Origin of the sequence: Xanthomonas sp. LMG 8993, from assembly GCF_009835065.2 — a bacterium.
Taxonomy (GTDB): domain Bacteria; phylum Pseudomonadota; class Gammaproteobacteria; order Xanthomonadales; family Xanthomonadaceae; genus Xanthomonas; species Xanthomonas arboricola.
This window is the reverse complement of record NZ_QVIF02000005.1, coordinates 1-57,671: the sequence shown is the minus strand read 5'-3', so window position 1 is coordinate 57,671 and position 57,671 is coordinate 1. Positions and strand designations below refer to the sequence as shown.

Sequence of the window (57,671 nt, the reverse complement as noted above, 5' to 3'; positions counted from 1 at the left end):
CGCACCGCGCAGTTCCTGGAGCCTGCAGCGCAGCGCCGCCTGTTGCGCCTGTTGCGCTGGCGCGACCTGCAGGCGCGCCAGAGCGATCGCCCGCGCAGCTGGATCCTGGACAACGAACTGGCCAGCCAGCTGGCGCGCTTTCCGCCCGCCGATCTGGACGCCTTGCTGCGCCAGTTCGACAAGTTTCCCAAGGCGCCGCGCAAGCTCGCCGCCGCAGTGTGGGAAGCGCTCAGCACGCCGTTGCCCGACGAGGACCATGCACCGCTGGCGCAAGCCGCCACCGACGGCAACAAGGCCGTGCTCAAGCGCCTGCAGGATGCGGTGGCCCAGCGCAGCCGCGAGCTGGGATTGCCCGACGGCATCCTGGCCTCGCGCCGGCATCTGGAAACCCTGATCGAACAGCGCAGCTGGCCCGCACCGCTGGGGCAATGGCGCCGCGAAGCGCTGGAAGCGCAGCTGACGCCGCTGCTGGAAGACGCTGCAGCGCAGTGAGGTGATGTAGTGGTCGCTAGGCCGCGCATCCCACGCGGCCGTGGTGATGCGGGCAAGGCGCAGACGGCCGTACGCCAGCTGCGTCTGCACATCGCCGACCGCGGATCAGATCAGAAATTCAAGCAGCATCCTCTTTGCATTGCCGCATCTGCCCTTGCACAGCGCGCTATCGAAACCGGCGCAGTCCATCGGACATGGTTGGCCATCATGCAGTCAATCTCTGGCCGGCGCCGCACGGAGATGTCATCCCGCCTGGCCTGCTGCTGTATCGTTACGGCCGGGGTCGCCGCCTGCGCAAGCATGCTCGGCGACCTCGCCAGGACACTGCGAACCCGCGACCAGACCCTGTGAATAGCCTGCTCGCGTCATGTGCAGGTGCAGGCACACGCAACGGCCGCCCCCGGGCCACATGCCATAATGACGCGTGCCCATCGGGCAACGTCTCCACCCCCTTATTCCGAGGCCATACCTCTGTGAGCAATACCACTTCCAAACTGGATTCCATCGCACAAGCCAAAGCCAAGCTGCTGGACGAGCTGCAGAAGCTGGAAGAACAGGAAAAGACCGAGCGCGCGAGCGAGGCATCCTCTGCGCATGCCACCATTGTCTCGCTGCTTGAGCAGTTTGCCGGCCATTTCAACACCAAGCAGCGCAACGATATTGCCGCTTACCTGGGTACCACCGCTGCACGCAAGGAAGTGGTCAAGAGCGGCCGTAGCGAAGTCAAGCCGAAGTACGAACTGCCGCACACCGGCGAGACCTGGTCCGGCCGCGGCCGCACGCCCAAGGCCTTCGCCGCCTGGGAAGGCTCGGTGTCGTACAAGGAATGGAAGGCCAAGAACCCGGACCTCAAGTTCCCGCTGGTCCGCGAGTGATTGCCGCAGGATCGCGCCTGCGGGCGGCGATCCAGGTCGCCGGACTGCTTGGCGAATCGCGCGACATGTGGTTAGAATCCAGGCACGTGGGGCGGTAGCTCAGCTGGGAGAGCGTCGCGTTCGCATCGCGAAGGTCGAGGGTTCGATCCCCTTCCGCTCCACCATTGCTTCAATCGTAAAGGCCTCGGAAACGTCATGTTTCCGGGGCTTTTCCGTTCTGGGTCCCTGCACCGGCAGCGCGTCGGCCTGGTGCATACCAGGCCCCGGTACGGCCATGTCGCTAGGATCACATCGCGCGCGCTAACGTCCGTTTCATCACCATCCCGGACGTAAGCCATGAGCAACAAGCAGAGCCAGCCCGACAAGGCCGCCGACAATCAGCACGGTGTTTCGGAGAGCCAGCAGGATCGCAAACAGGATGAGGCCGCCAAGCAGCGCCCCGGGCAGAAGGACATGCAGATCCATGACGAACAAACCCGCCGCCCCAAGGGCAACGACGGCCAGGGCGAATGAGGCGCCCGGCGAGGCGGCCCTGCAGCGCGTCAGCGTGGAGTCGCTGCCACTGACCTGCCCTGCCCGATGTGGCAAGATCGGTGACGGGCGTCATCCGCTGGGGTGGATGAGGTCTGCGCCAACCAACGCGTGCGACGGTCCAAGACACGGTATCGCCATGCGCACATCCATCGCCTGACGGCGCCTTGTTCCGGTGGTCTATCCATGCAGATTCCTGATGCGTCCGCGTTGCACCTCTTCCACGCAACGCTGCTGCCGCGCAACGCCGCCGTTGCAGCGCAGCTGCCGGCGAACGAAGACGAACGTCTGGCCGCATTGCAGGACTACCAGCTGCTGGACACTGCACCGGAGCCGGTCTACGACGCCTTCGCCTCGAGCGCGGCCGAGGTCTGCGGGACGCCGATGGCCCTGATTTCGCTGATCGACACGCAGCGCCAGTGGTTCAAATCGAAACTGGGCATGGCGCCACGCGAAACCCCGCGCGAACTGTCGTTCTGTGCGCACGCGATCCTCGAACCCGATCAGGTGATGGAGGTTGGCGACACCCACCAGGATGCGCGCTTCGTGGGCAATGCGCTGGTCACCGGCGAGCCGCAGATCCGCTTCTATGCCGGCGCCCCGCTGCTGACCTCCGATGGGATCGCGCTGGGCACGCTATGCGTGCTGGATCGCACACCCCGGCGCCTGTCGGCAGCCGAGCGCGACGCACTGCAGGCGCTGGCACGGCAGGTCGTCGACACCATCGAGCTGCGCCGTGCGGCCAAGCTGGTCGAGCTGGACGCGCTGCGCGACGAACTCACCGGCATGTGGAACCGCGCCGGTCTGGAACATGCGCTGCAGACACACGCACAGAGCTCGCCCACTGCCGCCACGCCATCGCTCGCCCTGGCGCTGATCGAGCTGGATGGCTTCAAACGGCTGAGATTGCAGGCGGGCGCCGCGGCAGCGGATACAACGCTGATCCAGGCTGCCAGGGTGATCGAAGCGCAGTTACCGGATGCCGCCACGGTGGCACGATTGAGCCGGGATCAACTCTGTATTGCCTTGCCGGAAACAGCGGCAACCACGGCAATGGAGCTGATCGAGGCTGTGCGCAAGGCGATCGAAGCGGCCAGCTGGCCAGCCGGCGCACTGACGATCAGCGCAGGGCTGGTCGAGGTGGCAGCCGGTGCCTCGCTCGACAGCAATGCCTTGCTGGCGCGCGCGCGGCACGCCCTGCAGGGCGCGATCGGCAATGGACGCAACCGCGTGCAGCGCTTCAATGGCTGGCATCTGCAGGACTGAGCGGCAGACCGCGCGTGGGCTCGGCGAGGTAGGCCAGCAGGGCGCTGATCGACACGACTGCGCAACCTTGAATCGCTAGATCGATGCCTGTGTACGGCTGCAGGCTTTCCACTTACGACCGCAGTGCACACACACCCGCCAGCGCGCCTGTCTTGCGTGGCTAACGCGTGTAGCGATCAGCTGCCAGGCGGCAGCCGTATCGCCAGCTGCGCTTGGCCAGGCTCAGGCTGCCAGGGCATCGGTGGTGCCGGCGATTTCGTCCACCTGCAGCACCTGCTCCATCTCCAGCAGCACCACGAAGCGCTCGCCCACCTTGCCCATGCCGCGCAGCAGGTCGCGGCGGATATGCGTGCCGAACGATGGCGCCGCTTCGATGTCCTGATCGGCCAGTTCGATCACCGCGTTGACCGCATCGACCAGCACCCCGATCACCTGCGTTCCCTGCGCCTGCTCGGTGGCCAGGATCACGATGCAGCTGCGCTTGCCGATCGCGCTGTCGGCACGCCCCAGCCGCGACTGCAGATCCACCACCGGCACCACCGCACCGCGCAGGTTGATCACCCCGCGCACGCAGGCCGGCATCGACGGCACCGGCGTGGGTGCGCGGTACTGAATGATTTCGCGAATGCCAAGAATGCTGATGGCGAAGGTTTCGCCATCCAGCTGGAAGGTCAGGTACTGGGCCGCCGCATCGGCGTCGCCAGGCATCACATCGGGGGTCTGTGCAGTCATCGATCGGTCTCTCAGAAGCGGGCGAACTGGCCTTCGTCCGGGCCCTCGGACATCGCATAGGCCGGTGCTGCGTCACTGCGCCAGCCGCGCGCACCGGGCGCACGTGCCGGGCGTGCGGCCGCCACCTTGCCGCGCTTGGGCGGCGTGCTCGCCGGCCCCTGCCCGCCCAGGCGGAAGAACGCCATGCTCTGCTGCAACTGCTCGGCCTGCGCGCTCATTTCCTCGGCAGTGGCGGCCAGTTCTTCGGATGCGCTGGCGTTCTGCTGGGTGGTCTGGCTCAGCTGCACCACCGCCGAATTGATCTGGCTGACACCGGAGGATTGCTCTTCGGAAGCCGCCGAAATCTCCTGCACCAGGTCCGAGGTGCGCTTGATGCTGGGCACGATGGTGTCGAGCAGACGGCCGGCGCGATCGGCCAGTTCGACGCTGGAACTGGCCACCTCGCCGATCTCCTGCGCGGCCACCTGGCTGCGTTCGGCCAGCTTGCGCACCTCGGCGGCCACCACGGCAAAGCCCTTGCCGTGTTCGCCGGCGCGCGCCGCTTCGATCGCTGCATTGAGCGCGAGCAGATTGGTCTGATACGCGATGTCGTCGATGATGCCGATCTTCTGCGCGATCTGCTTCATCGCCTGGGTGGTGGCGACCACCGCTTCGCCGCCTTCGATGGTCTCCTTCGCGGCCTGCGTGGCCATGCCATCGGTGATGCGGGCGTTTTCGGTGTTCTGGCTGATCGATGCGGTCATCTGCTCCAGCGAGGCGCTGGTTTCCTCCACACCGGCGGCCTGTTCGCTGGCGGCCTGCGACAACGACTGCGCGGTGGCGCTGACTTCCTCCGACGCGCTGGCCAGGGTTTCGGCACTGGTGTTGACCTCGCCGACCACCTGCGACAGCTTCTGCACCATCGTGCGCATCGCTTCGAGCAGCTGCGCGGTTTCGTCGCGGCCATGCACGTCGATGCGCATGGTCAGATCGCCTTCGGACAGCCCGTTGGCCACCGTTACCGCGCGGCGGATCGGGCCGGTGACGCTGCGGCTGATCACCACGCCGAGAACCGCGCCGAGCAGCACACCGCCGCAGATGATGGCCATCAGCAGCTTGGAGCTGCGCGCGTGGATGCTGCCGGCCTCGGCATTGGCCGAGGCAGCGCTGCGCTCGCGCAGGCCGCTCAGATCGGTCATCAAGGTATCGACTTCATCCGAGCTGGCACGCACCGCACGCGAGAGTTCGGCCAGTTCCGGGTTGGCGTCACGCAAGGCTTCGCGGTTGGCGGCGTCGATGAAGCGGCCGCGCTCTTCCAGGTATTTCTGCCAGGCGCGGTCGAACTGCGCCAGCTTGTTCCTGCCTTCCTCGGTCTGGAAGCTGGAACGCGCGCGCGTCATGTAATCGACCACCTTGGCGGTGTACTTGTCGATGTTCTGCACATGCGACTGGCGCTCTTCGGCGCTGCTGGCCAGCAACAGATTGGCACGTGCGCGGCCGGCGTAGATCAGATTGATATTGGCCTCCTTGACGTTCGACAAGCCGAGCAGCTCGCGCTCGTAAAGCGAGGTCGACAGGTCGCTGATCCGACCGGAGTTGGAATAACCCACCCACCCGATGCCTGCGCCGATCGCCGAGACGATCAGGAACGCCACGATCAGCCTGGTTCCGATTCTGAAGTTGCCTAACATTGGGGAGTTCTCTTGAAGGTGGTGCATGCGCGACCTGCGTTGCAGGGTCGCCCGGTGGCCTGGTGCGGGTGCCGCTCACTGTGTGCGGCTTGTCTAACCAATCGCTAATGGCTATCGGCGACGGCAAAACGCGCTTGAGACGCAAACGGCACTTAACCGCGTATTCACACCATCGGATATGCGCTTTTGTGACCGGTCACGCGCTCGTACGGATCGCGTTCGGAAAATTCCTACCCCTGGTTCCTGCCGTGTCCGGAACAGTCCGCTGGGACATCACGACTGCGCGGTTAGGCTTGGCGCATGTCATTACAAGCACTTCCACGCAGCTTCTATGCGCACGATGCCCGCCAGGTCGCGCCGCGCTTGCTCAACAAGGTATTGGTCAGCGCGGACGGACGCCGCGGACGTATCACCGAGGTCGAGGCGTATTGCGGCAGCGAAGATCCGGCCGCGCATTCGTTTCGCGGCATGACCCCGCGCACGCAGGTGATGTTCGGCGCACCGGGGCATCTGTATGTGTATTTCATCTACGGCATGCACTGGGCGATCAACGCGGTGTGCGGTGGTGCGCCCGGGCACGCGGTGCTGATCCGCGCACTCGAACCGCTGGCCGGGATCGCCACCATGCAGGCCGCGCGCAACGCCGCTCCACTCAAGAGCTTGACCACCGGTCCCGGTCGCTTGGCCCAGGCGTTCGCGGTGAGCGCGACGGACAACGGGCTGGATCTGACCGACGCAGGCGCACGTCTGTGGATCGAGGACGACGGCATGCCACCGCCCTCCGCAGCGCTGGCGACGCCGCGCATCGGCATCCGCAAGGCGGTGGATGCGCCGTGGCGCTGGGTGGTCCCAGACAACCCCTATCTGTCGCGTCCGCTACCGCGCGCGACCGGCGCACGCGCGGTGCTGCCGGGCGACTGAGCCAGCCATTGCTCCATCGGCGTCTGCTCGGCGGCGCCCGGCCCACGCTGCAGCAGGCGCAAGGCCTGCTCGGCCTGTTCGTCGCTCAGGTCCTGCAGCGGCTGGAAGCGATCTGCCACCCACACCGCCATCGGCAGGCCATCGAGATACGCCACACGGTTGCCCGGTACGCGCGCCACGCGCTCGCCCGGCAGGACGCTGCCCAACAGATTGCTCGGGTCGCTCGCACTGACGCACACCCACTGCTGCGGCAAGGCTTGCGCACGCACGCGGCGCAGCGCCGCGATCGCATCCGGCAACGCGAACTGCTCGCCGGACAGCCCGGCGATGAAACGCCCGCCACGGATCTCGCCACGCGCTTCCAGCCGTTGATACATGCGCAGCAACTCGCGCCAAGGCGGCAGCCACGCCGCCTCGCGCTCCAGCAGCCGCCAGCAGACCACGCCGTAGCGCCGCAACAAGGTATGCGCCACATGTTCGAGCATGTCCTGGTGGCGCTCGCCGGCTTCGGCCAGCGGCAGCTCCGGCAGCGCGCGCACCGGCGCCCAGCGGCCGGCATCGCGAATGCCCAGCGCGCTGGCGCGGCGTCGGTGGCGCGACAGCGCCGAGGGCCGCTTGGAGGCCGGCACCAGCAGCGCGCGCAGCCCGGCATAGCTGTCGCAATGCGCACGCCCGCGCATCACCAGTTCGCTCAGGGCATCTTCCAGCTCGGTGCTCATCAGGCGGGCCGCATCGGCAATCTCGTCGAAGAACAAGGCGCCCTGCTGCCGCAGCACCTCCGCCACCCGTTGCGCGCGCGAGCCCAACGGCGCGTCGTCGGCATCGCGTGCCAGGCCACTCCAGCGCTGCGCCTCGCGACGCGGCAGCAACACGATCGGCGTGCTGCGCAACGCGGCACCGCTGCGGCCACCACCGGGCCGCAGCCGCGCCCACACGGTGCGCCCGGCGGTGCACAGCTCGTCCAGCCAGGCCGGTTGATAGTCGCGCACGCGTGCCGGCAGCAGCTCGCTCTCCCACAGCACCGCAGGCGCCTCAAAACCTTCCAGCTGCCCGACCACGCCAGCCAATGCGTCCGGCCCCGCCACCCGGCTGGCACTGTCGAGGTGCTGCCACTCGAACAGGAACCGCGCGTAATCGCGTTGTGCCACCGGCTCGATCTCGCGGCGCAAACGTCCCAGGGTATAGCGATGGATGCGCGCCAGCAGATGGCGTTCGCACCACTCTTCCGCCTGCGCCTGCGCGTTGAAATCGCCGGCCATGACATAGCCCTCGCGCTGCAGGGCGGCCAGGGCAAGCACGATCTCGGACTCGGGCAAACGCAAGGCGCCGGCCAGGGCCGACACCTGCGCCGGGCCGACCGCAGACAGACGACCGCGCAGCAGCTCGCGCACGGCCCAGTCGCGCTGCCAGTCGGCAACGCGGCAATCTGCCGGCGCCTGTAGCGGCGGCTGTGCGGATGCATGCGCATATAGTGGCGCAAACCAGTCGATGCGCTCGGCACTGATCCACAGCGCGGGCACACCGTCGAACGCAAGACAGCTGGCACGCCCATCGCCTGCGAGTGCAGCCAGCCAGCCCTGCCAGTGCGCATCGCCCGCCTCATCGACCGGAAGCACGCCAAGCCCGACCAACGCTTCGTGCATTTCTTCACCATCGCGCGGCTGCGGCCACGCCTGTTCGCGCACCGAGGCGATCGCCTCGGGATCGAGCTGCCCCAGGTCGTCGCTGCTCTGCGGGGTATAGCGACGGCTTTGCACGGCCTGGGTGCGGCGTTCTTCCAGCGGTGCGTCGTCCAGGAATGCGTACGGACGCGCATTCAAGGCTTCGGCCGCCAGCGGCGACGGCGCCGCCAGATCGCGCGCCACCAACGTGATCGACCCCGACTCCAGCCCGCGCAGCACCTGCAACCAGCCCTCGCTGTCCATGGACTGATGCAGGCAGTCTTCCAGTGTCTGCGCCACCAACGGATGATCCGGCACCTCGCGCTCGCCGACCAGATTCTCCGCGCAGGCGACCTGATCGGGGAACACCGTCGCCAGCAGATCTTCCGACTTCATCCGTTGCAGTTGCGGCGCGACCTTGTTGCCACCGGCAAAGCGCGGCAGCGCCATCGCATTGGTCGCATTCCAGCGCCAGCGCACGCCGAACAGCGGCGCATCCAGCAAGGCCTGGATCAACACATGCTCTGCCGATGACGAATGCAGGTAGCGCGCCACCTCCTCCAGGGCAAAACTATGACTGGTGGACAGCGACAACACGATCGCATCCTCGGTCGCGGCGGCCTGCAGTTCGAAGTTAAAGGTGCGGCAGAAGCGCTTGCGCAACGCCAGCCCCCAGGCACGATTGATGCGGCTGCCGTACGGCGAGTGGATCACCAGCTGGGTGCCGCCGCTGGCATCGAAGAAGCGCTCCATCACCAGGCACTGCTGGGTGGGCATCGCGCCCAGCGCGGTGCAGGCATGGGCGAGATACTCGACCAGCTGGCGTGCCGCTTCCACCGAGAGATCCAGCACGGTGTGCAGCCAGTCGCAGGCCGCCTGATGTGGCGGGCTATCCAGCCGCAGCGCAATCTCGCCACGCAAACGCGACACCGCCGCCGACAATTCGTCGCTACGGCCGGGCGCCTCGCCCAGCCAGAACGGGATATTCGGTGGCGCGCCCTTGGCGTCCTCCACCCGGACGCGCCCGGCATCCACGCGTAGGATGCGGTAGCTGGCATTGCCGAGCTGGAACACGTCGCCGGTAAGACTTTCGACCGCAAAATCCTCGTTCACCGTGCCGATCTTTTCGGCCTGCGGTTCCAGCACCACGCTGTAGTCGCCGGTTTCTGGGATGGTGCCGCCGGAGGTCAGCGCAGTCATGCGTGCGCCGCGGCGCGCATGCAGGCGTCGATGCACCGCATCGCGATGCAGGTAGCCTGCACGCGGCCCGAGCCGTGTGCTGAAGCCGTCGCACAGCATGCGCACCACGTCATCGAAGCGCGCGCGGCTCAACTGCGCGAACGGCCAGGCGCGGCGCACCAAGGCGAACAGCGCATCTTCGTCCCAGTCCTCGCACGCGGCCTCGGCCACGATCTGTTGTGCAAGCACATCGATCGGCGCCAGCGGAATGCGCAAGGCGTCCAGCTCACCGCGGCGCACGCTGTCCAGCAATGCAGCACATTCGACCAGTTCGTCGCGGGTCTGCGGAAACAGGCGCGCCTTCGGCGTGCCGCCAACCGCATGCCCGGAGCGTCCGGCACGCTGCAGGAAGGTGGCGATCGAGCGCGGCGAACCGAGCTGGCAGACCAGGTCCACATCGCCGATATCCAGGCCGAGTTCCAGCGATGCAGTGGCCACCAGCACGGTGAGGCCGCCGGCCTTGAGTCGCTGCTCCGCCAACAGACGCGTTTCGCGCGACAGGCTGCCGTGGTGCGCGGCGACGCGCTGCTTGCCGAGCAGATCGCCAAGATGGCGCGCAGCGCGCTCGGCCATGCGCCGCGTGTTGACGAACACCAGCGTGGTGCGATGCTGCTGCGCGAGCGTGGCGACATCGGCATACACCTGCAGCCACTGATCGTTGGACATCACCACGCTCAGCGGCGTCGGCGGCAAGGCCAGGGCCAGATCGCGCCGGCGGGTGTAGCCGATATCGACGATCTCGCACTGCGGCGGCCGGCCGGCATCGCCCGCCCCGACCAGGAACTGCGCCACGGTCTCGATCGGCTTCTGCGTGGCCGACAGCCCGACGCGCGTGATCGGGCGCTCGGCCAGCCGCTGCAATCGCTCCAGGGTCAGCGCCAGATGACTGCCGCGCTTGTCCGCCGCCACCGCATGGATCTCATCGACGATGACGGTGCGCACATGCCGCAACGCAGTGCGCCCGGAGGCCGAGCCCAACAGCACATACAGCGACTCCGGCGTGGTCACCAGGATATGCGGCGGCGTGCGGCGCGCCTGCACCCGCTCGCGTTGCGGGGTGTCGCCGGTACGCACCGCCGTGCGCACCGCGACATCCGGCAGACCGCTCGCGACCAGCGCCGTGCGGATGCCCTGTAACGGCGCATCCAGATTGAGGTGGATGTCGTTGGACAAGGCCTTCAGCGGTGAGACGTAAACCACGCGGGTTTCGTCCGGCAGCGCGCCGCCATTGGCCAGGCCGTCGCGGATCAAGGCATCGATGGCCGCGAAGAACGCGGTCAGCGTCTTGCCCGAGCCGGTCGGCGCGGCCACCAGCGTGTGGCGTCCGGCCTGGATCGCCGGCCACGCGGCAATCTGCGCCGGCGTGGGCGCAGCGAAGGTCTGCGCAAACCACGCAGCCACGACAGGATGGAACTGCTGCAGGACAGGATGCATAGGCGATGCCGCAGGCCGCGATGCCAGGCCAGAAGCGGCGTGTGGATTCAACGGGGCGAAGCCCAATGAATGGGGTTGCGCTGCGCCCGACACAAGCCGAGCGCGGGAATGGCGGTGAATGGTTAAAGCGGCTGTCGACCTGACTGCGCAGCGGCCAAGCCCGGTGCGTCCGCTGCACCGGATCGACCTGCTGCAACCTTCCCGTCAACTCCAGTTCGACCTGGCGCGATGCCGAGCACTTGCGCGACGTGACGACAGCCGTTGCTGGTGCAGCGAAGGGATGCCTGCACGAGCGGCGGATGCCGGCCGGTGCATCAGGTCGCCAGCCACTAGCCGTCAACGCAACGCTGCGGCCCGGCGCGACGATTGTCGATCGGGCGCAGGCCATGGCACATTGACGCCATGCCCAGCCTTATCCTCTTCATGATTGCCGGCGCCGCGCTGTACGCGTTCTGGAACTCCTCGCGCGCAGCGGCCGAACGTGCCGATATCCTCGGCCGCAATGCCTGCCGCGCCGCCGATGTGCAATGGCTGGATCAGAGCGTGCATTCCACCAACATCCGCATCTGCCGCAAGCCCAATGGCTGGCTGGGCTTCGAGCGGACGTTCCGGTTCGAGTATTCCTACGACGGCATCGACCGTCATAGCGGCCGCCTGGTGCTGCGCGGCGACCAATTGATCGCCTTCACCGGACCGCAGGTGGCCACGGTGACGCCGCTGAGCCCGGACCATCAGCGCCTGAACTGACCGCGATTGGATCGATGTATGCGTCTGCAGGCACCTGGCCTGCATGCAGTGCCGCGCGATTGAAGATCAGCGTTGCTGCCGCCGATCCGCAACGCCGATGCACACATGCAACGGCGTGCTTTGGTGGAAAAATGCGCGTGCGATGCAAACCGCACACGCAAATGGCGCAACAACGCACGAACGCGCGATGCGCGTCCGTGCGTGCAGTTACTTGACCACGCGCAGATGCGGACGCTTGCCCGCGCTCGGCGGCTCGTCCGGCGTGGGCGCGCTTGGCGGCGGTGCACCCGGATCCGGCGGCTCGGTACTGGTGCCGGGGATGTCGTCCGGCAAGGCCATGCCCTGCCCGGTCTCGCGTGCATACACCGCAAGGACCGCGGCCATCGGCACCATCACCGGATAACTGACGCCGCCAAAGCGTGCGGTGAACTGCACGCTTTCGTTGTCGACCTGCAGCCCGACCACGGCGCGCTCGGCGATGTTCAGCACCACGCGGCCGTCCTTGACGGCACTGGCAGGCACCTGCACACCGGGCAGCCCGGCGTCCACCAGGACGTGCGGGGTCATGCCGTTGTCGTTGATCCATTCGACCAAGGCCCGCAGCAGGTACGGGCGATGGCTGGTCATGCGGGGGAAATCTTCGCTCATGGCGTCATTTTACCCGCACACGGCCCGCAGCGGCGGCTGCGCGTTGGGGCGTCGGTCTGTTGGCATACAGCCGTCGCATCAGCCCGGCAGGTCGCGCAGTTTCTTTTCCTGATCGGTCAGGCTGCGGATGAAGCCTGGATTGCGGAAGATCCGGTTGCCGTAGTCTTCGATCGCCTTGCCGTCCTTGGGCAGACCGATCTCCAACGCGTCCAGTCGCCAGATGATCGGCGCCATCGCGCAATCGGCCAGACTCATTTCCGGATTGAGGAAGAACTTGCTGGCCTTGAACAGCGGCACCGAGGCGGTGAGCAGTTCCTTCAGGCGCTTGCGGCCGGCCTCGGCCTGGGTCTTGTTGCCGAGCTGGATGGCCTGTACCTGCGGCACCCAGTCGTGCTCGATCCGCAGCATCGCCAGACGCAAACGTGCGCGCGAGAGCGGATCGACCGGCATCAACGGCGGATGCGGGTAGCGCTCGTCCAGGTATTCGCTGACCACCGATGCCGCGTACAGCACCAGATCGCGTTCGACCAGGGTCGGGACCGAATGGTAGGGATTGAGATCGATCAGATCTTCCGGGGGATTTTGCGGGTCGACCGGCACCAGGTCGTAGGTCACCCCTTTCGCCGCCAGGACCAGACGGACCCGGTGGCACAACACGTCGTCGTTGGACGAAAACAAAGTCAAGGTATTCCGCATACGCACACTCGTCGCCATTCAAGGCTCTCCGACGACCGGAATCCGCCGGCCGCATCGGCGCGGCCGGCCCAACGCCGACCGTCACCACGGTCCTTCGAGTGTGCAATCACGTCACGCAAAAGCCAAGAGTGATAGGGCCGATTAATGCCCGGACAGGCCGCTTGTTGCGCCGAGATGCAGCTTCCGGTCACGTGCGCGTGTCGCAACGGTGCGACCGCCGGTGCACGACATCGGATGCGGCAAAGGCGATTTGTCGTCAACCGACGCGTTGATTGCTTGCCGACCCTTACCCCAACCCCTCTCCCGCGGGAAGAGGGGCTCAGCGGTCGGTTTGCTGCAGCCGTTGCATGATTTGCGCATGCATGGTCGATGCGCTCTGCAGCCGATGACCGGCCTGCAGACCGGTCAGTGCACGTCCTTCCAGTATTCCTTCTTCAGCAGGTAGGCCATGAAGGTGAGCAAGGCCAGGAACAGGATCACCCACACGCCCATGCTCTGCCGCTTCAAGGCCGCCGGTTCGCCGGCGTATTCGAGGAAGTTGGCGATATCGCGCACGGTCTGATCAAACTCGACCGGCGTCTGTCGCCCTGGCTGACCGAGTTTGAGCGCCTGCACCGGCTTGTCGCCGGTCGCCTTGTCGGGCGGGCCGAACTGCGCCTGCTGCAGGCCCTGCAGCTCCCACAGCGGGTTGGGCATGGAGGCATTCGGAAACAGCTGGTTGTTCCAGCCCAGCGGGCGGGTCTGATCCAGGTAGAACGACTTGAGATAGGTATAGACCCAGTCGGTGCCACGCACGCGGGCGATCAAGGTCAGATCCGGCGGCGCCTTGCCGAACCACTTGGTGGCCGCATCGTGCGGCATGGTGCCTTCGATGTGTTCGCCGATCTTGGCGCCGGTGAAGTTGAGGTTGGTCATGACCTCTTCTTCGCTCAATCCCAGATCGCTGGCCATGCGCGAATAGCGCAGGTACTTCAGCGAGTGGCAGCCGGAGCAGTAGTTCATGAACAACTGCGCGCCACGCTGCAGCGAGGCTCGGTCGCTCAGGTCGTTGCCGGCCTGCTGCACCTTTCCGCCTTCGGCTGCCAGCGCCCCTGCGGCCAGGGTCAGCCCGCACAACAGGGCGACCACGCGCAACGTCCATGACTTCACGTTGGAATTAGTCATGGGTGGTCACCCGCTCCGGCACCGGCTTGGTCTTGTCCAGCCGCGTCCACACCGGCATGGTGATGAAGAAGGCAAAGTATAGGAAGGTCAGCACGCGCCCGACATAGGTTTCGTGTGCGTCGGTGCCAGGACCGGAGCCGATCACGCCCAGCCACACGAAGCACACCACCAGCACGCCGAGCGCGACCTTGGAGATCCAGCCGCGGTAGCGGATCGAGCGCACCTTGGCCCGATCCAGCCATGGCACCAGGAACAGGATCGCGATCGCCGAGAACATCACCAGCACGCCGCCGAGCTTGTTGGGGACCACGCGCAACATCGCGTAGTACGGCGTGTAGTACCAGACCGGCTTGATGTGCTCCGGGGTCACCAGGCGATTGGCCTCGGTGAAGTTGTCGTGTTCCAGGAACAAACCACCGAACGCCGGCGCGAAGAAGATGATGAAGGCAGCGATCAGCAGCAAAAAGCCGACCCCGACCAGATCCTTGACCGTGTAGTACGGATGGAACGGGATGCCGTCGGCCGGCTTGTGCGCGTCCCAGCGGTTGCCCTTGGGCCCCTTCTTGATCTCCACGCCGTCGGGATTGTTGGAGCCCACCTCGTGCAGCGCGCCGATGTGCAGCACGATCAGCAGCAACAGCACCAGTGGCAGTGCGATCACGTGCAGCGCGAAGAAGCGGTTGAGCGTGGCATCGCCAGGCAGATAATCGCCCATGATCCATTCGGTCAGCCCGTTGCCGATTACCGGGATGGCGCCGAACAGCGAGATGATCACCTTCGCGCCCCAGAACGACATCTGCCCCCACGGCAGCACGTAGCCCATGAAGGCTTCGGCCATCAGCACCAGGTAGATCAGCATGCCGAGAATCCACACCAGCTCGCGCGGCTTCTGGTAGCTGCCGTACATCAGCCCGCGGAACATGTGCAGATACACCACGATGAAGAACAGCGAGGCGCCGGTGCTGTGCATGTAGCGGATCAGCCAGCCCCACTCCACGTCGCGCATGATGTATTCGATCGAGGCGAACGCATCGGCGGCGCTGGTCTTGTAGTGCATCGTCAGGAAGATGCCGGTGACGATCTGGTTGACCAGCACCACGATGGCCAGCGAGCCGAAGTAGTACCAGAGGTTGAAGTTCTTCGGCGCGTAGTACTCGCTGACGTGCTTGCGGTACATGGGCATCAGCCCGGGCGCGCGTTCGTTGACCCAATCGAACACACCGTTGGCGGTACGGACCAAAATATTGCTCATCAGGCAGCCCCCGTGCTGTTGGCCGACGTACCGGCAGCGTCGGGATCGACGCCGATCACCAGGGTGTTGTCGTCCACGTAGTGGTGTGGGGGCACCAGCAGATTGATCGGTGCCGGCACGCCGTCGAAGACGCGGCCGGACATGTCGAAGCGCGACTTGTGGCAGGGGCAGAAGTAGCCGCCCTTCCACTGCGGGTCGTAGGGCTCGGGGCGGATCTCGGCGACCATTTCCGGCGAGCAGCCCAGATGCGTGCACAACCCGACCAGCACCGAGATGTCGGACTTGATCGAGCGGTACTCGGGGTTCTTCAGCACGTAGTCGGGCTGCTGGTCCTTGTTCTCGGACTTGGGATCCTTGAGCCGGTCATCCAGCGATGGCAGTGCGTCGAGCATCGCCTTGGAGCGCTTGACGATCCAGATGGGCTGACCGCGCCATTCCAGAACCAGCCGTTGCCCTTCCTGCAAGGCGCTGATGTCGGCGGTCACCGGGGCACCGGCCAACTTGGCGCGTGCGCTGGGATTCCACGACTTCACGAACGGAACTGCGACAAATCCTGCTCCGACCGCACCGACCACGGCCGTTGTCGCGGTCAAGAACCGACGACGCCCGATATCAGCAGGTGCGTTAACCCCATCGTTGGCCATCCGGCTCTCCGATCTTGATTAGGTAGCGTGAGGCTGCCAACGGCTGGCGGGGGGTCCAGCCGCGATGAATCGACCGCAGTGTAGCGGAACGCTTAATGCACAGACAACGCAATGTACGCAGTCGAACCGGCGCAGTGCAAACACTGGATGCAGGCACGCTTCGATCACGTCACGCGCCAGGCCTGCACAAGGAGTACAGCTGTGACCCAGTGCTGACAAAAAAGACCGCGCCAGTTGCAGACATGCTGCGCGTTGGCTGCACTATCGCGCCGGTGCAACGGCGGCCTGCGCGGCCTGGTGGCCGCATGACGTCCGTTTCGGCGCGCGACTGTCAAAGCAGGCCGCAGCGCGCGCAGATGCATGCAAAGCACACGGCTCAGTTGGCCGCCGTGGTCTGCCCACGATAGCGTCCGGCCAGCACGCCGACGCGTTGGACGTAGCGCTGGGTCTCGCTGTAAGGCGGCACGCCGCCATAGCGATCCACCGCGCCCTCGCCTGCGTTGTAGCCGGCAGCGGCGAGCGTGAGATCGCCATTGAAGCGCTTCAGCAACCACGAAAGATATTGCACGCCACCGCGAATATTTTGCGTTGCATCATAGGCATCGCTGACGCCGAAGCGGCGCGCGGTGCCGGGCATCAACTGCATCAGCCCCTGCGCGCCGGCCCGGCTCAGTGCCAGCGGGTTGTAGGCCGACTCGGCATGGATGATCGCGCGCACGATCGCTTCCTCGACCCCGAACTCGCGCGCGGCTGCGGTGATTTCCTGCTGATAGGCATTGGTGTTGAGCCGGATCGCGCCGAAATTGACGCCGGGCTTGGCCGCGCAGGCGTAACAGGTTTCGATGAAGCTGTAATGGATGGTGCGCAGGCCTTCGATGCTGGCGACCTGACGCGGGCGCGCACTGGTGTAGTGACGCACGCCGTCCTTCATATACGAATAGACCTGCCCGCTGACCACCCGGCGCGGATTGACCGCGGCGGCGGGTGCCTGCACGACCGAGGTCTCCGCCACCGGCAGCGCGCGCGGCGTCACCGCCGAGGCGACCTCGGCAGCGCGGCGTGGCGCTTGGCCAACCGGCTGACTGATGATGGTGGCCGGCGCGCCGCTGTCGATCGAGGTGCTGGCGCGCTCCGGGCCGGCGGCCATGCCCTGCGCCGGGCGAGCCATGGCCGCCGGCGCGCGGCGCGCGGATCGCTCCGGGGTGTAGCTGCTGATGACGCTGCAGGTCGCGCCGCTCTGGCGCTTGCTCAGGTAGCTGGTGATTCCGTCGCCGCTGACACACTTGTACAAGGTGCCGGCGCAGACCGGCGCTGCCGGCAACGTGACGAGTAACAGCCCCAGCAATCTTGACATCCCCTTCATGCGGCGGAGTGTCCCAGCTTGGCCGGGGCTTGCCAAGTGGCCGCCACGGTTATCCGGGCAGCGGCTCCAGCCGCGTCCGCAACGCGTTCAGCGCCTCGGCCAGCGGCACGCGCACGGCGTCCGGGCAGATCGCATCGAACGGCAGGTCGAGCAGCAGCAGGTTGGCCGCCAGCGCCGGCATGCTCGGCGCACCCAGGCCCAACCAGCAATGCGCCGGCCCGTCGGCTTCCAGCGCGCCCAGCCAGGGCGGGATGCGCGCGGCGAGTACCTCCAGCGTGCCGTGCAGGCGTACCCGGGCCCGGCACGGAAACGGCGACTCGCCGATTGCCTTGCGCAGGAGTTGCAGTGGTTCTTCCGGCAGTGCGCGAGCGACGAATTGCGCGCCGGTCGTCTCGGCCCGGTCGATGCGGTCGGCGCGCAAGGTGCGCCAGTCCTGGCGCTCGCAATCCCAGGCCAGCAGATACCAGCGCCGCCCGTAATTCACCAGCAGGGCCGGCTCGACGCAACGCGTGATCGGGGCACCGGAGTGGCGGCGATAGTCCAGCCGCAGCGTGACCCGGTCGCGGCAGGCGCTGGCCAGTTGCGCCAGCAGCGCCGCATCCACCAGGGCACCCACCTCCCCGGTGACCGGCAGACTGGCGGTGGCCGCGTGCGCCGCACTGGCACGCTGGCCGCTGCGCCGCGGCAACAGCGGATCGAGCTTGCGCAGCACCCGCGCCGCCGCCGCATCCATGCCGCGTATCGCCGGAGCCGCTGCGCGCAGCGCGATCGCCACCGTCAGCGCCTCGTCTTCTTCGAACAACAGCGGCAGGGCGGCCGCACCCTGCCCCAGCCGGTAGCCGCCACCGGCGCCGGGCACGGCATGCACCGGGTAACCCAACTCGCGCAGGCGCTCGATCGCGCGCCGCACGCTGCGCGGATGCAGTTCCAGCCGCTCGGCCAGCGCCACGCCCGACCAACTGCGGCCGCCCTGCAGCAGCGCAAGCAGACGCAACAAGCGGGCAGCGGTCGAGGCCATCGCGTTACCGTATTGCGGACAGAAACTGTCCGCAATAGCTGCGTAGGATTGCCTGGCACCTCGTTCTCTATGCCTTCCGCATCCACCAAGGAAACCGCAATGTCCGACCAGCGCCACATCACCCTGTTCCACAATCCCCGTTCGCGTTCGCGCGGCGTGCTGGTGCTGCTGGAAGAGCTCGGCGCCAGTTACGACCTGCAGATCGTCAATCTGGAAAAGGGCGAGCAACTCGCGCCCGCGTACCTGGCGATCAACCCCATGGGCAAGATTCCGGCGATCCGGCATGGCGACAGCGTGGTCACCGAACAGGGCGCGATCTACCAGTATCTGGCCGAGCTGTATCCGGAAGCCGGGCTGTCGCCGGCGCCGGGCGATGCCGATCGCGGCGCCTACCTGCGCTGGCTGGCCTTCTACGGCTCGGCGTTCGAGCCGGCGATCATCGACCGCGCGATGAAGCGCGATGCGCCGCCGCGCTCGATCTCGCCCTACGCCGACTGCGCCACGGTGCTGCAGGTGATCGATGCGCAGCTGGCCAAGGGCGACTATCTCCTGGGCCAGCGCTGCAGCGCGGCCGATGTGCTGTGGGGCGGCGCGCTGGGCTGGATGGTCGATTTCGGCCTGATCGACCCGCCTGCCAGCACCCGCGCCTACATCGCCCGCATGGCCGACCGGCCGGCGTTCGCGCGCGCCGAGGCCACCAACGCCAAGGCCTGACCAAGCGGACGGGCCCGGCGCAAGCGGGTAAACTGTGCGGCTATCTTCTACCCGCCTGGAATAAGCGCCATGCCCGGGACATCCGTTTCCGACCTGTCCGCGGCCACCGCCGTGGACGCACCCGCCCTGTTGCCGCTGCCGGTGGCCCGCCCGTCGGCGCCTGCCGTGGTGCGCGGCAAGCTCTACATCAAGACCCACGGGTGCCAGATGAACGAGTACGACTCGGCCAAGATGGCCGACGTGCTCGCCGCCTCCGAAGGCCTGGAGCTGACCGACAACCCCGAAGACGCCGACGTGGTGCTGGTCAACACCTGCTCCATCCGCGAGAAGGCGCAGGAAAAGGTGTTCAGCCAGCTGGGCCGCTGGAAGGCGCTGAAGGCAGGCGGCAAGCCGGTGATCATCGGCGTGGGCGGCTGCGTGGCCTCGCAGGAAGGCGAGGCCATCGTCAAGCGCGCGCCCTATGTGGATCTGGTGTTCGGCCCGCAGACCCTGCATCGCCTGCCGGAGCTGATCCGCGCGCGGCGCGAATCGGGCAAGTCGCAGGTGGACATCAGCTTTCCGGAAATCGAGAAGTTCGATCGCCTGCCCGAGCCGCGCGCCGAGGGTCCGTCGGCGTTCGTGTCGATCATGGAAGGCTGCTCCAAGTACTGCTCGTTCTGCGTGGTGCCCTACACCCGTGGCGAAGAAGTCAGCCGGCCGTTCGAGGACGTGCTGGTGGAGGTGGCGCAGCTGGCCGCGCAAGGCGTGCGCGAGATCAATCTGCTCGGCCAGAACGTCAACGCGTATCGCGGCGCGTACGGCGCCGATGCCGGCGACGCGGCGCAATACGCCGATCTGGGCCTGTTGATCCGCACCATCGCGCAGATCGAGGGCATCGGCCGTATCCGTTTCACCACCTCGCATCCGCTGGAATTTTCCGACTCGCTGGTGGATGCGTACCGCGACGTGCCGCAGCTGGCCAATTATCTGCATCTGCCGGTGCAGGCCGGCAGCGACCGCATCCTGTCGGCGATGAAGCGCGGCTACACCGCGCTGGAATTCAAGTCCAAGATCCGCAAGCTGCGCGCGGTGCGTCCGGATATCTCGATCAGCTCGGACTTCATCGTCGGTTTTCCCGGCGAGACCGAAGCGGATTTCGAAAAGACCATGAAGCTGATCGAGGACGTGGGCTTCGACCAGAGTTTCTCGTTCGTGTATTCGCGGCGTCCCGGCACGCCGGCCTCGGACCTGCAGGACGACACCCCGGAAGCCGTCAAGCAGGCACGGCTTGCGCGTTTGCAGGCACAGATCAACGCGCACGCCACGCGCATTTCGCAGTCCATGGTCGGTAGCGTGCAACGGGTGCTGGTGGAAGGCCCGTCGCGGCGCGATCCGAACGAATTGACCGGCAAGAGCGAGAACATGCGCCCGGTGAATTTCCCCGGTAACCCGCGCCTGATCGGGCAGTTCGTCGATGTCCTGATCACCGAGGCGATGAGCAATTCGCTGCGTGGTCTTATCCAGGTGGACGACAGCGACAGCTGATACCGCATAGGTGCCGGGGCGCGTGGCGCCACGGCATACATCGCGTCGTGCTGACTGGAAGGTGCGCGTTGGTTGGTCACTACTTCCGTAGTGCTGCGGCCGGGCACGCGATGCTGCGTCTGCCTGCGATTGTTGTTGCGTTGCTTTGCGCAGCTGCGTGCGTGCAACACGCTGGCAATTGCGTTGAGGTCACGCGCGTCGTGCCTCGCACCTCGATCTTCGGCAAGCACGCAGCTGCGTGCTGCCGCACTGCATTCGCCGATCGGCGCCCCAGCATCTGCGCGCTACGAAGCCGTGGTCGGTCTAGGTCAACAACGGCGCGCATTGCTCGCATACGCCAAGCATGGTCGTGATCGCGCACAGCAACGACACCGACGTCCCTGGTCACACGGCACGCAAGGCAAGTGATCAAAATTTCACCACTTGTCTGCAACACCTTGCGGCATAAGGCGTGCGAGCACTTACCCACAGGCTTTGCCGAATTCGATCCACACCGCTTGTGGACAACCGCCATCGCAGTGGTGATTTTTTCACCGTGTCCCTGCCGGACCTTGTGCGAGTAGGCGCCACGATTTTTATCCACAGGTTAGTGATGCGTGACTCCACAGCGATTGTGGAAAACCCGTGCACACCACCGGGGACCGGCCATGACCATGCGCTTGCGGCAGCCGGGCGTGTTGGTGGGATCACGCGCTGCGCGCTACCCTCGTCTGCCGCCCAACCGACCAGCGCATGCGTGCGCGGTCCGATCCGACCATGAATTCACCTGCACATCGCGACTTCACCCTGGACCCCGACGACACCGAGCGCCTGGCCAACCTGGCCGGCCCGTTCGACGCGCACCTGCGCCAGATCGAACTCAAGCTGGGCGTGGAGATCGCCAACCGCGGCAACGTCTTCCGCGTCACCGGCCCGGAGCCGGCGATCACCGCCGCGCAGACGCTGCTGACCGCCCTGTACGAGGAAGCCGCCTCCACCACCTTCGACAACCACGCCATCCACCTGCGCCTGAACGATGCCAATGTCGAGCAGGTGGTCGATCGTTCCTACGTGGCCCAGGACGTGGCGATCAAGGTCAAACGCGGCACCGTGCGTGGCCGTGGCGCCAACCAGGCCAAGTACCTGCATGCGATCGCCACGCACGACATCAATTTCGGCATCGGCCCGGCCGGTACCGGCAAGACCTTCCTGGCCGTGGCCAGCGCGGTCGAGGCGCTGAACGAGTCGCGCGTACAGCGGCTGATCCTGGTGCGCCCGGCGGTGGAAGCCGGCGAGAAGCTGGGCTTCCTGCCCGGCGATCTTAGCCAGAAGGTGGACCCGTATCTGCGCCCGCTCTACGACGCGCTCTACGAAATGCTGGGCGTGGAAAAAGTGGTCAAGCTGCTGGAAAAGAACGTCATCGAGATCGCGCCGCTGGCCTATATGCGCGGCCGCACGCTCAACGATGCCTACGTGATCCTGGACGAGGCGCAGAACACCACCATCGAGCAGATGAAGATGTTCCTGACCCGGCTGGGCTTCGGCTCCACCGCGGTGGTCACCGGCGACCTGACCCAGATCGACCTGCCCAAACACGTCAAGTCCGGCCTGCGCGACGCAATCGAGGTGCTGCGCGATGTGGACGGCGCCAGCTTCACCTTCTTCGAAGCGCGCGACGTGGTGCGCCACCCGCTGGTGCAGCGCATCGTCACGGCCTATGAAAAGCGCGATCAGCAGGACGCTGCCGCCAAGCAACAGTCTGAGTGAGTTCGCGCCCTGTCAGCCTGGCGCTGACAGACGCAGTCGTCGCCGTCGCCGGGCATCCCGATCGCGTGCGGTCTGGCTGCATGACCAGCCAGGATTCGTTTCAAGCTTGCGGGTGCGGGATTACAATCGCGGCTGCGGGCGGGGCCCGATCGGCAGTTCGAGCTACCGCGTGGCCAACGGGCCTGCGGTGATTCTGCTGATCACCTGCACGCGCTGACCCTCTGCCCAGGAAACTCTCGCCATGACCCGTGGACCTGTCCGCCTCGACGTCGCTGTCAGTTATGCGCTGCCGCGCGCCGGTCTGCCGTCGGCGGTGAGTTTTCGCAAGTGGGTGGCCGCTGCGCTGAAGGGACGCATCCGCGAGGCCGACCTGGCGGTGCGGATTGTCGACGAGAAGGAAGGCTGCTCGCTCAACCATCATTACCGGGGCAAGGATTACGCCACCAATGTGCTGAGCTTCCCGGCCGATTTACCCGAAGGCCTGCCCAAGGGCGTCAAGATGCCGCTGCTCGGCGATCTGGTGATCTGCGCGCCGGTGGTGGCGCGCGAGGCGGCCGAACAAGGCAAGTCGCTGGCCGCGCATTACGCCCATCTGACCGTGCACGGCACGCTGCATCTGCTTGGCTGGGACCACGAAGACGACAAGGAAGCCGATGCGATGGAGCAACTCGAACGCGAGATCCTGGCCGATCTCGGCATCGACGACCCGTACGCGGGAGAGCGCTGATGCAGGCCTGCCTCGCCACCGCGTCGCTGTTGCTGGCCTGCTCCAGCGCCTGGGCGCAGGCCGCGCCGGCACGCCCCGACCTGCCGGCCCTGATCGAATGCCGCCAGCGTATTGGCGACTTCAACGCGCTGGCACCGGTGCTGGCCGACCCGCTCAAGGCGGTGGCGCTGGGCTGGACGCCGCTAGACCAGGCCAACCTGTTCATGACCGAGTACACGCTCAACACGCCGATCAGCGTGTTCGGCCACAGCACCACCCACATCGCGTTCTCCGGGGCCAGCGTCATGGCGCTGCTGGACCTGCCCGACCCGCGCCCGCTGGCCAGACAGCTGAACCTGGAACTGGGCGTGGATAACGCCGACAAGGTCATGTACGGCCGTGAGCTGGTCAGCGAAGACACCACCAACCCCAAGACCGGCGAGGCGATGATCGAATCGATCGTGCTCAGCGTCTCCAACGTGAAGTCGCATCCGGGCAAGACCGTGGTCGGCTGCGGCTACAGCCTGGACCTGCCCTGAAGCGCAGCGCCCACCCCGGCCCCGTCCACAGCGCCTTAGCGGCTTCCTGTTAGACTGACGGCTATCGCCTGGTTTGCCGGGTGCCGTCCCACGTCACGATGTCCGAAGACGACAGTAGCCAATCCCAAGAAACACCCGAAAAACGCCGTAGCTGGCTCGAGCGCCTGAGCGCTGCCTTCTCTGGCGAACCCCATACCCGCGACGAACTGGTCGCGCTGCTGCGGACCGCCGAACAGGACGGTCTCATCGCTGCAGACACCTTGCGCATGATGGAAGGCGCAATCTCCGTGTCCGAGCTCACCGTGGGCGACGTGATGATATCGCGCTCGCAGATGGTCTCGCTGCCGGTGGAGGCGCGCTTCATCGACCTGATGAAGCAGGTGGTGGAATCCGGCCATTCGCGCTTCCCGGTGCACGGCGAGAACAAGGACGAAGTGCTCGGCATCCTGCTGGCCAAGGACTTGTTGCGCGGCGTGGTTGCCGACAACGGCCCCGGCAACGTGCGCGAACTGCTGCGCCCGGCGGTGCTGATCCCCGAGTCCAAGAAGCTCAACGTGCTGCTCAAGGAATTCCGGCTGTCGCGCAACCACATGGCGATCGTGGTGGACGAGTACGGCGGCGTCGCCGGGCTGGTCACCATCGAAGACGTGCTGGAGCAGATCGTCGGCCAGATTGACGATGAGCACGACGATGCCGAAGACGAGAATTCGCTGATCGCGATCCAGGCCGACGGCCGCTATGTGGTCGATGCGCTGACGCCGATCGAAGACTTCAACGAGCGCTTTGGTGCCGACTTCCCCGATGACGAGTACGACACCGTCGGCGGCCTGGTCACCGATGCGATCGGCCACCTGCCGGAAACCGGCGAAGAGCTGACGCTGGGGCGCTTTGCCTTCCGTGTGGCCAAGGCCGATGCGCGGCGTGTGCACGCCTTCCACGTGACCATTCTGCCGCCAGACCCGCAGGACGACGCTTGAACCGTTGGTACCGCGTCACTGCTGCAGCGCCAGCCCGCGGCAGCATCCGGCGCTGCGCGGCGGCGTGTCTGCTGCTGTTGCTGGCGTGGTTGGTGGCACCTGCCGCCATGGCCCAGGCCACCGGGCAGGCGCCTGCCCAGCCCAATGTGCCGGCACCGCGGGTCGGCGTGGTCACCATGCAGCCGGGCGAGGTGTTCTTCGAGCGCTTCGGCCACGATGCCATCGTGGTGGTCGATCCCGTCACCGGGCAGGCCACCTCGTACAACTTTGGCTTCTTCGACCCCGGCGAGCCGGATTTCGTCCCCCGCTTTGCGCGCGGCGAGATGATGTATTACCTGGTCGCGTTGCCGCTGGAAGAAGACCTGCAGCAATACCGTGCGGTCGGCCGCGGCGTCAGCATCCAGTGGCTGGACCTGCCACCGGACCAGGCGCGCGCGCTGGCTGACGGGCTGGCCATCCGCAGCCAGCCCGAGAACGCGCGCTACCACTACGATTACTTCGTGGCCAACTGCGCCACCATGGTCCGCGACACGCTGGACCGCGCCATGGGTGGCGCGTTGAAATCGCAACTGGCCGGGCGCTCGCGCGGCAACACCTTCCGCAGCGAAGCGGTGCGCCTGGCCTCCCCTGCCCCATGGATGTGGCTGGGCTTCGACCTGGGCCTGGGGCCGTATGCGGACCGCCCGCTGTCGCGCTGGGAGGAAGCCTTCGTGCCGATGCGCCTGGCCGACAGCCTGACCCAGGTGCACAACGGCGCCGGCCGCCCGTTGGTGCAGTCCACCCAGGTCCTGCTGCCGCATCGCATCGCACCGGAGCCGGCGGAACAGCAGCGCCACTGGTGGCCATGGCTGCTGACCGGGCTGATCGTCGCTGCCGGCGTGCTGGCACTCGGTCGCCGGCAACGCGTGCTGGCCGCCCTGGCCCTGCCGTACTGGCTGCTGTGCGCGATCGGCGGCGGCTTGCTGGTGTATCTGTGGGGCTTCACCGCGCATCAGTCGGCCTGGGCCAATCGCAACCTGTTGCTGGTCAACCCGCTGTGCGTGCTGCTGTTGATCGGCGGCATCGCCGTGCTGCGCGGGCGCCGGCCCGGGCGCTGGTTCGATGTGCTGCGCTGGGTGGTGGCCGCCGCGGCACTGCTGGCGCTGCTGATCCACTGGCTGTCGTTCCAGGCGCAGGACAACCTGCAGTGGGTGCTGCTGCTGTTGCCGATCCATGCCGCGCTCGCCATCGCGTTGCGGCGGCGTGACTTGTCCGTCCGCACGCGCTGATCCAGGATGCGCCCATGAACCACCACGGCCGCCATCCGGACAACCCCTCCTGCGTCATCACCTGCGCCTATTACGACGGCCAGGGCGAGCGCCACGACATCAGCCTGGAGCAGATCAGCGACGTGCTGCAGCGCCCGGATGGCTTTGTCTGGGTCGGCCTGTACGAGCCGCAGGAGTCGGTGCTGCACAAGCTGCAGGATGAGTTCGGCCTGCACGATCTGGCCATCGAGGATGCGCTCAAGGCGCACCAACGTCCCAAGGCCGAGAGCTACGGCAATTCCTTGTTCGTGGTGGTCAACACAGCACAACTGGTCAACGAGCGCATCCGCTACGGCGAGACGCATGCGTTTCTGGGCGCGCGCTTTCTGTTGACGGTGCGCCATGGCGCATCGCTGTCGTACACGCCGGTGCGGCACCGGGTCGAACGCGAACCGGCGATGCTGCGCATGGGCGCCTCGTTCTGCCTATATGGCGTGCTCGACTTCGTGGTCGACAACTACCTGCCGATCATGGACGAGTTCCGCGACACGCTGGAAGGCCTGGAAAAGGACATCTTCGCCGACAACTACAAGCGCGAAACCGTGGTGCGCCTGTACGAGCTCAAGCGCGAACTCAACAAGATGCGGTTGGTGGTGGCGCCATTGCAGGACGTGCTCTCGCACCTCAAGCGCAACCCCGGCTCGCTGATCCACGACGAGGTCGGCATCTACCTGCGCGACGTACTCGACCATGCCGTGCGCATCAACGACGCCATCGACACCTTGCGCGAAATGTTGGGCACCGCGCTGAGCGTCAACTTGTCGATGGTGACCCTGGCCCAGGGCGAAACCGTCAAACGCCTGGGCGCCTGGGCCGCCCTGCTGGCCGCGCCCACCCTGATCACCAGCTGGTACGGCATGAATTTCACCCACATGCCCGAGCTGGACAAACCTTATGCCTACCCGCTGCTGGTAGCCGGCGTGGTCGCCTCGTGCCTGGTGTTGTATCGCCTGTTCAAGCGAGCGCGGTGGCTTTAGGCCGCTTTGCGGCCGGGATTTGGGAGTGGGGATTGGGGATTGGTTGGAGCAGGACGAGTGACTTCTGCTCGCTTGCTGCACGTATCCTCATCCGCTCTTCCGGTACCTTCTCCCGAGGGGGAGAAGGAAGGCTGCCTGCTTTTATGAATCCCCAATCCCGAATCCCCAATCCCCGCACTCAAGCCACATAGATCGTCTTGATGTTCATGAACTCGTGGATGCCGTGCTCGGCCAGCTCGCGGCCGAAGCCCGAGCGCTTGATGCCGCCGAACGGTAGCCGCACGTCGCTCTTGACCACCGAATTGACGAACGCCGCGCCGCACTGCAATTGCTGCGCGACGCGCTCGCCGCGCTTGGCATCGGAGGTCCACACGCTGCCGCCCAGGCCAAAGCTGGTGTCGTTGGCCACGCGTACTGCTTCTGCTTCATCCCGCACGCGAATGACCGATGCAACCGGGCCGAAAAACTCCTCCTCGTAGGCCGGCATGCCCGGGGCGACATGATCGAGGATGGTGGCCGGATAGCCTGCATGCGAACCGGGTACCGGTTCGCCGCCCAGCAGCACCTTGGCACCCTTTTCCACGCTGTGTTGCACCTGCTTGTGCAGCTCGTCGCGCAGATCCGCGCGGGCCATGGGCGCCAGCGTGGTGCCCTCCTGCTGCGGGTCGCCGAGCACGCGCTGAGAGGCAGCGGCAACGAAGCGTTCGATGAAGCGATCGGCGATGGCGTCCACCACGATGAAGCGCTTGGCGGCGATGCAGGTCTGCCCGCTGTTGTCGAACCGCGACTGCACGGCGGAGGCGACGGTGTGCTCCAGGTCGGCGTCCTCCAGCACCACGAACGCATCGCTGCCGCCGAGTTCCATCACGCACTTCTTCAACTGATCGCCCGCATTTGCAGCCAGCGAACGTCCGGCGCGCTCGCTGCCGGTCAGCGTCACTGCGGCAATGCGATCGTCACGCAACAAGTCTGCAGCCTGGTCATTGTCGATATGCAGCACATCGAACACGCCGGGCGGAATACCGGCGGCATCCAGCACCTCCTTCATCGCATCGGCGCAGCGCGGCACATTGCTGGCGTGCTTGAGCAGCGCGACATTGCCGGCCATCAGACCCGGGGCGAGGAAACGGAACGCCTGCCACAACGGAAAATTCCATGGCATCACCGCAAACACGCAGCCCAGTGGCTCGTAGCGCACATAGCTGGACTGCGCCTCGGTCGGGATATCGCGCGGCGCCAGGTAGTCGGCTGCATGTTCGGCGTAATAGGCGCAGCCCTGCGCGCACTTGTCCACCTCGGCCAGCGCCTCGTGGCGCAGCTTGCCCATCTCGGCGGTCATGATGCGCTGCAGGTCGTCGCGCCGCCGGGTCAGCTCTTCGCCGACCCGGCGCAGCAGCGCGCCGCGCTCGGCCAGCGGCAGCGCCGCCCACTGCGGAAATGCCTTGGCGGAAGCAGCCAGACGCGCCTCGATGGCGGCGGCGTCCAGGGTGTGCTGGGTATGTTCGACCTGGCCATTGGCCGGGTTGACGGTGTCGTAGGACATGACGGTCTCCTGTTACAGGCCCGCCATGCTAGTCGTCGGCAAGTTGCAGCCGCGTCACAACCGCGGCAAATCGCTGCAACGCTGTGTTTACCCACGCCGCGACGCAATGCCGCACCTCCATCGCACCGCTCGCGGATCACTGGCAACCGGAACAACGCTCCCAGCCACGCGAACGAAAGCGTCCCTGCCCTGTCCCGACCGTCCCACCGCACAAAAATGCTCTAGCATTCGGCACTTGGCAGCTTCATCCATTCACGGAAGACCACCACGATGCGCCGGGATCTGATTGTTCTAGTTGTACTTGGCATCGGCGCCTGCCTGCCGGGATGCGCCGTCCTGCAGGACATGCTGCACGGCCCGCGTCCCGGCCCGAACGGATTTGTCACCGTGAGCTGCACCAACACGCTGCCCAATCCCAGCCAACCCTGCGAGGAACAGGCACTGCGGGCCTGCTCGGAGACTGCCATCCGCCAATTCGTCACCGCGCACTCGTCGCCGAACATGGTCACGATCTATCCGAGCAAGCAGAAATCCAAGGACGACGGCGACAAGAACGGCAAGAACAGGGACAAGGATCGCGCCGACGAACAACCCAAGGTCGAGCAACAGGGCTACGACATCAGCGCCGAGTATCAGTGCTACCTGACCAAGCCGCAGCCCTGGGACAGCGGGTACACGCCTCCGGCCAGGTAACAGCGGCCCAACCAACTGCCGTGCCCGGCGTCCGGTGGCCGAATCAGGCGTCCGCAATCGGCGTGCAGCCATCGTGGATGTCTGTGGCGTCGGCGTTCGCAGCCGTCTGGCCGCCGCTGGTGGCGATGCATTCGCCCCCCCCATGTTGGTGCCTGCTCAGGAAGCAGCTTGCAGCGCCAGTTGCGCATCGCGCTGGCGGCGTCTTTCGCCACGCGCCAGCAGCCACCAGCCGATCACTGCGGCGATCGACACCGCCAGCACCATCAGCGTGGCAAGTGCGTTGATCTTGGGGCTGATGCCCAGCCGCACCGACGCAAACACCTTGATCGGCAAGGTGGTCGAACTGGGCCCGGCCAGAAAGCTGGCGATCACCACGTCGTCCAGCGACAGCGTGAATGCGAGCAGCCAGCCCGATACCAATGCCGGAGCGATGATCGGCAAGGTGATCAGGAAGAACACCTTCAGCGGTGTCGCGCCCAGATCCATCGCCGCCTCTTCCAGCGAGCGATCCAGTTCCTGCAGGCGCGAGGAAATCACCACCGTGACGAACGAGACGGTGAAGGTGACATGCGCCGCCCAGATCGCCACCGCGCCACGCGGTGCGATCCCGAGTACACCGCCCATCGAGACCAGCAACAACAGGATCGACAGGCCGATGATCACTTCCGGCATCACCAGCGGTGCGGTGATCAATGCACCGAACAGGGTCTTGCCGGGAAAACGCCGCATGCGCACCATCGCCAGCGCCGCCATCGTCCCCAGCACCGTCGATGCACAGGCGGTCCAGAACGCGACTTGCAGGCTGACCCAGGCCGCTTCCAGCAACTGGCGATCGCGCAGCAATTCGCCGTACCAACGCGTGGAAAAGCCACCCCACACCATCGCCAGCCGCGAGGCGTTGAACGAGTAGACCATCAGCAACAGGATCGGCAGATACAGAAAGCCGAAGCCCAGCGCGAGCACGCCAGCGCCCAGCAGGCGCGTGCCGGGAGAGGCGCGCATCATGTCAGCCGCCCTTCCAGCTCGCGCTGATAACGGTGGAACAGCACGATCGGCACCAGCAACAGCAGCAACATCACCGTAGCCACCGCCGCGGCCACCGGCCAGTCGCGATTATTGAAGAACTCGCCCCACAGCACACGGCCGATCATCAAGGTGTCCGGCCCGCCAAGCATTTCCGGAATCACGAATTCGCCCACCGCCGGGATCATCACCAGCATGCAGCCGGCAACGATCCCGTTGCGCGACAGCGGCAAGGTGATGCGCACGAAGGCCTGCCACGGCCGCGCGCCCAGATCGTAGGCGGCTTCGAGCAATCGCTGGTCGTGCTTGACCAGATTGGCGTACAACGGCAACACCATGAACGGCAGATAGCAGTAAACGATGCCGATGTAGGCGGCGAGCGGCGTGTACAGCAACTGCAAGGGCTGGCGGATCACTCCCAGCGCCAGCAGCGCCTGATTGAGCAGGCCGTTGCCGTCGAGGATGCCGATCCAGGCGTAGACGCGGATCAGGAACGAGGTCCATGACGGCAGCACCACCAGCATCATCGCCACATTGCGCGTGGCCAGCGGCAGACGCGCAATGACATAGGCCATCGGGTAGCCGATCAACAGCGCAAACACGGTCGACAGCGCGGCGATCCTGATCGAACTCGCATACGCCGCCAGGTACTGGCTGTCGCGCAGCATGACCAGATAATTGCCCAGATGCAGCTTGAGGCTCAGCGCCCCATCGGCCGCAACGGCGAACAACGGCGTGTACGGCGGCATCGCGGTGGCACGCTCGGCGAAGGAGATCTTCAGCACGATCAGGAACGGGATGGCGAAGAACACCAGCAGCCACAGATACGGTGCGGCGATCACGCCCCAGCGCGCGCCCGGCAATGCGCGGATCAGGCGCCTCATGCGGTGAGTACCACGCCGTCGTCCTCGCCCCAGCTCAGCCAGACGGCGTCGCCCCAGGTCAGCGCTTCGCTGGCCCAGCGCTGACGGTTGGCGAAGTTGGCCATCAGCTTGAAACCGCCGGGCAGGCGCACGTGATAGACCGAATGGCTGCCGAAATAGGCGATGTCCTCGATCACGCCCTGCGCCTTGTTGCAGGCCTGGGCCGGTTCGTCCTTGCCGATGACCAGTTTTTCCGGGCGCAGCGCGAACGCCACTGCCTGCCCTTCGAAACCGGTGATGCCGTGGCCGATCCGGATATTGGCGTCGAAGGCCGACGCCTTCAGGCCGACGTAGTCGGGTTTGTCCTCGACGATCACCGCGTCGATCAGATTGACCGAGCCGATGAAGTCGGCAGCGAACCGGTTGGCCGGTTGTTCGTAGATTTCGTCCGGGGTGCCGACCTGCTGGATCCAGCCCTGGTCCATCAACGCGATGCGGGTGGCCATGCTCATGGCCTCTTCCTGATCATGGGTGACCATGACGCAGGTGACGCCAGAGGTCTCAATGATGTTGACCAGTTCCAGCTGCATCTGCGCGCGCAGCTTCTTGTCCAGCGCGCCCATCGGTTCGTCCAGCAGCAGCAGCTTGGGCCGCTTGGCCAGCGAGCGCGCCAACGCCACGCGTTGCTGCTGCCCGCCGGACAATTGATGCGGCTTGCGCCTGGCCAGGTTGCCAAGCTGCACAAGCTCCAGCATTTCGCCCACGCGCGCCGCGATCGCCGGCTTGGAAAGCGCCTCCTGCTTCAGCCCAAAGGCGATGTTCTGTTCCACGCTCATGTGCGGAAACAGCGCATACGACTGGAACATCATGTTGATCGGGCGCTCGTACGGCGGCAACCCGTCGATCGGCTGGCCATCGAGCACGATGCGGCCTTTGGTCGGCCGCTCGAAGCCGGCCAGGCAGCGCAGCAGGGTGGACTTGCCGCTGCCCGAGCCGCCCAGCAGCGCGAAGATCTCGCCCTTGCGGATCTGCAGGCTGACCTCGTCGACCGCGACGACGCCATCGAATTCCTTGCGGACCTCGCGGATGCTCAGATAGGCGTTGTCGCCAGGGGAAAGCGGCGGCGCTGCGGCCTCGGTAACTGCCATGGATCCTCTCGATTGCGAAGCGTGGCCCGGCACCGACTGTGCACCTCAGAACGCTGGCGCCGCCAGTGCTTGGTGCGACATCAGCACTCGTCCATTTGCGTCCAGGCGTCTCGCCTGCAGCGAGCCGACGACGACCTGCTACATCGGGTGACCGCCTGCCGGCGCGGGCGCTGCAGCAACACTCTGTCTGCAACGGCAGAGCGACACCCCAGCGCGAACAAAGCGCCGACGCCCGCCGCGACGGCTATCGATCAGCGTGGCTCCGGCACCGGCGCGCTCCAGCCCAGACCCAGACTCTTCTGCAGCGCGACGTAGTTCACCAGCAACTGCACCTGTGCCTGTGCGGCGGCGTCCTGCGCGGACAGCTGCTGGCGCTGCACGTCGAGCAGATCGATCGACGAGGTGGCACCGGCATCGCGCCGTTGCTGCATCAAGCCGGCCGAACGCGTGGCCGAGGCTTCGGCCTGCCGCGCCACCACCAGCTGCTTGCGCGCCGAGCCGAAGCGCGCCAATGCCGAATTGGCATCCTGCAACGCAGCCAGCACCGCGCCCTCGTACGCCGCCTCGCGACCGGCGTTGCCGGCACGCGCCTGCTCCACCTGTGCCTTGGTGCGGCCGAAGTCGAAGATCGACCAGCGCAGCATCGGCACCGCCAGCGTGGTCAAGGCGTCGGAATTGAAATCGCTGGGCGAGCCGGCGACCCAGCTCAGGCCGCCCAGCAGGCTCACCTGCGGAAAATACCCGTTCAACGCCTCGCCGATCTGCGCGCTGGAGGCAGCCAGTTCGCGCTCGGCCTTGCGCACATCGGGGCGGCGACGGATCAGGGCGCCGGCATCGTCCACGCGCACCTGGGTGGGCAGCATCGGCAACGGCTGCGGCGCGCTCAACTGCGCGTCCAGCGCGCCGGGCTCGCGCCCCACCATCAGCGCCAGTTGATCCAGCGCTTCCTGCGATTGCATCTCCAACGGCAGGCGCTGCGCCTGTTGCTGCTGCACTTGCGTGGCGATCTGTTCGACCTGCAGGTCCGAGGCCGCGCCGCGCTCGCGGCGCTGCTGGGTCAGGCGCAGGGTCTGCCCGATCTTGTCCAGGTTCGCATCGGCGATCGCCAGCCGCGCCTGCAAGCCGCGGTAGTTCAGGTACACCTGCCCCACTTCGGCTGCCAGCTGCACCTGCGCATCGGCCAGCTCGGCTTCCGAGGCCTGCGCCTGCGCCAGCGCGCCTTCGGCCGCGCGACGGCGGCGGCCGAAGAAATCCAGTTCCCAGCTGGCATCGAAACCGGCGCTGTAGATCTGGGTCTTTTCCAGATCCAGCGCCTCGCTATCCTGTGCCGGTGGCTGGCCGTTCTGGCCGTTCTGCAAGCCGCCCAGCGTATCGCCGATGGTCTGCGGCGGCTCGGCATACGCATACACCGCGCTGGCGTTGAGCTTGGGCAGACGTTCGGCACGGCGCTGGCTGGCCAGTGCACGGTTGGCACGCAGCCGCGCCTGCGCCGCACGCAGGTTGGGACTGTCGGCCAGGGCCTGGGTGACCAGTTGGGTGAGGGTCGGGTCCTGCAGTTGCTCCCACCAATGATTCAATGGCGCGGCAGCGACCACGTCGGCGCCAGCAGCGCGATGCAGGGCCGGCGCCTGCACCGCCGTGTCGGCCACTGCCGGGGGCTTGGTGTAGTTGGGGCCGAGCATGCAGCCGCCGAGCAAAACCACGCTCAACGCCGCAGCCAGGGGCATGCGGATCAAGCGCATGGAATCAGTGCATTGCAAGGTGCGCCCCCTTGGGTAACGGCTTGAGCAAAAAGGCCAGCGGAATCGTGCAGACCACGATCACGCCGAAGATCCAGAACAGATCGCTATAGGTCATCACCAGGGCCTGCTGCTGCACCAGGCGCGCCAGCTGCGCGACCGAGCGAATGGCCGCCTCGCCGCCGGCGCTGCCCTGCATCTGCGCAGTCAGCCCGGAAAGAAAGTCCTGCGCGCGCGAGGAATTGGCGGTGATCGCGCTGCCGATGGTTTCGGTATGGAAGGTCATGCGGCGCTCCTGGAAGGTGGAGATCAGCGCAAGCCCCACCGAGCCGCCCAGGTTGCGGCCGGCGTTGAACAGGCCCGACGCATCGCCGGCCAGTTCGGGCGGCACAGATGAAATGGCCGCCTGGTTCAACGACATCATCGCCAGCGCCAGGCCGCAGCCCTGCAACAACTGGCCGGCGACAAAATGCATGCCCACGGTGTCGGCGGTCAGCGACAGATTGGCGAAGCAGGCCGCGGCAAAGCAGATCAGCCCGGCGATCACCAGGATGCGCACGTCCACCACCTCCAGCAGCTTGGGCATCATCGGCATCAACAGCACGGTCGGCAGGCCTGACAGCAGCAGCACGTAGCCGGCCTGCTCGGTGTTGTAGCCGGAGATCACCGCCAGGAACTGAGGAATCATGTACATGACGCCGAACAGGATCATGCCCACCGCCATGATCATGACGAACACCGCGCCGAAACTGCGATGCAGCAGCAGCGACAGGTGGATCACCGGCGGCCGCTTGCGGAACTGGCCCACGACCAGTGCAGCGAATCCGCTGAGCGCGATCACGCTCAGCGCGTTGATCTCGCTGGATTCGAACCAGCGCTCGCGCTGGCCCTCTTCCAGCACCACGGTGAGCCCGCCCAGGCCGGCGGTCAGGCCGTAGATGCCCAGCCAGTCGGCATTGAGCAGGCCGGCCCAGTCGCCTTTTTCATGCTTGAGGCCAAGCAGCAGCAAGGCCACCAGGCCGACGCAGATCGGCACGTTGATGAAGAAGGCGTAGTGCCAGCTGACGTTCTCGGTGAGCCAGCCGCCGAGCAGCGGGCCGATCACCGGGCCCATGATCACGGTCATGCCGAACAGCGCGGTGCCCATCGTTTGTTGGCTCGGCGGCAGCCGGGTCGCAACGATGGTCAGCGCGGTCGGAATCAGCGCACCGCCGGCCAGGCCCTGCCCCACGCGGCCGATGATCATCATCGTCAACGAGGTCGACAGCCCGCACACCACCGAAAACGCGGTGAACATCAGCGCGCAGATCAGCAGGAAGTTGCGCAGGCCCAGCGTGCGCACGAACCAGCCGGTCAGCGGGATCATGATGATCTCGGCAACCAGGTACGCGGTGGAGATCCAGGTGCCTTCGGTGCCGCTGGCGCCGACCTCGCCCTGGATGGTGGGCAGCGCCGCGTTGACGATGGAGATGTCCAGCGTCGCCATGAACGAGCCGATGGTGCCGGCCAGCACCGCCAGCCAGGCGCCCGGCTCGGCCTTCTCGCGTTGCGCGCTGCCGCCGGCACGCGGGCCGGTGGCTGCCGTTGCATTCATCGCGCGCGCTCCTGCGCCTGCACGCGATCGGATTCCTCCTCGGCCCGTTGCTTGGCGTCCTTGGCCGAGCGCGTGTCCACGGTGACCTCGACCGACATGCCCGGCACCAGCACCTTGCGCGCCTCGTCGCCGGCCAGCACGCGGATGCGCACCGGCACGCGCTGCACCACCTTGGTGAAGTTGCCGGTGGCATTTTCCGGCGGCAGCAACGCGAACTGCGAGCCGGTGCCCGGCGACAGGCTCTCGACCTTGCCGTGCAGCTTGACGCCCGACAAGGCATCGACCTCGATCTCGGCCGGCTGGCCAGGACGCATCAGGCCGACCTGGGTTTCCTTGAAATTGGCGATCAGATACAGCGATTCCTGCGGCACGATGGTCATGGTGCGGGTGCCGGCCCCGAGGAACTGGCCGACCTGCACGGTCTTGTCGCCGACGCGGCCGTGGATACGGCTGGTCAGCAAGGTGTCTTCCACCGCCACACGGGCCTGGTCGGCATCGGCGCTGGCCTGCTTGAGACCGGCCTGGGCCTGCTCCAGCTGCGCGTTGCTGGCCAGGATCTGGCTCTGCGCGCCCTTGGCCTGCGCCTGCGCGGCCTGGTACTGGGCGCGTGCACGTTGCAGCTCGTGCTGCAGGCTTTCCTGGTGCTCGTGGGTGTCGGCGCCGGAGGCGGCCAACGGGGCGAAGCGCTTCACTTCGGCTTGGGCGAAGGTCAGGCTTGCCGCTGCCGAGGTGACCTGGCTACGCGCCTGCACCAGCGCTGACTCCTGCCCGGACACGTTGGCGGTGGCCGCGGCGATATCGGCCTGGCGCGCGGCGATCGCGGCTTCGGCCTGCTGCAGGTTCGCCTGGTAGGTGCGGTCGTCGATCTGCAGCAGCGGCTGGCCGGCTTCCACGATCTGGTTGTCGCCCACCATCACCTTGGTCACGTAGCCGCTGACCCGCGGCGCCACGGCGACCGAGTCGGCCTGCAGGTAGGCATTGTTGGTGTCCTGCATGTAGCGGCCCTTGATCAGGTAATAGGCCAGCCAGATCACCAGCAGCACCACCACCAGCACCCCGACCACGATCAGCGTCCATTTGACCTTTGGGTTCTTCAACGGCGAGGGCTTGGGCGGCTCCTGCTCGTTGTGCGCGCCGGTGCCTTGCGCATCCGTGCCCGAAGGCTGGCCGTCGTTGGACTGCTGGTCGTGGTTGCTCAAGGTGAGGCGTCCTGTGTCGTGGGCGAGGCGCGCGCGACGACGTACCGCATCAGCGGTCCGGCGAAGGCGGCGCAACCATACAATTATTTGAACCGCCCGGTACAGATTGCGTGACGACCGCAGTCAGCGCGCGCTCGGACTTGCAGGCGCACGCCTGGCAAGCGCTCTTACAAAACTGGAGGAGCGACTGCGGCGGTCAGCGACCGGTCTTGATCTCGGTCCACAGCCGCGTATACAGCCGGTCCACCTCCGGCGGATTGATCGCATAGGTGAACATCTTGGCGGTCACCTCCGGCGGCGGGTAGATGGTGGGGTCGTTGCGGATCGCCGCGTCCACCAGCGGCGTGGCGGTGCGCACCGGGTTGGCGTAGTGGATGAAGTTGCTGTTGGCCGCGGCCACGTCCGGCTTCAACAGATAATTGATGAAGGCGTAGGCGTTGTCGGGGTGCTTGGCGTCCTTGGGAATGGCCAGCATGTCGAACCACTGCGGCGCGCCTTCCTTGGGGATCGCATAGGCCACCTTGATGCCGTTGCCGGCTTCCACCGCGCGGTCGCGCGCCTGGATGATGTCGCCCGACCAGCCCACCGCCAGGCAGGTGTTGCCGTTGGCCAGCGAGCTCACGTACTGGCTGGAATGAAAGTTCTGCACGTACGGGCGGATCGTCTTGATCAGCGCGGCAGCCTGCTCGATCTCGGCCGGCACGCTGCTGTGCGGATCCAGGCCCAGATAATTGAGCGCGATCGGAATCAGGTCCGAGGGCGTGTCCAGCAGGGTCACGCCACAGTCCTTCAACCTGGACAGGTTTTCCGGCTTGAACACCAGGTCCCAGCTGTTGGCGACCTCGGTGTTGCCGAAGATCGCCTTGAGCTTGTCCACGTTGTAGCCGATGCCGGTGGTGCCGATCATGTACGGCACGCCATAGGCATTGCCCGGGTCCTGCGCGGCAATGCGCCGCATGATGTCCGGGTCCAGATTGGCCAGATTGGGGATCTTGGCCTTGTCCAGCGGCAGGAACACGCCGGCCTGGATCTGCCGGCCGAAGAAGTTCAGCGTGGGCACCACCACGTCGTAATCGCTGCCACCGGCGAGCAGCTTGGTTTCCACCATCTCGTCGCTGTCGAACACGTCGTAGGTGACCTTGATGCCGGTGCTCTTCTCGAACGCGGGAATGGTGTCTTCGGCGATGTAGTCCGAGTAGTTGTAGACGTTGAGCACCTTGGCCCGCGCCTCGGCACCGCCGGGTGCGTTGCTGCCACCGCAGGCGGCCAGCAAGGTGGTGGACAGCGTCAGGGCGAGCAGTCGCAGCGTCATGCGGGTCTCCAGGGCAGCGCGATCAGGGCGGGCCGGGATGCGGCCGGTCGAAGGGCCAGCCTACCCATGGTGGTTGTGTTTGCACAGCGCGGCGTGGCGGATACCAACCGTACGCACCCGCTGGCCGGCGCGGCCGGCGCCGCAAGCGCCTCTGCCGGCCGCCCTGGCGGGTACGCGACCGGCAAAGCTTGACGTGCGCCGGCCGGCTTAGGCGGCAACGATGCCTAGCGCCTGCGCAGTATCGTCCAGCGCCGCCCAGGCCTTGTCGAACAGCTCATCAACCTGTTCGCAGGTGATGATCAACGGCGGCGACAGCAGCATCGCATCGTAGGTGGCACGCAGGATCAGCCCGCGCCGCAGCGCGAAATCGCGGCACAGCGCACCGACCCGACCGCGTTCGGGGAAATAGACCCCGCGCCGGCGTTTGTCCGGCACCAGTTCCAGGGCCCCGACCAGGCCGGCGATACGCGCCTCGCCGACCAGCCGGTGCTCGCCCAGCTCGGCCCAGCGTTGCGCCAGGTACGGCGCGATCCGGGTACGCGCGGTGTCCACGATGCCTTCGTCCTGCAGCAGGCGCAGGTTCTCCAGCGCCACCGCCGCGCAGACCGGATGTCCCGCATAGGTGCCGCCGTGCGCGAGCTCACCGCCCTGCGCCTTGAGCACGCCGGCCACGCGATCGTTGAACATCGCCGCCGCCAACGGGATATAGCCGGAGGTGATGCCCTTGGCCAGCGTCATCACGTCGGGCTGGAAGCCGAAATAATCCGCACCGAACCAGGCGCCGGTACGCCCGAACCCGCAGATCACCTCGTCGGCCACCAGCAGCACGTCGTAGCGCTTGCAGATGCGCTCGATTTCCGGCCAGTAGCTGCGCGGCGGGATGTACACCCCGATCGCGCCCATGATCGGTTCACCGATAAACGCCGCCACGTTTTGCGGCCCGAGCTGCAGGATCCTGTCTTCCAGCCGACGCGCCGCCAGCAGCCCGTACTCCTCTGGATCCATCTCCCCGCCATCGCCGAAGTGATACGGCGGCGCGATGTGGTGGATATCCGGAATCGGCAGGCCACCCTGCCTGTGCATGCCGCGCATGCCGCCCAGGCTGGCACCGGCCATGGTGGTGCCGTGATAGCCGTCATGACGGCCGATGAAGATGCGTTTTTCCGGCTGCCCCTGCACCGCCCAGAAATGCCGCACCAGCCGCAGGATGGTGTCGTTGGCCTCCGACCCGGAGTTGGCGAAGAACGCATGGTTCAGATCGCCCGGCGTCAGCTCCGCCAGCTTGGCAGCCAGATGGATAGTGGGCTCGGTGGTGCACTGGAAAAAGCTGTTGTAGTACGCCAGCTGTTCCATCTGCCGCGCCGCCGCCTGTGCCAGCTCCTTGCGCCCGTAGCCGACATTCACGCACCACAAGCCGCCGAACGCATCCAGCAACTTGTTGCCCTGCGCGTCCCAGACATACACGCCCTCGCCACGGGTCAGGATGCGCGTGCCCTTTTCGGCCAATGCCGCGTTGTCGTTGAACGGATGCAGATGATGGGCGGCATCGAGCTGCTGCAAGGTTTCCAACACAGTGGGGTGCACGGCTTGCTCCGGAAGTGGCTCACGCCAGTGGCGCGAATGCAGTGGCGTTACGAAAGGCAGCTGGCGCAAAACGCATCGGACGCCTGCAATAAACGTAGGCCTGGACCATGGCCAGACGACCTGCCCTCATCCGCCCTTCGGGCACCTTCTCCCGAGGGGAGACGGGAGCGGCGCGGCACGCTGCGCCGAGCGCAGACGCCTCACACATTCAACAACAGGAACTCCCGCTCCCACGAACTGATCACACGGAAGAACGTCTCGTACTCCTTGCGCTTGACCGAGATGTAGGCGCGCACGAAGCGCCGCCCCAGCATCTCCTGCAAGGCCTCGCAGCCCTCCAGTCCGTCCAGCGCCTCGCCCAGCGAGCGCGGCAGATCGTAGCCCTGCTGCTTGCCGTTGCTGCTGATCGGCGCGGTCGGTTCGAGCTTCTCGCGGATGCCGAGCAACCCGCAGGCCAGGGTCGCCGCCATCGCCAGGTACGGATTGGCATCGGAGCCGGCAAAGCGGCTTTCCACCCGCATGTTCTGCGGCACATCGATCGGCACCCGCAGCCCGCAGGTGCGATTGTCGAAACCCCACAGCACATTGCTCGGCGACACCTCGCCGAACATCAGCCGCCGGTAGGAATTGACGTTGGGCGCCAGCAGCCCCATCGCCATCGGAATGTATTTCTGCAGGCCACCGAGATAGTGCGCAAAGGTGTCGCTGAAGCCGCCTTCGCGTTTGCCGCTGAACACGTTCTTGCCGGTGCCGGCATGCAGCAGGCTCTGATGGATATGCATCGCACTGCCCGGCTCGGTCTCCATCGGCTTGGCCAGAAACGTCGCATACACGCCATGCCGCAACGCGGCCTCGCGCATGGTGCGCTTGAACAGGAACACCTGATCGGCGCGCGAGAGTGCATCGGCGTGGGTGAAGTTGACCTCCAGCTGCGCGGCGCCGGATTCGTGGATCAGCGTATCCACATCCAGTTCCATCGCATCGCAATAGTCGTACATCAGGTCCAGGATGGGGTCGAACTCGTTGACCGCATCGATCGAATACGACTGCCGCGCGGTCTCCGGCCGACCCGAGCGCCCGGCCGGCGGCAATAGCGGAAAGTCCGGGTCGGTGTTCTTCTGCACCAGGAAGAATTCCAGCTCCGGCGCCACCACCGGTTGCAGCTTGGCTTCGGCATAGGCGTCCAGCACGCGCCGCAGCACATTGCGCGGGGCAAGCTCATGCGGCTGGCCGTCCTTGGTGTAGCAATCGTGGATGACCTGCGCGGTGGGATCGGCCGCCCACGGCACCATGCGCACGGTGGATGCATCCGGGCGCAGATGCATGTCCGAATCCGATGGCGAGGTCAGCTCGTAGTAATCGTCAGGGAAATCGCCGGTGACGGTGGTGGCGAAGATGCCTTCCGGCAGCCGGGTGCCGTAGTCGTGCGAAAACTTGTCCGCCGGAATGATCTTGCCGCGTGCGTTGCCGGTGATGTCCGGCACCAGGCACTCGACCTCGGTGATGTGGCGGTCCTTGAGCCAGCGGCGCAGCGCGCTCTCGGGCTGCTTGGGTGTGGATGTGCGCGAACGGGTGCGGATCGACATGCAACCTCACTGACCGCGTCGAGCGGCGTATTGGCGACAGGCCTCGCCGAAGGCCTGGAAGATGGCACGGTAGAACGGATGCTGTGTGACACGCCACTCCGGATGCCACTGCACCGCGAGCAGAAAGCCCGGCCCGGGGCCGCGAAAGGCTTCGATCAGGCCATCCGGCGCTTGCGCCTCGATCAGCAGGCCGTCGGCCAGGCGTGCAATGCCCTGCCCGTGCAGCGAGTTCACCATGACCTGCGCGCTGTCGCTCATGTCAGCCAGCAGGCCGCCGGGATGCAGCTGCACCGGATGCGCCGGGCCGTACTGCGTGTCCAGCGGCATGGCGCGGTCTTCGCGGTGATCAAGCAGGCCAGGCACGTCATGCACGCGTTGATGCAGGCGCCCGCCCAGCGCCACATTGACCTCCTGCAGCCCGCGGCAGATCGCCAGCACCGGCAGGCCACGCGCAAGTGCCTGCGGAATCAGTCCCAGGCTGGTGGCATCGCGCGCCGGGTCGTGCGGATTGCCCTCCCAGCTCGGCTCGTCGCTGTAGTGATGCGGCTCGACATTGCTCACCGCACCGGTCAGCAACAGGCCATCCAGGCGATCCAGCCACGCGCGCGCATCCAGCGTGGGCTGCAGGCTCGGCAACAGCACCGGCATGGCTCCGGCTGCGTCCACCACCGCGCGGATGTACTTCTCGCCGGTGGCCAGAAACGGATGCGGCCCTTGCTGGATGCGATCGGTCGGCAACCCGACCAGTGGAACGACAGCCATGCGGATCTCCCGGTTGAACGCGGCTGCATCACGTCTGCGCTCGCCACCAGGCAGGCGCTGGCACTGTACAGGGCACAGGTGGCGCGCAGCTGGCGGCTTGCGCATCACCTGCATCGCTCCGACCGCGACGACTTGTCAGCGCGTGGTCGCCCCGGGTTGATCGGGTGCGTTGCCGATGCCTGCGAACTTACCGTGCGGCCACCTGCATTGCCAGGGTCCACACGCGCACAGTTGCGAACGATCACATGCGCTTTGCTAGTCTGAGCGGCGACCTTGCAGGTGGTGCCCATGGTTTCCGAGAACTCCGTCGCGTACTTGCCCGCCATCGATGCCGCCACACTGGCGCAGATCGATGGCTGCGAAGCGGCCGATCTGCTATTGCCCGATACCAATGGCGTGCTGCGTGGCAAGCGTGTGACAGCCGAGGTCCTGGGCAAGGTCTATCGCGATGGCGTGTGCCTGCCGATGTCGCTGATCGCCACCGACATCACCGGCAATACCGTCGAGGAAACCGGGCTGGGCTACGCCATCGGCGATGCCGATCGCATCTGCCGGCCGATCGCCGGCTCGCTGCGCCCGGTGCCGTGGGCACCGCGGCCGATGGCGCAGCTGCTGCTGGCAATGCATCAGCCGGACGGCAGCGTGTTCGAGGTCGCACCGCGCGCGGTCTTGCAACGCGTGTTGCACGGTTTTGCTGCGCTCGGCCTGACCCCGGTCATTGCGGTGGAACTGGAGTTCTATCTGTTCGATGCGGTGCCCGATGCGCAGGGACGCCCGCAGACGCCACGCGACCCGAAGACCGGTGCGCGCAGCGACAGCACCCAGGTGTATTCCTTGCAGGACCTGGACGACCAGCGCAGCTTCACCGACGCGGTGACTGCCGCCTGTCGCCAGCAAGGCATCCCGGCCGACACCGCCGTGGCCGAATACGCACCTGGCCAGTTCGAAATCAACCTGCAGCATCGCGCCGATGCGGTGGCCGCCTGCGACGAGGCGATCCTGCTCAAGCGCACCATCAAGGCGATTGCGCAACAGCAGGGCAAGCTCGCCAGCTTCATGGCCAAGCCGTTTCCCGGCCAGGCCGGCAGCGGCCTGCACCTGCACGTGAGCCTGCTCGACGTCGACGGGCACAACGTGTTTGCCGGCAACGTCGATGTACCCGCCGACCGCCTGCGCCATGCCATCGCCGGCCTGCAGCGGCACGCCGATGCCTCGCTGCTGATGTTCGCGCCGCACGCCAACAGTTACCGCAGGTTCGTCAGCAATGCCTTCGTGCCGCTGGATGCGAGCTGGGGCTTCAACAACCGCACCGTGGCGCTGCGCATCCCGCATAGCGATGCACGCAACACCCGCATCGAGCATCGCATCGCCGGCGCCGATGCCAACCCGTACCTGGCCGCCGCCGCCGTGCTCGCCGCCATGCTGGACGGCCTGCAACATCCCGGCGAGCCCAGCGCGCCAGTCACCGGCAATGCCTATGCGCAAGCGGTCTTTCGGCCGCGCACCTGGCAAGCCGCGGTGGATGCATTCGGCGCCAGCGACTTTGTCGGCGCGCAGTTCGGCAGCCAGTTCCAGCACGTATTCGGCCAGCAGAAACAGCGCGAGCTGCTCGACTACCAGGCGCAGGTGCCCGATCTGGATTACGCCCGGTACCTGCGGATCGTCTGATGGACGGCCCGGCCACATCGCTGCCGCCAACCGATCCGCCGGGTAACGGCTATCCCGACAGCTGGTACGCCCGCAGCACGCCGGCCTTGCCTGAGCAACCATGCCTGCAGGGCGTGCAACGTGCCGATGTCTGCATCCTCGGCGCCGGCTACACCGGCCTCACCGCCGCCCTCGCCCTGGCCGAGGCCGGCTACAAGGTCGTCGTGCTGGAAGCCAGGCGCATCGGCTGGGGCGCCTCCGGGCGCAACGGCGGCCAGGCCATCGTCGGCTACGGCTGCGAGCAGGAAACCCTGGAAGCGCTGGTCGGCGATGCCGACGCGCGGCTGCTGTTCGACTTCTCGCGCGACGGCATGCACCTGCTGCGCGCGCGCATCGACCGCCACGCCATCGCCTGCGACTGGCGCGACGGCCACGCCCATGTGCCGCTGAAGCCGCGCCAGGTGCAGGCCTTGCAGCACGGCATCGTGCGCATGGCCGAGCGCTACGACTACCCGCTGGAATGGTGGGACCGCGCGCGTACGCGGCAGGTGCTGGACAGCCCGCTCTACCTGGGCGCGATGTTCGACCCGGCCAGCGGCCATCTGCATCCGCTGGCCTATGCGCTGGGCCTGGCGCGCGCAGCGCTGGCGGCCGGCGTGCGCATCCACGAGGCCTCGCCGGTCTCCCGGCTGGAGCACGGCGCGCGCGTGACCATGCAGACCGACCAGGGCAGCGTCAGCGCCGAGTTCGGCGTGATCGCCGGCAATGCCCTGCTGCAGGGCATTTCCACGGCGCTGGAGCGCCGCATCATGCCGGTCGGCACCTATGTCGGTGCGACGCCGCCGCTGGGCCAGGCCCGTGCACGCGCGCTGATCGCCAACGACATGGCGGTCGCCGACACCAACTGGGCGCTGGACTACTACCGGCTCAGTGCCGACCACCGGCTGCTGTTCGGCGGACGCGCCAGCTACTCCTCGCGCCCGCCGCACGGCCTGGATCGGTTGATGACCCGACGCATGCACACGGTCTTCCCGCAACTGCGCGACGTGCCGCTGCAAACGCTGTGGGGCGGCTACGTGGACATCTCGCGCAACCGCGCCCCGCACTGGGGCCGGCTGGGGCCCAACGTGTATTTCGCCCAGGGATTCTCCGGGCATGGCGTCGCCGCCACCGGCCTGGCCGGCCAGGTCATCGCCGAGGCCATCGCCGGCCAGAGCCGACGGCTGGACGTGTTCGCACGCATTCCGCATCGGCCCTTCCCCGGGGGGCGCCTGCTGCGCACGCCGCTGCTGGTGGCAGCGATGAGTTGGTACCGGCTGCGCGATGCGTTGTGGTGATATAGGGCGCCGTCTTGGGCGCTTTGAGACGCGGCGCTCAAGTTTTGGCGAGCAGGGCCGTTAGCTGGTATGACGGTTCGATCCGCACGGCCAGCCGATGTCCCCAGGTACCCTACATCGCAATAGTGAAAGCGCAGTCCTGCCGCAACGCGTGTTGCTGGTGGAGAACTCGCGCACTTTCACCAGCATGCTGCGCGAGGCCATCGAGCAACGCGTGGAGCTGCCGGTCACGGTCGTGTCGACGCTGGCGGAAGCCGCCCGTGTACTGGACGAAGAAGACGGCTGGTTTCTGGTCCTGACCGGCCTGGTATTGGTGGACGGCGACCGCGACAAGGTCGTGGAATTCTTCCTCTCGCGCAAGCTGCCCACGGTGGTGGTCAGCGGCGTCTATGACGAGGATCTGCGCCAGCGCGTGCTGCAGCAGCAGATCATCGATTACGTGCTCAAGAACGCGCCCGGCAGCATCGAATATCTGGCTTGGCTGGTGCAACGCCTGGAGCGCAATCGCCGCATCGCCGCGCTGGTGGTGGACGATTCCCTGTCCGCAAGGACCTATGCGGCCGCGTTGCTGTCGATGTACGGCTACCGCGTGGTGCTGGCGGCCGACGGTGCGGCCGGCCTGCAGGCGATCGAGCGCGACCCCGGCATCCGCCTGACCATCGTCGACCAGGAAATGCCCGGCATGGAAGGGGTGGAATTCACCCGCCGTCTGCGTGCGATCCGTTCGCGCGACAAGGTCGCGGTGATCGGCATCTCCGGCAACAGCGACTCGTCGCTGATCCCACGTTTCCTCAAGAACGGTGCCAACGATTTCCTGCGCAAGCCGTTCTCGCGCGAAGAGTTCTTCTGCCGCGTGTCGCAGAACGTGGACCAGCTGGAACTGATCGGCACGCTGCAGGACCTGGCCACCCGTGACTTCCTCACCGGCCTGCCCAACCGGCGCTATTTCCTGGAACAAAGCCAGCGGGTAATCCCCACCCTGCTGTCGCAGGAGCAGACGGTCACCGCGGCGATGCTGGACATCGACCACTTCAAGCACATCAACGACACCTGGGGCCACGAAGCCGGCGACCAGGCGCTGCGCGCGGTGGCCGCGTCGGTCTCCAGTCATGCGCGGCCGCAGGATCTGGTGGCGCGTTTCGGCGGCGAAGAATTCTGCCTGCTGGTACCGGGGCTGGATGCCGCCAACGCCACCAGCTACTTCGAAACCCTGCGCGAACGCATCAGCGCACTGCGCGTGCGGATCGGCGACGAAACCCTCAGCATGACGGTGAGCATCGGTGTCTGCATCGCCACCGAAGACGGCCAGTCGCTGCACCATCTGCTGGGCGAAGCGGACAAGTACCTCTATCTGGCCAAGGCCGGCGGCCGCAACCAGGTGCGCCTGGCCAGCTGAGCGGCGCAGGTTCGTGCGCCGCACGGCCGGCGGCGCGCCCGATCCGGCGGTATCGCCGCAACATAGAATCGTCCCGCAGCACGCACGCCGCCCGCGCGCCGTAGCCGGATTTGATCCAGATCAACGCGTTGGCGATCACGCGCGCCTATCGTGCCCTCATCGTATGGAACAAGGGCGAACGATGGCTTTGCTGGTCTGGCAGGACGACCTCAACACCGGGATCGAGGTCATCGATCACCAACACCGGCGCATCGTGGAAATGATCAATCAGTTGCATGCCGCGCAAACCAGCCTGCAACGCCTGGCAGTGGCCGAGGTGATCGACGAATTGATCGACTACACGCTGTCGCATTTTGCCTTCGAGGAAGAACTGATGGAGGAAGCCGGCTACCCCTTCAGCCTGGCGCACAAGCGCGTGCACGAGGTCTTCGGCAAACGTGTCGGCGAGTACCGGCTGCGGTTCCAGGCCGGCGAAGACGTCTGCGACGAACTCCGCAGCATGCTCTCGCGCTGGTTGTTCAACCATATCCGCGGCGACGACCAGGCCTATGCGCCGCAGGTGATCGCACATCTGGACCAGTTCGCGCGCAGCCACCAACACGGCAACTGGCTGGGACGCACACTCAAGCGTCTGTTCCGCTAGCAATCGCTCCGGCGCAGGCGCGTGCTCGCGCGCAACAGGGCGGTGCCGGTCATGCCGCATCGAGCAAGCGCGTTCCCGAGGATCGGCAGGCCAGCATCGCCAGCACCACGGTGCAGCAATGTACGCAATACCTAGACCATTGGCCCGAAGACTTCATTTCGCGCAGAAGCAGCCAGCTTCGGAGAAGTGCACCTGGGCGGGACCTGCCTCAACGATGACGCCGACTCGCGTACGCCTTCAAACGCCAACCGGGCGACGCGATCTGCGGGCCACGACCAACGCCAGCAGGCTCAACACCGCCGCGGCGCCCAGATACTGCCCGACCGCCTGCACGCCATAGCGTGCGGCCAGTTGCGTGGCCACGTACGGCGCCGGTGCCGCCCCCAGGATGCTGGCCAGATTGAACGACAGCGAGGCTCCGGTGTAGCGCACCTCGGTGGGATACAGCTCGGCCAGCAGCGTGCCGCAGGGGCCGTAGGTCAGGCCCATGAAGAAGAAGCCCAGTGCAAGGAACGCGAGTACCTGCAACGGGTGATTGGCCTGGAACAGTGGCGCGAACGCCAACCCGAACGCGATGATCGCCACACTGGCCAGCATCATCGCCAGCGGCGCGCCATGCCGGTCGCCGAACCTGGCCGACAGCGGGATGCCGATCGCGAAAAACACGATACCGGCCATCTGCAACAGCAGGAATTGCTCCTTGTCGTAGCCCAGGGTCTTGGTCCCGAAGCCCAGCGCGAACACCGTCATCAGATAGAACAGCACGAAGGTGGCGAATGCGCCCAGCGTGCCGATGATCAGCGCCGGCCAGTGCTGCGAGATCACCGTCCCCAAGGGCAGGCGCACGCGGGTCTTGCGATCCAGGGCCTTCTGGAAGTCCGGCGTCTCGGTGATGCTCAGGCGCACCCACAGGCCGGTCAGCACCAGCAATGCGCTGGCCAGAAACGGCACCCGCCAGCCCCATTGCATGAACTGCGCATCGTCGAGCACCGCGCCCATGCCGAGAAAGGTGCCGGTGGACAGCAGAAAGCCCAGCGGCGCACCCAGCTGCGGAAACATGCCGTACCACACGCGCTTGCCGGGCGGCGCATTTTCGGTGGCAAGCAGCACGGCCCCGCCCCACTCGCCGCCCAGACCCAGGCCCTGGCCAAAGCGGCACAGTGCCAGCAACGCAGGTGCGAACACGCCGATCTGGGCATAGCTGGGCAGCAAGCCGATCGCCACGGTGGACAGGCCCATCGTCAGCAGCGCCGCCACCAACGTGGCCTTGCGCCCGATCCGGTCGCCGAAATGGCCGAACACTGCCGAGCCCACCGGCCGTGCGATAAAGGCCACCGCAAACGTCGCCAGCGACTGCAGCATCGCCGCACTGCCATCGCCCGCCGGAAAGAACAGCGTCGGAAACACCAGCACCGCAGCGGTGGCGTAGATATAGAAATCGAAAAACTCGATGGTGGTGCCGATCAGACTGGCGAACAGCACGCGCGCAGGCGAATTGATGGGAGCGGCAAGCGGCGCAGCAGCAGTCATCGTTGATCGGCATCCAGACAAGACAAGTCAGCCGATTCTGGCAGATTGCAGCAACGGTTTGCGCAGACCAACCTGCTTGCAAAAAGTTACAGCCGTGACTGCCTGCCTTTCGGGCAGTGGCAGCCTGATGTCTTTCGGAATCTCGGTTGCGTTGGAGTCGCCGGGCAGCGTTGATAGATTATTTGTAGAGCAGATGATCTGCAGCTTGGTTGCAGGGCCCTTGCCCGCCCACCATCGCAGGACACGCCGCAAGTACATCCGTGTAGGCTCTTACGCGGCATCCATGCCGCGTAAGGTCCCGCGACGGTGAGCGGACAAGGACCTGTCGAGGTGGTCGGTGTGCGCGGTAAGAGCAGTGTTTGATGCGCGTTGTTCGGATCGCGTTGCACCCGATCAGCTCCCGATGCAGCCCGAGCAACAGGCTTTCAACACGCGACTTACAAACGTCTCATCTTCCCACCGCAAGCCGAGAAATAAGCTTTGAGGAAAGCAGCCGACCAACTCTCTGGTGCGGTGTCCTTGCCGGTTGCGGGACCCTCGGCGGCATGGATGCCGCCGAGGAGCCTCCACGGACGGATTCACGGCGTGTCCCGCAAGCGGTGAGGACACCGCGCGCTCGATCAACCAGGCTTTTGACCCAAGCCTTTGACTGCCTGCATAACGGCGCCACCATTGAAGAGCTCGGTGGGTCTTGGAGTGGTCGGATAGTGCTGATAGATCGCTTGCAGAGCGTCGGGTCTGCGACTTTGCTGCGGGGCCCTTGCCCGCCCACCATCGCAGGACACGCCGCAAGTACGTCCATGTAGGCTCTTACGCGGCATCCATGCCGCGTAAGGTCCCGCGACGGTGAGCGGACAAGGACCAGTCAAGATGGTCGGTGTGTTTGGTTGCAAGCAAAGCGTAGCCTGCGTTGTTCGGATCAGGTTGCGTCTGATCGAGCTTCCCGTACAAGTGAAGAGGCTTCAGTCTCCTGCTCTCCTCAGCCGGGAAGAACCAGCAAGTTACTCAGTCGCCCTGCTGCGTTTGCGTCATTGCACGTTGCGCATGCGCTGCAAGCCCGAGATCCGTCAGCACCGCGAACTGGCGCTCGCCGCGGTCTTCCAGCTGGATCCAGCCCGGACCGGGCTGACCATCCAGACTGGCGTTACCCAACCACGCCAGAGTGCGCAGCAGCACGCTCATGCGCACGCCCAGTTGCTTGCACAGGCGCGCCAGCGACACGCCCTCGGGCGTGTCGGCCAATGCGGCAAGCAGCAGCGCGGTGAGCTGTGGATCAGCGGACAAGCACCGCTCCGATATCGCGCGGCGCCGCATCGGCGGTTTCGGCGCGGTGCGGCAGCACGATCACCGGAATCGACTTGGAGGTGGGCGTGCGCGCTTCGTCGGCGAAGCTGGACAGCGGCACCAACGCGTTGGTTTCCGGGTAGTACGCCGCCAGGCAGCCGCGCGGAATGTTGTAGTCCACCAGCAGGAAGCGGCGCGCCTCGCGATGCACGCCGTCCTCGCACAGGCTCTCCAGGTCCACCCAGTCACCGGCCTTCATGTTCAACGCGGCGATATCCGCGCCATTGATGAAGAGCACGCGACGCTCGCCGAACACCCCGCGGTAGCGATCGTCCAGCCCGTAGATGGTGGTGTTGTATTGATCGTGCGAGCGCGTGGTGGCCAGCGTAAACACCATCTGCTCGGTGTGGCTGCGGCGTGCGCGATGGATCGGGTTGTCGGTCGGCACCGCGTGCGGCTTGAACACCGCGCGCTTCTCGGGCGTCACCCACTGGCGATCGCGCGCGGTGTTGGACAGGCGGAAGCCGCCCGGCACCCGCACGCGCTGATTGAAGTCGGCAAAATCGGGAAACACCTGGGCAATCAGGTCGCGAATGCGGTCGTAGTCGCCCACCAGCCACCGCCAGCGGATCGCGCTGCGCGCACCCAGCGTCGCCTCGGCCAGCCGCGCCACGATCGCCGGCTCGGACAACAGCTCCGGCGAGGCCGGCGGATTGATGCCGGCCGACAGGTGCACCATGCTCATCGAATCTTCCACCGTCACGCCTTGCGAGCCAGCGTCCTGGATGTCGATTTCGGTACGGCCCAGGCATGGCAGGATCAGCGCATCGCGCCCGTGCACCAGGTGGCTGCGATTGAGCTTGGTGGTGACATGCACGGTCAATTCGCAATTGCGCAGCGCGCGATGGGTGGCGTCGGTATCCGGCGTGGCGGCGGCAAAATTGCCGCCCATCGCGAAGAACACCTTGCCGCGCCCGTCCAGCATCGCCTCGATCGCACCGACGGTGTCGAAGCCGTCTTCGCGCGGCGGCGCGAACCCGAACAGCGTCTGCAACTTGTCCAGAAACGCGGCCGGCGGTTTTTCGTAGATCATCATCGTGCGGTCGCCCTGCACGTTGCTGTGTCCGCGCACCGGGCACACGCCCGCGCCCGGCCGGCCCAGATGGCCGCGCAGCAACAGCAGGTTGGTGATCATGTGGATGGTGGCCACCGAATGCTTGTGCTGGGTGATGCCCATGCCCCAGCAAGCGATCACGCGCTCGGCATTGAGATAGAGTTCGCCGGCCTTGCGCAGCGCCGCCTCGTCCAGCCCGGACTCCTCGACGATGGTGTCCCAGGATTCGCCATGCACCTCGGCAGCGAAGGCGTCGAAGTTGGCGGTGTGGGCGTCGATGAATTCCAGATCCAGCAGCCGTGGCGTGCCGTCGCGCTGGGCTTGTGCGTCGCGCTCGAGCACGTGCTTGATGATGCCCTTGACCGCGGCCAGATCGCCGCCGATCTTGAGCTGGAAATAATCCGAGGCGATGCGGGTGGAGCCGTTGTGCAGCATCTCCAGCTTGTCCTGCGGGTCGGCGAACTTCTCCAGCCCGCGCTCGCGCAGCGGATTGAATGCCGCAATCGCCGCGCCGCGCTTGGAGGCCTGACGCAACTCGCCCAGCATGCGCGGGTGATTGGTGCCCGGGTTCTGGCCGAAGATGAAGATCGCATCGGCCAGTTCGAAATCGTGCAGCGACACCGTGCCCTTGCCCACGCCGATCTGCGAACGCAGCGCGGTGCCGGAGGGCTCGTGGCACATGTTGGAGCAGTCGGGGAAGTTGTTGGTGCCGAACTCGCGCACGAACAACTGATACAGGAAGGCCGCTTCGTTGCTGGTGCGCCCGGAGGTGTAGAAGATCGCCTCGTCCGGCGATGCCAGCCCGTTGAGGTGCCCGGCGATCTGCGCGAAGGCCTCGTCCCAGCTCACCGGCACGTAGTGGTCGGTGGCCGCGTCGTAACGCATCGGCTGGGTCAGCCGGCCCTGCCCTTCCAGCCAGTAGTCGCTGTACTGCGACAGCAGGCTGACGCTGTGCGAGGCGAACAGCTCCGGCCCGGCGCGGCGCGCCGTGGACTCGGCCGCAACGGCCTTGGCGCCGTTCTCGCAGAACTCGAAGGTGGAGGTGTGATCGCGGTCGGGCCAGGCGCAGCCGGGGCAGTCGAAACCGTCCGGCTGGTTGGCGTGCAGCAGCGTCTTGGCGCCCTGCACCGCGATGTCCTGTTCCATCAGGTGCTTGGCAACCGAGCGCAATGCGCCCCAGCCGCCGGCGGGATTGTCGTATTGCTGGATGGTCTTCTTGCTCATGCGGGCTCTCCCACGCCAACGCCCAGATTCAGGCGCTGCGGATGGCTGTAAACGACACAATCGTGATCGCGGGCAAACCCGATCAGGGTCAGTCCCGCACTGTCGGCCAGGCTGATCGCCAGCGCGGTCGGTGCCGAAATCGCTGCGAGCAGCGGGATCCGGGCCTGCGCGGCTTTCATGGCCATTTCGTAACTGGCGCGGCTGGTGACCACCGCAAACCCTTGCGATGCATCGACGCGCTCCCGCGCCAGCGCACCGATCAACTTGTCGAGCGCGTTATGCCGGCCGACGTCTTCGCGCACGTAGCGCACCACACCGTGCACATCGGCCCAACCGGCGGCATGCACCGCGCCGGTCTGTGCGGCGATCGGCTGCTGCGCGTGCAGCGCTTCCAGCGCACGCGCCAAGGCCTGCGCATCGATCTGCAACGCCGACTGCAGGGCCGGCGGCACACGCAGCACCGCCTCGATCGATTCGTTGCCACACACCCCGCAACCGCTGCGGCCATCCAGATTGCGCCGTCGCCGGTCCAGCGCGGCGGCACGTTCGGGCGGGATCTCGATCTGCAGCGAGGCGCCTTCCAGAAACGTCTCCACCGCCACCACCCGCAGATCCTGCGGCTGGTCGACGATGCCCTCGCTCAGCGAGAACCCGAATGCGAAATCTTCCAGGTCTTCCGGCGTGGCCATCATCACCGCGAACGGCACGCCGTTGTAGTGGAAGGCGACCGGCATTTCGGCCGCCACCATGTCCTGCACCGTGGCGTTACGGCCGCCGCGGTGGCGGACAACCGTGCGCACCACACTGCCGGCGCGCACGGAACGGGAAGACGAAAGTGTCATCTCATCTCAATGAAACAGCACGAAGGCTTTCTGCAGCGTGACCCAGATGCCCCAAGACATCGGCACGCCCACCGCCAGCCAGGCCAGCGCGACCAGGGCGGGGTTGCCGCCATGCCCGATGCGCGCCATCTGCTCCGGCGGCAGCACCGCCTTGCCGCTGCGGTCCACCTTCTCGTGCGCCAGCTGCTTCTCGCGCGCCAGTTCTTCCGGCGTCATGAAATGACGCGCGGCCACCGGGCGCACCAACAGGTTGCAGATCAGACCGAGCACCAACATGCCGGCGAGGATGTACATGGTGGTGTTGTAGACCTGTGACGGCGGGCTGCCGTGGGCCAGCTGGTACTCGCGCATGTAGCCGACCACCACCGGACCGAGGATGCCGGCGGTGGCCCAGGCGGTCAGCAGGCGGCCGTGGATGGCACCGACCATCTGGGTGCCGAACAGGTCGGCCAGATATGCCGGGATGGTGGCAAAGCCGCCGCCGTACATCGACAGGATGATGCAGAAGATGCCCGCAAACAGCGCGATGCCGCCCACACCGCCGGCCGACGGCGCAGCCGCGTACAGGCAGATGCCCAGCACGAAGAACAGCGTGTAGGTGTTCTTGCGGCCGAGCTTGTCGGACATGCTGGCCCAGAAGAAGCGCCCGCCAATGTTGAACAGGCTGAGCAGGCCGGTGAAGCCGGCCGCGATGGCCGCGATGCTGGCCAGCTGCGCCGTGTCCAGGCTGCCGAAGCCGACGTCCACCCCGATCAACCGGCCGCCGAACACTTCCTGCAGCATCGGCGAGGACATGCCGATCACGCCGATGCCGGCCGACACGTTCAGGCACAGCACGCCCCACAGCAACCAGAACTGCGGGATGCCCCAGACCTTGCTCACGTGCACGTGGTTGGCAGTGATCATGGCGTTGTTGCTGGCCACCGGCGCGGTCCAGCCGGCGGGGGTCCAGCCGCTCGGCGGCACGCGGTACCCGAACGCGCCAGCCATCATGAAGACGAAGTACAGCGCCGCCATCACCAGGAAGGTTTCCAGTACGCCCACCGAGGTCGGCGTGGCGAAGTGGCGCATCAGCGCATCGGCCAGCGGGCTGCCGATCATCGCGCCGCCACCGAAGCCCATGATCGCCATGCCGGTCGCCATGCCGCGGCGGTCCGGGAACCACTTGATCAGCGTCGACACCGGCGAGATATAACCCAGGCCCAGACCAATGCCGCCGATCACGCCCGAGCCCAGCCACAGCATCCAGATCTGATGGAAGTGGATGCCGGCCGCCGAAATCACCAGGCCACCGCACCAGCACAGCGCCGAGACCACACCGGCCTTGCGCGGGCCGGCACGTTCCAGCCAGCCGCCCCAGATCGCCGCCGAGCAGCCCAGCAGCACGAAGAACAGCGTGTACATCCACTGCAGCTCGCTGATCTTCCAGTCGCAGGTGGTGGCGACCATGCGCGCGAACAGGCCCATGTCGGCCGGGCACGCGATCGCCTCGGTGATGCCCAGCGCCTTGGACAGCGGCAACCAGAACACGCTGAAGCCATAGGCCATGCCGATACACAGGTGGATCGCCAATGCCGCCGGTGGTACCAACCAACGATTGAAGCCCGGACGCGCAACAATGCGCTCCTTGGACAGCAGGCCGGCGTCTGCGCCGTTGGCGCTCGCCACGGTGGACCCTTGTGTCATTCCCGTTCCCCTAAAAAAGTGCGATGAAGTGTGTCCGGAGCGCCCGACAGGATGGCTGCATGCAGGCGGTGTCAGTGGTTCCGAAAACGATTGATGGCTGCGATCGATTGACGTGTTGCGATAAGGGCAGCGGCGACTACCAGGCCCAACTGGCACTCGTCTGGCGCATCATCGGCGATCGTTGAATCTTTGCAATGCTTCGGCACGCCCCGCAGCCAGTCAAAAACCCGTCATGGCCCGCGCCACAAGGCGTTCCCACAGCTTAGCGGCCGACGCTGCGACTAATTGACTAGTCCATGTGGATCGGCGCGTGCAGGTCCGCAAATCGTGCTCGCCGTCGCGCTCGGCCGGGGTGACGGCCAAGGCGCGGTGGCCGTACAGTCGGACGCTTTCCAGCGACGGAGTCCGCCATGCACGACCACCCTCCGCGCGATGGCGCACGCGCGCTGCAGGCACCGGCGCACCTGGACGCGTTCTGGATGCCGTTCACCGCCAACCGCCAGTTCAAGGCGCGCCCGCGCCTGCTGGCCTCCGCTGCCGGCATGTACTACCGCGATGTCGACGGCCGCCAGATCCTGGACGGCACCGCCGGGCTGTGGTGCTGCAATGCCGGCCACGCCCGCGAACGCATCGTGGCGGCGATCCGTGAGCAGGCCGGCACGCTGGATTTCGCCCCGACCTTCCAGATGGGTTCACCGCTGCCGTTCGTGCTGGCGCAGCGGCTGGCCGCGATCGCACCGCCCGGCCTGGGCCATGTGTTCTTCACCAACTCCGGCTCGGAGGCGGTCGATAGCGCGATGAAGATCGTGCTGGCCTACCACCGCCTGCGCGGCGAGGGCCAGCGCACCCGCTTCATCGGCCGCGAGAAGGCCTATCACGGGGTCGGCTTCGGCGGCATGTCGATCGGCGGGCTGCCCAACAACCGTAAATGGTTCGGTCCCCTGCTGGCCGGCACCGACCATCTGCGGCATACGCTGGATCTGCAACGCAATGCCTACGCGCGCGGGCTGCCGGCGCACGGCGCCGAGCTGGCCGACGATCTGGAACGCCTGATCACCCTGCACGACGCCTCGACCATTGCGGCGGTCTTCGTCGAGCCGGTATCCGGCTCGGCCGGAGTGATCCTGCCGCCGGAAGGCTATCTGCAGCGGCTGCGCGCCATCTGCGACCGCCACGGCATCGTGCTGGTGTTCGACGAGGTCATCACCGGCTTCGGACGGGTCGGCGAGGCGTTCGCGGCGCAACGCTTCGGCGTCACGCCGGACCTGATCACCGCCGCCAAGGGGCTGACCAGCGGCAGCGTGCCAATGGGCGCGGTCCTGGTGGCCGATGCGATCCACGCGGCCTTCATGCAGGGGCCGCAGAATGCGATCGAGCTCTTCCACGGCTACACCTATTCCGGCCATCCGCTGGCCTGCGCCGCGGCCATCGCCGCGCTGGACACCTACGCCGAAGAACACCTGTTCGACCGCGCGATCACGCTGGGCCCGCAATGGGAAGACGCGCTGCACAGCCTGCGCGGGCTGCCGCACGTCATCGACATCCGCAACATCGGCCTGATCGGCGCGATCGAGCTGGCGCCACGCGACGGCGCGCCCGGCGCACGCGGCTACGAGGTGTTCGAACGCTGCTTCCACGACGGCGGCCTGCTGGTGCGCGTCACCGGCGATGTCATCGCGCTGTCACCACCACTGATCGTCACCCCCGAGCAGATCGGGCAGATGATCGAAACGCTGGGGAATATCCTGCTCAGCACTGCCTGACGACCAAGGCACAGGCGCCCGCGCGTAACGCCGGCACGCGGCGCGGTCAAGCGCGCAAAGCCGGGGCAGGCTCACTACAATGCCGGCCCCGCACTTCCCCCGCAGTTGCCGCATGAACATCGTTGTCAAAGAAGAACTCAAGGCCTACATCGACCCGCTGACGCCCGACGAGCACGAGGCGCTGGAGCGCAGCCTGCTGGCCGAAGGCTGCCGCGATGCGCTGGTGCTGTGGGGCGATGTGCTGGTGGATGGCCACAACCGCTACGGCATCTGCCAGAAGCACGACCTGCCGTTCCAGACCGTACAGAACCCGCGCTTCCAGTCGATGCAGGACGTGCAGCTGTGGATGATCGAGCAGCACCTGGGCCGGCGCAGCGTATCGGACTTCCAGCGCGGCGTGCTGGCACTGCGCAAGCGCGAGATCCTGGCCGCGCGCCAGCGCAGCCAACGCGACGCCGACGCCGCTGCCGAAGCGCCGGCGGTTGCCGACATTGAGCAGTCGGCCACCGGCATCGACCACGACGCCACGCCGGCGGCCACGGACAACGACAGCCCGCCGTGGGAAGAGACCTCCACCCCGGTCAGCCGCGCCGAGCTGGCGCGCGAGGCCCGCCTGAGCAACAACCAGGTGGTGATGATCGAGCGCATCCACAAGCAGGCCGCCCCGGAAGTGGTGCAGGCGGTCAAGGCCGGCGAGATTTCGATCAGCGCCGCCGCTGCCGTGGCCACCTTGTCCGAGGACGAGCAACGCGCCGCCGCGCAGGCCGGCAAGGCCGAGCTCAAACAGGCTGCCAAGCGCGTACGCGACGCCAAGCGCAAACCCAAGCCCGACGAGGCCGAAGGCGGCGAAGCCGAACGCCGCGACATGAAAGCCCTGCAACGCCGCGTCACCGAACTGGAAAACGAAAACGCCGCGCTGCAGGCCAAGGTGACCGCGCTGCAATCGCAGCTGGAGCGCCTGCGCGGCTAAGTGCCGGACGGTGCATCACCGTAGGAGCGCACCCGGGCGCGACATGGCGTTCCCAGTAACGCCATCGCGCTCAGGCGCGCTCCTACAAACCGATCGGCTACTACCGCGATCGCTGCAACCACCCGTAGGAGCGCACCCGGGCGCGACCTGGCCTTCCCGGTAACCCCATCGCGCTCAGGCGCGCTCCTACAAACCGATCGGCTACTACCGCGATCGCTACAACCACCCGTAGGAGCGCACCCGGGCGCGACATGGCATTCCCGGTAACCCCATCGCGCTCAGGCGCGCTCCTACAAACCGATCGGCTACTACCGCGATCGCTGCAACCACCCGTAGGAGCGCACCC

46 protein-coding genes, 1 tRNA gene and 1 pseudogene (1 of these 48 running past the window's edge) are annotated in these 57,671 nt (G+C 66.4%); 22 read left to right on the top strand and 26 right to left on the bottom strand.

Annotation, left to right across the window (positions count from 1 at the left end; all coding sequences use genetic code 11):
* The 5 genes from rnd to DYQ94_RS11315 form a co-directional block, all read left to right on the top strand.
* Positions 1-492, top strand: partial view of a ribonuclease D gene (rnd, locus tag DYQ94_RS11335; protein WP_160954568.1) — the 3' end only. Its footprint begins 603 nt before the window's first position; the window shows 492 of its 1,095 coding nt (coding positions 604-1,095); the start codon falls outside the window, past its left edge; its stop codon occupies positions 490-492.
* 473 nt (positions 493-965) lie between these two features.
* The gene (locus tag DYQ94_RS11330) at positions 966-1,367 is read left to right on the top strand and encodes an H-NS histone family protein (protein ID WP_039516171.1); all 402 of its coding nucleotides are present in this window, start codon (positions 966-968) and stop codon (positions 1,365-1,367) included.
* Between the two features lie 88 nt (positions 1,368-1,455).
* Positions 1,456-1,531: transfer RNA gene (locus DYQ94_RS11325), tRNA-Ala, on the top strand.
* A gap of 172 nt (positions 1,532-1,703) precedes the next feature.
* Entirely contained in the window at positions 1,704-1,880 is a 177-nt protein-coding gene (locus tag DYQ94_RS11320; RefSeq protein ID WP_162839012.1) for a hypothetical protein, read from the top strand.
* 204 nt (positions 1,881-2,084) lie between these two features.
* Positions 2,085-3,164: a sensor domain-containing diguanylate cyclase gene (locus tag DYQ94_RS11315; RefSeq protein WP_160954569.1), complete on the top strand. Its 1,080-nt coding sequence runs from the start codon at positions 2,085-2,087 to the stop codon at positions 3,162-3,164.
* Between the two features lie 222 nt (positions 3,165-3,386).
* Here the strand turns inward: DYQ94_RS11315 and DYQ94_RS11310 are convergent, their stop codons facing one another.
* A complete protein-coding gene (locus DYQ94_RS11310) occupies positions 3,387-3,896 on the bottom strand; it encodes a chemotaxis protein CheW (RefSeq protein WP_160954570.1) in 510 nt (169 codons plus the stop codon).
* Between the two features lie 11 nt (positions 3,897-3,907).
* A complete protein-coding gene (locus DYQ94_RS11305) occupies positions 3,908-5,566 on the bottom strand; it encodes a methyl-accepting chemotaxis protein (RefSeq protein WP_160954571.1) in 1,659 nt (552 codons plus the stop codon).
* Between the two features lie 300 nt (positions 5,567-5,866).
* Here DYQ94_RS11305 and DYQ94_RS11300 point away from each other — a divergent pair, with 300 nt between their 5' ends.
* A complete protein-coding gene (locus DYQ94_RS11300) occupies positions 5,867-6,487 on the top strand; it encodes a DNA-3-methyladenine glycosylase (protein ID WP_160954572.1) in 621 nt (206 codons plus the stop codon).
* Here DYQ94_RS11300 and DYQ94_RS11295 read toward each other — a convergent pair.
* On the bottom strand, positions 6,427-10,821 hold the full coding sequence (locus DYQ94_RS11295; protein WP_160954573.1) for a DEAD/DEAH box helicase: 4,395 nt from the start codon (positions 10,819-10,821) through the stop codon (positions 6,427-6,429). The two genes, DYQ94_RS11300 and DYQ94_RS11295, sit on opposite strands and share 61 nt — an antisense overlap.
* 366 nt (positions 10,822-11,187) lie before the next feature.
* On the opposite strand from DYQ94_RS11295, the gene DYQ94_RS11290 reads away from it, so the two are divergent.
* The gene (locus tag DYQ94_RS11290; protein WP_039516191.1) at positions 11,188-11,568 is read left to right on the top strand and encodes a DUF3301 domain-containing protein; all 381 of its coding nucleotides are present in this window, start codon (positions 11,188-11,190) and stop codon (positions 11,566-11,568) included.
* A 207-nt stretch (positions 11,569-11,775) separates the two neighbouring features.
* Here the strand turns inward: DYQ94_RS11290 and DYQ94_RS11285 are convergent, their stop codons facing one another.
* The 7 genes from DYQ94_RS11285 to DYQ94_RS11255 form a co-directional block, all read right to left on the bottom strand.
* Positions 11,776-12,216 (bottom strand): ClpXP protease specificity-enhancing factor, encoded by a 441-nt coding sequence (locus DYQ94_RS11285; protein WP_016901612.1) that lies wholly within the window; start codon positions 12,214-12,216, stop codon positions 11,776-11,778.
* A 78-nt stretch (positions 12,217-12,294) separates the two neighbouring features.
* Positions 12,295-12,930 (bottom strand): glutathione S-transferase N-terminal domain-containing protein, encoded by a 636-nt coding sequence (locus DYQ94_RS11280; protein WP_024939278.1) that lies wholly within the window; start codon positions 12,928-12,930, stop codon positions 12,295-12,297.
* Between the two features lie 387 nt (positions 12,931-13,317).
* Positions 13,318-14,076 (bottom strand): cytochrome c1, encoded by a 759-nt coding sequence (locus DYQ94_RS11275; protein WP_180969728.1) that lies wholly within the window; start codon positions 14,074-14,076, stop codon positions 13,318-13,320.
* A complete protein-coding gene (locus tag DYQ94_RS11270) occupies positions 14,069-15,328 on the bottom strand; it encodes a cytochrome b (RefSeq protein WP_024939276.1) in 1,260 nt (419 codons plus the stop codon). Before DYQ94_RS11270 ends, DYQ94_RS11275 begins: the two co-directional genes overlap by 8 nt.
* The gene (gene petA / locus DYQ94_RS11265) at positions 15,328-15,972 is read right to left on the bottom strand and encodes a ubiquinol-cytochrome c reductase iron-sulfur subunit (protein WP_024939275.1); all 645 of its coding nucleotides are present in this window, start codon (positions 15,970-15,972) and stop codon (positions 15,328-15,330) included. Before petA ends, DYQ94_RS11270 begins: the two co-directional genes overlap by 1 nt.
* 376 nt (positions 15,973-16,348) lie before the next feature.
* The gene (locus tag DYQ94_RS11260; RefSeq protein WP_160954574.1) at positions 16,349-17,335 is read right to left on the bottom strand and encodes a lytic transglycosylase domain-containing protein; all 987 of its coding nucleotides are present in this window, start codon (positions 17,333-17,335) and stop codon (positions 16,349-16,351) included.
* Between the two features lie 49 nt (positions 17,336-17,384).
* A complete protein-coding gene (locus tag DYQ94_RS11255) occupies positions 17,385-18,353 on the bottom strand; it encodes a helix-turn-helix transcriptional regulator (RefSeq protein WP_160954575.1) in 969 nt (322 codons plus the stop codon).
* Positions 18,354-18,509: 156 nt separating this feature from the next.
* On the opposite strand from DYQ94_RS11255, the pseudogene DYQ94_RS11250 reads away from it, so the two are divergent.
* From DYQ94_RS11250 to DYQ94_RS11215, 8 genes and pseudogenes are all read left to right on the top strand, one after another.
* Positions 18,510-19,098, top strand: a pseudogene (locus DYQ94_RS11250) (glutathione S-transferase family protein).
* Positions 19,099-19,136: 38 nt separating this feature from the next.
* Positions 19,137-20,591 (top strand): tRNA (N6-isopentenyl adenosine(37)-C2)-methylthiotransferase MiaB, encoded by a 1,455-nt coding sequence (miaB, locus tag DYQ94_RS11245; protein ID WP_046343089.1) that lies wholly within the window; start codon positions 19,137-19,139, stop codon positions 20,589-20,591.
* A gap of 756 nt (positions 20,592-21,347) precedes the next feature.
* Positions 21,348-22,337, top strand: coding sequence for a PhoH family protein (locus DYQ94_RS11240; protein ID WP_160954576.1), 990 nt, complete (start codon positions 21,348-21,350; stop codon positions 22,335-22,337).
* 241 nt (positions 22,338-22,578) lie between these two features.
* Positions 22,579-23,064, top strand: coding sequence for an rRNA maturation RNase YbeY (gene ybeY / locus DYQ94_RS11235; protein ID WP_016901623.1), 486 nt, complete (start codon positions 22,579-22,581; stop codon positions 23,062-23,064).
* Positions 23,064-23,582, top strand: a complete 519-nt coding sequence (locus DYQ94_RS11230) for a hypothetical protein (protein WP_160954577.1) — start codon at positions 23,064-23,066, stop codon at positions 23,580-23,582. Before ybeY ends, DYQ94_RS11230 begins: the two co-directional genes overlap by 1 nt.
* A gap of 98 nt (positions 23,583-23,680) precedes the next feature.
* Positions 23,681-24,559 carry a CorC family transporter gene (locus DYQ94_RS11225; RefSeq protein ID WP_024939270.1) on the top strand — a complete coding sequence of 293 codons (879 nt, stop codon included), beginning with the start codon at positions 23,681-23,683 and terminating at the stop codon, positions 24,557-24,559.
* Entirely contained in the window at positions 24,556-25,827 is a 1,272-nt protein-coding gene (locus tag DYQ94_RS11220) for a lipoprotein N-acyltransferase Lnb domain-containing protein (RefSeq protein ID WP_160954578.1), read from the top strand. Before DYQ94_RS11225 ends, DYQ94_RS11220 begins: the two co-directional genes overlap by 4 nt.
* A gap of 14 nt (positions 25,828-25,841) precedes the next feature.
* A complete protein-coding gene (locus DYQ94_RS11215) occupies positions 25,842-26,843 on the top strand; it encodes a magnesium and cobalt transport protein CorA (RefSeq protein ID WP_016901627.1) in 1,002 nt (333 codons plus the stop codon).
* Between the two features lie 178 nt (positions 26,844-27,021).
* On the opposite strand, the gene DYQ94_RS11210 is transcribed toward DYQ94_RS11215, so the two are convergent.
* Complete coding sequence (locus DYQ94_RS11210; protein ID WP_160954579.1) at positions 27,022-28,386, bottom strand: NAD-dependent succinate-semialdehyde dehydrogenase; 1,365 nt, start codon at positions 28,384-28,386, stop codon at positions 27,022-27,024.
* A gap of 270 nt (positions 28,387-28,656) precedes the next feature.
* Between DYQ94_RS11210 and DYQ94_RS11205 the strand changes: the two genes are divergently transcribed.
* Positions 28,657-29,079: a hypothetical protein gene (locus tag DYQ94_RS11205; protein ID WP_054592748.1), complete on the top strand. Its 423-nt coding sequence runs from the start codon at positions 28,657-28,659 to the stop codon at positions 29,077-29,079.
* A 156-nt stretch (positions 29,080-29,235) separates the two neighbouring features.
* Here the strand turns inward: DYQ94_RS11205 and DYQ94_RS11200 are convergent, their stop codons facing one another.
* From DYQ94_RS11200 to DYQ94_RS11155, 10 genes are all read right to left on the bottom strand, one after another.
* Positions 29,236-30,084, bottom strand: coding sequence for an ABC transporter permease subunit (locus tag DYQ94_RS11200; RefSeq protein WP_126966054.1), 849 nt, complete (start codon positions 30,082-30,084; stop codon positions 29,236-29,238).
* Positions 30,081-30,986, bottom strand: coding sequence for an ABC transporter permease subunit (locus DYQ94_RS11195; RefSeq protein ID WP_160954580.1), 906 nt, complete (start codon positions 30,984-30,986; stop codon positions 30,081-30,083). Before DYQ94_RS11195 ends, DYQ94_RS11200 begins: the two co-directional genes overlap by 4 nt.
* Entirely contained in the window at positions 30,983-32,113 is a 1,131-nt protein-coding gene (locus DYQ94_RS11190) for an ABC transporter ATP-binding protein (protein WP_160954581.1), read from the bottom strand. The genes DYQ94_RS11195 and DYQ94_RS11190 overlap by 4 nt, the downstream gene beginning before the upstream one ends.
* A gap of 251 nt (positions 32,114-32,364) precedes the next feature.
* The gene (locus tag DYQ94_RS11185; protein ID WP_160954582.1) at positions 32,365-33,855 is read right to left on the bottom strand and encodes an efflux transporter outer membrane subunit; all 1,491 of its coding nucleotides are present in this window, start codon (positions 33,853-33,855) and stop codon (positions 32,365-32,367) included.
* A 4-nt stretch (positions 33,856-33,859) separates the two neighbouring features.
* On the bottom strand, positions 33,860-35,446 hold the full coding sequence (locus tag DYQ94_RS11180) for an MDR family MFS transporter (RefSeq protein WP_024940507.1): 1,587 nt from the start codon (positions 35,444-35,446) through the stop codon (positions 33,860-33,862).
* Entirely contained in the window at positions 35,443-36,645 is a 1,203-nt protein-coding gene (locus DYQ94_RS11175; protein ID WP_126966051.1) for an HlyD family secretion protein, read from the bottom strand. The genes DYQ94_RS11180 and DYQ94_RS11175 overlap by 4 nt, the downstream gene beginning before the upstream one ends.
* A 196-nt stretch (positions 36,646-36,841) precedes the next feature.
* Positions 36,842-37,957 carry a polyamine ABC transporter substrate-binding protein gene (locus DYQ94_RS11170; RefSeq protein ID WP_024940509.1) on the bottom strand — a complete coding sequence of 372 codons (1,116 nt, stop codon included), beginning with the start codon at positions 37,955-37,957 and terminating at the stop codon, positions 36,842-36,844.
* Positions 37,958-38,164: 207 nt separating this feature from the next.
* Positions 38,165-39,541, bottom strand: a complete 1,377-nt coding sequence (locus tag DYQ94_RS11165) for an aspartate aminotransferase family protein (protein ID WP_126966050.1) — start codon at positions 39,539-39,541, stop codon at positions 38,165-38,167.
* A 200-nt stretch (positions 39,542-39,741) separates the two neighbouring features.
* Positions 39,742-41,127, bottom strand: coding sequence for a glutamine synthetase family protein (locus DYQ94_RS11160; protein ID WP_104645879.1), 1,386 nt, complete (start codon positions 41,125-41,127; stop codon positions 39,742-39,744).
* 6 nt (positions 41,128-41,133) lie between these two features.
* Positions 41,134-41,889 (bottom strand): gamma-glutamyl-gamma-aminobutyrate hydrolase family protein, encoded by a 756-nt coding sequence (locus tag DYQ94_RS11155; RefSeq protein ID WP_126966049.1) that lies wholly within the window; start codon positions 41,887-41,889, stop codon positions 41,134-41,136.
* Between the two features lie 288 nt (positions 41,890-42,177).
* On the opposite strand from DYQ94_RS11155, the gene DYQ94_RS11150 reads away from it, so the two are divergent.
* The 4 genes from DYQ94_RS11150 (at position 42,178) to DYQ94_RS11135 (ending at position 46,912) form a co-directional block, all read left to right on the top strand.
* Positions 42,178-43,557, top strand: coding sequence for a glutamine synthetase family protein (locus DYQ94_RS11150; RefSeq protein WP_126966048.1), 1,380 nt, complete (start codon positions 42,178-42,180; stop codon positions 43,555-43,557).
* The gene (locus DYQ94_RS11145) at positions 43,557-44,873 is read left to right on the top strand and encodes an NAD(P)/FAD-dependent oxidoreductase (protein ID WP_126966047.1); all 1,317 of its coding nucleotides are present in this window, start codon (positions 43,557-43,559) and stop codon (positions 44,871-44,873) included. The genes DYQ94_RS11150 and DYQ94_RS11145 overlap by 1 nt, the downstream gene beginning before the upstream one ends.
* A 97-nt stretch (positions 44,874-44,970) precedes the next feature.
* Complete coding sequence (locus DYQ94_RS11140) at positions 44,971-46,269, top strand: diguanylate cyclase (protein ID WP_039512053.1); 1,299 nt, start codon at positions 44,971-44,973, stop codon at positions 46,267-46,269.
* A gap of 181 nt (positions 46,270-46,450) precedes the next feature.
* Positions 46,451-46,912: a bacteriohemerythrin gene (locus DYQ94_RS11135; RefSeq protein WP_054592757.1), complete on the top strand. Its 462-nt coding sequence runs from the start codon at positions 46,451-46,453 to the stop codon at positions 46,910-46,912.
* Positions 46,913-47,149: 237 nt separating this feature from the next.
* Here DYQ94_RS11135 and DYQ94_RS11130 read toward each other — a convergent pair whose 3' ends face one another.
* The 5 genes from DYQ94_RS11130 to DYQ94_RS11110 form a co-directional block, all read right to left on the bottom strand.
* On the bottom strand, positions 47,150-48,442 hold the full coding sequence (locus DYQ94_RS11130) for an MFS transporter (RefSeq protein WP_160954583.1): 1,293 nt from the start codon (positions 48,440-48,442) through the stop codon (positions 47,150-47,152).
* A gap of 1,005 nt (positions 48,443-49,447) precedes the next feature.
* On the bottom strand, positions 49,448-49,726 hold the full coding sequence (locus tag DYQ94_RS11125; protein WP_065031620.1) for a hypothetical protein: 279 nt from the start codon (positions 49,724-49,726) through the stop codon (positions 49,448-49,450).
* Positions 49,716-52,064, bottom strand: coding sequence for an FdhF/YdeP family oxidoreductase (locus DYQ94_RS11120; RefSeq protein ID WP_046343116.1), 2,349 nt, complete (start codon positions 52,062-52,064; stop codon positions 49,716-49,718). Before DYQ94_RS11120 ends, DYQ94_RS11125 begins: the two co-directional genes overlap by 11 nt.
* Positions 52,061-52,906, bottom strand: coding sequence for a formate dehydrogenase accessory sulfurtransferase FdhD (gene fdhD, locus DYQ94_RS11115; protein ID WP_126966044.1), 846 nt, complete (start codon positions 52,904-52,906; stop codon positions 52,061-52,063). The genes DYQ94_RS11120 and fdhD overlap by 4 nt, the downstream gene beginning before the upstream one ends.
* Positions 52,907-52,912: 6 nt before the next feature.
* Positions 52,913-54,592, bottom strand: a complete 1,680-nt coding sequence (locus tag DYQ94_RS11110) for an OFA family MFS transporter (RefSeq protein WP_047125188.1) — start codon at positions 54,590-54,592, stop codon at positions 52,913-52,915.
* A gap of 410 nt (positions 54,593-55,002) precedes the next feature.
* On the opposite strand from DYQ94_RS11110, the gene aptA reads away from it, so the two are divergent.
* Together aptA and DYQ94_RS11100 are read left to right on the top strand one after the other, a co-directional pair.
* Positions 55,003-56,355, top strand: a complete 1,353-nt coding sequence (gene aptA / locus DYQ94_RS11105; protein WP_126966043.1) for an omega-aminotransferase AptA — start codon at positions 55,003-55,005, stop codon at positions 56,353-56,355.
* 112 nt (positions 56,356-56,467) lie between these two features.
* The gene (locus DYQ94_RS11100) at positions 56,468-57,325 is read left to right on the top strand and encodes a plasmid replication/partition related protein (protein ID WP_102256710.1); all 858 of its coding nucleotides are present in this window, start codon (positions 56,468-56,470) and stop codon (positions 57,323-57,325) included.
* Positions 57,326-57,671: the final 346 nt, after the last annotated feature.

Excerpts from the sequence above, each read along its gene's own strand:
- DYQ94_RS11305 (WP_160954571.1), bottom strand. The coding sequence starts at position 5,566 with ATGTTAGGCAACTTCAGAATCGGAACCAGGCTGATCGTGGCGTTCCTG.
- DYQ94_RS11190 (WP_160954581.1), bottom strand. The coding sequence starts at position 32,113 with ATGGCAGTTACCGAGGCCGCAGCGCCGCCGCTTTCCCCTGGCGACAAC.
- DYQ94_RS11145 (WP_126966047.1), top strand. The coding sequence starts at position 43,557 with ATGGACGGCCCGGCCACATCGCTGCCGCCAACCGATCCGCCGGGTAAC.
- DYQ94_RS11150 (WP_126966048.1), top strand. The coding sequence starts at position 42,178 with ATGGTTTCCGAGAACTCCGTCGCGTACTTGCCCGCCATCGATGCCGCC.
- DYQ94_RS11285 (WP_016901612.1), bottom strand. The coding sequence starts at position 12,216 with ATGAGCGAAGATTTCCCCCGCATGACCAGCCATCGCCCGTACCTGCTG.
- DYQ94_RS11210 (WP_160954579.1), bottom strand. The coding sequence starts at position 28,386 with ATGTCCTACGACACCGTCAACCCGGCCAATGGCCAGGTCGAACATACC.
- DYQ94_RS11160 (WP_104645879.1), bottom strand. The coding sequence starts at position 41,127 with ATGTCGATCCGCACCCGTTCGCGCACATCCACACCCAAGCAGCCCGAG.
- DYQ94_RS11255 (WP_160954575.1), bottom strand. The coding sequence starts at position 18,353 with ATGGCCTCGACCGCTGCCCGCTTGTTGCGTCTGCTTGCGCTGCTGCAG.
- DYQ94_RS11310 (WP_160954570.1), bottom strand. The coding sequence starts at position 3,896 with ATGACTGCACAGACCCCCGATGTGATGCCTGGCGACGCCGATGCGGCG.
- DYQ94_RS11300 (WP_160954572.1), top strand. The coding sequence starts at position 5,867 with ATGTCATTACAAGCACTTCCACGCAGCTTCTATGCGCACGATGCCCGC.
- DYQ94_RS11320 (WP_162839012.1), top strand. The coding sequence starts at position 1,704 with ATGAGCAACAAGCAGAGCCAGCCCGACAAGGCCGCCGACAATCAGCAC.
- DYQ94_RS11315 (WP_160954569.1), top strand. The coding sequence starts at position 2,085 with ATGCAGATTCCTGATGCGTCCGCGTTGCACCTCTTCCACGCAACGCTG.
- DYQ94_RS11260 (WP_160954574.1), bottom strand. The coding sequence starts at position 17,335 with ATGAAGGGGATGTCAAGATTGCTGGGGCTGTTACTCGTCACGTTGCCG.
- DYQ94_RS11185 (WP_160954582.1), bottom strand. The coding sequence starts at position 33,855 with ATGCGCTTGATCCGCATGCCCCTGGCTGCGGCGTTGAGCGTGGTTTTG.
- DYQ94_RS11180 (WP_024940507.1), bottom strand. The coding sequence starts at position 35,446 with ATGAATGCAACGGCAGCCACCGGCCCGCGTGCCGGCGGCAGCGCGCAA.
- DYQ94_RS11110 (WP_047125188.1), bottom strand. The coding sequence starts at position 54,592 with ATGACACAAGGGTCCACCGTGGCGAGCGCCAACGGCGCAGACGCCGGC.
- DYQ94_RS11195 (WP_160954580.1), bottom strand. The coding sequence starts at position 30,986 with ATGAGGCGCCTGATCCGCGCATTGCCGGGCGCGCGCTGGGGCGTGATC.
- miaB (WP_046343089.1), top strand. The coding sequence starts at position 19,137 with ATGCCCGGGACATCCGTTTCCGACCTGTCCGCGGCCACCGCCGTGGAC.
- DYQ94_RS11225 (WP_024939270.1), top strand. The coding sequence starts at position 23,681 with ATGTCCGAAGACGACAGTAGCCAATCCCAAGAAACACCCGAAAAACGC.
- DYQ94_RS11120 (WP_046343116.1), bottom strand. The coding sequence starts at position 52,064 with ATGAGCAAGAAGACCATCCAGCAATACGACAATCCCGCCGGCGGCTGG.
- DYQ94_RS11295 (WP_160954573.1), bottom strand. The coding sequence starts at position 10,821 with ATGCATCCTGTCCTGCAGCAGTTCCATCCTGTCGTGGCTGCGTGGTTT.
- DYQ94_RS11280 (WP_024939278.1), bottom strand. The coding sequence starts at position 12,930 with ATGGCGACGAGTGTGCGTATGCGGAATACCTTGACTTTGTTTTCGTCC.
- DYQ94_RS11215 (WP_016901627.1), top strand. The coding sequence starts at position 25,842 with ATGAACCACCACGGCCGCCATCCGGACAACCCCTCCTGCGTCATCACC.
- DYQ94_RS11275 (WP_180969728.1), bottom strand. The coding sequence starts at position 14,076 with ATGACTAATTCCAACGTGAAGTCATGGACGTTGCGCGTGGTCGCCCTG.
- DYQ94_RS11100 (WP_102256710.1), top strand. The coding sequence starts at position 56,468 with ATGAACATCGTTGTCAAAGAAGAACTCAAGGCCTACATCGACCCGCTG.
- DYQ94_RS11130 (WP_160954583.1), bottom strand. The coding sequence starts at position 48,442 with ATGACTGCTGCTGCGCCGCTTGCCGCTCCCATCAATTCGCCTGCGCGC.
- DYQ94_RS11230 (WP_160954577.1), top strand. The coding sequence starts at position 23,064 with ATGCAGGCCTGCCTCGCCACCGCGTCGCTGTTGCTGGCCTGCTCCAGC.
- DYQ94_RS11155 (WP_126966049.1), bottom strand. The coding sequence starts at position 41,889 with ATGGCTGTCGTTCCACTGGTCGGGTTGCCGACCGATCGCATCCAGCAA.
- DYQ94_RS11140 (WP_039512053.1), top strand. The coding sequence starts at position 44,971 with ATGTCCCCAGGTACCCTACATCGCAATAGTGAAAGCGCAGTCCTGCCG.
- DYQ94_RS11170 (WP_024940509.1), bottom strand. The coding sequence starts at position 37,957 with ATGACGCTGCGACTGCTCGCCCTGACGCTGTCCACCACCTTGCTGGCC.
- DYQ94_RS11205 (WP_054592748.1), top strand. The coding sequence starts at position 28,657 with ATGCGCCGGGATCTGATTGTTCTAGTTGTACTTGGCATCGGCGCCTGC.
- DYQ94_RS11270 (WP_024939276.1), bottom strand. The coding sequence starts at position 15,328 with ATGAGCAATATTTTGGTCCGTACCGCCAACGGTGTGTTCGATTGGGTC.
- aptA (WP_126966043.1), top strand. The coding sequence starts at position 55,003 with ATGCACGACCACCCTCCGCGCGATGGCGCACGCGCGCTGCAGGCACCG.
- petA (WP_024939275.1), bottom strand. The coding sequence starts at position 15,972 with ATGGCCAACGATGGGGTTAACGCACCTGCTGATATCGGGCGTCGTCGG.
- ybeY (WP_016901623.1), top strand. The coding sequence starts at position 22,579 with ATGACCCGTGGACCTGTCCGCCTCGACGTCGCTGTCAGTTATGCGCTG.
- fdhD (WP_126966044.1), bottom strand. The coding sequence starts at position 52,906 with ATGACACTTTCGTCTTCCCGTTCCGTGCGCGCCGGCAGTGTGGTGCGC.
- DYQ94_RS11240 (WP_160954576.1), top strand. The coding sequence starts at position 21,348 with ATGAATTCACCTGCACATCGCGACTTCACCCTGGACCCCGACGACACC.
- DYQ94_RS11135 (WP_054592757.1), top strand. The coding sequence starts at position 46,451 with ATGGCTTTGCTGGTCTGGCAGGACGACCTCAACACCGGGATCGAGGTC.
- DYQ94_RS11200 (WP_126966054.1), bottom strand. The coding sequence starts at position 30,084 with ATGATGCGCGCCTCTCCCGGCACGCGCCTGCTGGGCGCTGGCGTGCTC.